Source organism: Polaribacter sp., from assembly GCF_049276715.1.
In the GTDB taxonomy this organism is placed as follows: domain Bacteria; phylum Bacteroidota; class Bacteroidia; order Flavobacteriales; family Flavobacteriaceae; genus Polaribacter.
The window spans coordinates 1-57671 of sequence record NZ_JBASWY010000005.1; the positions used below are offsets into that span (position 1 = coordinate 1).

The 57671-nt window shown below is 30.8% G+C and carries 45 protein-coding genes (1 of these 45 running past the window's edge); 10 read left to right on the plus strand and 35 right to left on the minus strand.

Annotation, left to right across the window (positions count from 1 at the left end):
* From WAO74_RS00430 to WAO74_RS00475, 10 genes are all read right to left on the minus strand, one after another.
* Positions 1-1415, minus strand: a 1415-nt coding sequence (locus WAO74_RS00430) for an Ig-like domain-containing protein (protein ID WP_422158754.1), incomplete at its 3' end; no start/stop codon positions are given.
* Positions 1416-1899: 484 nt separating this feature from the next.
* Entirely contained in the window at positions 1900-3042 is a 1143-nt protein-coding gene (locus tag WAO74_RS00435) for a T9SS type A sorting domain-containing protein (protein WP_422158756.1), read from the minus strand.
* A complete protein-coding gene (locus WAO74_RS00440) occupies positions 3042-4316 on the minus strand; it encodes a hypothetical protein (RefSeq protein ID WP_422158758.1) in 1275 nt (424 codons plus the stop codon). Before WAO74_RS00440 ends, WAO74_RS00435 begins: the two co-directional genes overlap by 1 nt.
* Before the next feature lie 21 nt (positions 4317-4337).
* Complete coding sequence (locus WAO74_RS00445) at positions 4338-5873, minus strand: M14 family metallopeptidase (protein ID WP_422158760.1); 1536 nt, start codon at positions 5871-5873, stop codon at positions 4338-4340.
* A gap of 3 nt (positions 5874-5876) precedes the next feature.
* Positions 5877-7238 carry a porin gene (locus tag WAO74_RS00450; protein WP_422158762.1) on the minus strand — a complete coding sequence of 454 codons (1362 nt, stop codon included), beginning with the start codon at positions 7236-7238 and terminating at the stop codon, positions 5877-5879.
* A 16-nt stretch (positions 7239-7254) separates the two neighbouring features.
* Positions 7255-8403: a beta-aspartyl-peptidase gene (gene iadA / locus WAO74_RS00455; protein ID WP_422158764.1), complete on the minus strand. Its 1149-nt coding sequence runs from the start codon at positions 8401-8403 to the stop codon at positions 7255-7257.
* 3 nt (positions 8404-8406) lie between these two features.
* The gene (gene dcuC, locus WAO74_RS00460) at positions 8407-9768 is read right to left on the minus strand and encodes a C4-dicarboxylate transporter DcuC (protein ID WP_422158766.1); all 1362 of its coding nucleotides are present in this window, start codon (positions 9766-9768) and stop codon (positions 8407-8409) included.
* A gap of 15 nt (positions 9769-9783) precedes the next feature.
* Positions 9784-10791, minus strand: a complete 1008-nt coding sequence (locus WAO74_RS00465) for a lamin tail domain-containing protein (protein WP_422158768.1) — start codon at positions 10789-10791, stop codon at positions 9784-9786.
* Positions 10792-10815: 24 nt separating this feature from the next.
* Complete coding sequence (locus WAO74_RS00470; protein ID WP_422158770.1) at positions 10816-12549, minus strand: T9SS type A sorting domain-containing protein; 1734 nt, start codon at positions 12547-12549, stop codon at positions 10816-10818.
* Between the two features lie 106 nt (positions 12550-12655).
* Positions 12656-14152, minus strand: coding sequence for a PLP-dependent aminotransferase family protein (locus WAO74_RS00475; RefSeq protein WP_422158772.1), 1497 nt, complete (start codon positions 14150-14152; stop codon positions 12656-12658).
* 77 nt (positions 14153-14229) lie between these two features.
* Here WAO74_RS00475 and WAO74_RS00480 point away from each other — a divergent pair, with 77 nt between their 5' ends.
* Genes WAO74_RS00480 through WAO74_RS00495 form a run of 4 tightly spaced genes read left to right on the plus strand, consistent with a single transcriptional unit; the run spans position 14230 to position 17090 of the window.
* The gene (locus WAO74_RS00480; RefSeq protein ID WP_422158774.1) at positions 14230-14550 is read left to right on the plus strand and encodes a hypothetical protein; all 321 of its coding nucleotides are present in this window, start codon (positions 14230-14232) and stop codon (positions 14548-14550) included.
* Positions 14551-14560: 10 nt separating this feature from the next.
* Entirely contained in the window at positions 14561-14689 is a 129-nt protein-coding gene (locus WAO74_RS00485; protein WP_422158776.1) for a hypothetical protein, read from the plus strand.
* Between the two features lie 33 nt (positions 14690-14722).
* Positions 14723-15646, plus strand: a complete 924-nt coding sequence (locus WAO74_RS00490) for a hypothetical protein (protein ID WP_422158777.1) — start codon at positions 14723-14725, stop codon at positions 15644-15646.
* A gap of 10 nt (positions 15647-15656) precedes the next feature.
* Complete coding sequence (locus WAO74_RS00495; RefSeq protein ID WP_422158779.1) at positions 15657-17090, plus strand: SLC13 family permease; 1434 nt, start codon at positions 15657-15659, stop codon at positions 17088-17090.
* Between the two features lie 126 nt (positions 17091-17216).
* Here the strand turns inward: WAO74_RS00495 and WAO74_RS00500 are convergent, their stop codons facing one another.
* The 19 genes from WAO74_RS00500 to ahcY all read right to left on the minus strand — a co-directional run bounded on the left by WAO74_RS00500 (position 17217) and on the right by ahcY (position 45136).
* Positions 17217-18053 (minus strand): DMT family transporter, encoded by an 837-nt coding sequence (locus WAO74_RS00500; RefSeq protein ID WP_422158781.1) that lies wholly within the window; start codon positions 18051-18053, stop codon positions 17217-17219.
* A 75-nt stretch (positions 18054-18128) separates the two neighbouring features.
* A complete protein-coding gene (locus tag WAO74_RS00505) occupies positions 18129-18893 on the minus strand; it encodes an SDR family NAD(P)-dependent oxidoreductase (RefSeq protein WP_422158782.1) in 765 nt (254 codons plus the stop codon).
* A gap of 20 nt (positions 18894-18913) precedes the next feature.
* Positions 18914-20212: an MFS transporter gene (locus WAO74_RS00510; RefSeq protein ID WP_422158784.1), complete on the minus strand. Its 1299-nt coding sequence runs from the start codon at positions 20210-20212 to the stop codon at positions 18914-18916.
* Positions 20213-20378: 166 nt separating this feature from the next.
* Positions 20379-21083 carry a FadR/GntR family transcriptional regulator gene (locus tag WAO74_RS00515; protein ID WP_422158785.1) on the minus strand — a complete coding sequence of 235 codons (705 nt, stop codon included), beginning with the start codon at positions 21081-21083 and terminating at the stop codon, positions 20379-20381.
* A gap of 77 nt (positions 21084-21160) precedes the next feature.
* Positions 21161-22069 carry a polysaccharide lyase family 7 protein gene (locus WAO74_RS00520; protein WP_422158787.1) on the minus strand — a complete coding sequence of 303 codons (909 nt, stop codon included), beginning with the start codon at positions 22067-22069 and terminating at the stop codon, positions 21161-21163.
* A gap of 10 nt (positions 22070-22079) precedes the next feature.
* On the minus strand, positions 22080-23060 hold the full coding sequence (locus WAO74_RS00525; protein ID WP_422158788.1) for a PKD domain-containing protein: 981 nt from the start codon (positions 23058-23060) through the stop codon (positions 22080-22082).
* Positions 23061-23081: 21 nt separating this feature from the next.
* Entirely contained in the window at positions 23082-24545 is a 1464-nt protein-coding gene (locus tag WAO74_RS00530) for a RagB/SusD family nutrient uptake outer membrane protein (protein WP_422158790.1), read from the minus strand.
* An 18-nt stretch (positions 24546-24563) separates the two neighbouring features.
* A complete protein-coding gene (locus tag WAO74_RS00535) occupies positions 24564-27674 on the minus strand; it encodes a SusC/RagA family TonB-linked outer membrane protein (RefSeq protein ID WP_422158791.1) in 3111 nt (1036 codons plus the stop codon).
* A 385-nt stretch (positions 27675-28059) separates the two neighbouring features.
* A complete protein-coding gene (locus WAO74_RS00540; RefSeq protein WP_422158792.1) occupies positions 28060-28407 on the minus strand; it encodes a cupin domain-containing protein in 348 nt (115 codons plus the stop codon).
* 7 nt (positions 28408-28414) lie between these two features.
* Positions 28415-30670 carry an alginate lyase family protein gene (locus WAO74_RS00545; protein WP_422158794.1) on the minus strand — a complete coding sequence of 752 codons (2256 nt, stop codon included), beginning with the start codon at positions 30668-30670 and terminating at the stop codon, positions 28415-28417.
* Between the two features lie 78 nt (positions 30671-30748).
* Positions 30749-31663, minus strand: coding sequence for a T9SS type A sorting domain-containing protein (locus tag WAO74_RS00550; protein ID WP_422158795.1), 915 nt, complete (start codon positions 31661-31663; stop codon positions 30749-30751).
* Between the two features lie 164 nt (positions 31664-31827).
* A complete protein-coding gene (locus WAO74_RS00555; protein WP_422158797.1) occupies positions 31828-34473 on the minus strand; it encodes a chondroitinase-B domain-containing protein in 2646 nt (881 codons plus the stop codon).
* 127 nt (positions 34474-34600) lie between these two features.
* Positions 34601-35371, minus strand: a complete 771-nt coding sequence (locus tag WAO74_RS00560) for an SDR family NAD(P)-dependent oxidoreductase (protein ID WP_422158799.1) — start codon at positions 35369-35371, stop codon at positions 34601-34603.
* 52 nt (positions 35372-35423) lie between these two features.
* Complete coding sequence (locus WAO74_RS00565) at positions 35424-36698, minus strand: Nramp family divalent metal transporter (RefSeq protein ID WP_422158800.1); 1275 nt, start codon at positions 36696-36698, stop codon at positions 35424-35426.
* Positions 36699-36721: 23 nt separating this feature from the next.
* The gene (gene gndA, locus WAO74_RS00570; RefSeq protein ID WP_422158801.1) at positions 36722-38608 is read right to left on the minus strand and encodes an NADP-dependent phosphogluconate dehydrogenase; all 1887 of its coding nucleotides are present in this window, start codon (positions 38606-38608) and stop codon (positions 36722-36724) included.
* Positions 38609-38619: 11 nt separating this feature from the next.
* Positions 38620-39633, minus strand: a complete 1014-nt coding sequence (locus tag WAO74_RS00575; protein WP_422158802.1) for a polysaccharide lyase family 7 protein — start codon at positions 39631-39633, stop codon at positions 38620-38622.
* Positions 39634-39672: 39 nt separating this feature from the next.
* Positions 39673-41979 (minus strand): chondroitinase-B domain-containing protein, encoded by a 2307-nt coding sequence (locus tag WAO74_RS00580; RefSeq protein WP_422158804.1) that lies wholly within the window; start codon positions 41977-41979, stop codon positions 39673-39675.
* Positions 41980-42067: 88 nt separating this feature from the next.
* Positions 42068-43498 carry an SLC13 family permease gene (locus WAO74_RS00585; RefSeq protein ID WP_422158806.1) on the minus strand — a complete coding sequence of 477 codons (1431 nt, stop codon included), beginning with the start codon at positions 43496-43498 and terminating at the stop codon, positions 42068-42070.
* A 330-nt stretch (positions 43499-43828) separates the two neighbouring features.
* Positions 43829-45136 (minus strand): adenosylhomocysteinase, encoded by a 1308-nt coding sequence (ahcY, locus tag WAO74_RS00590; protein WP_422158807.1) that lies wholly within the window; start codon positions 45134-45136, stop codon positions 43829-43831.
* Between the two features lie 62 nt (positions 45137-45198).
* Between ahcY and WAO74_RS00595 the strand changes: the two genes are divergently transcribed.
* The 6 genes from WAO74_RS00595 (at position 45199) to WAO74_RS00620 (ending at position 51977) form a co-directional block, all read left to right on the plus strand.
* The gene (locus WAO74_RS00595) at positions 45199-45825 is read left to right on the plus strand and encodes a 4'-phosphopantetheinyl transferase family protein (protein ID WP_422158809.1); all 627 of its coding nucleotides are present in this window, start codon (positions 45199-45201) and stop codon (positions 45823-45825) included.
* Between the two features lie 526 nt (positions 45826-46351).
* Entirely contained in the window at positions 46352-46975 is a 624-nt protein-coding gene (pnuC, locus tag WAO74_RS00600) for a nicotinamide riboside transporter PnuC (RefSeq protein WP_422158810.1), read from the plus strand.
* Positions 46945-47598: an AAA family ATPase gene (locus tag WAO74_RS00605; RefSeq protein WP_422158812.1), complete on the plus strand. Its 654-nt coding sequence runs from the start codon at positions 46945-46947 to the stop codon at positions 47596-47598. Before pnuC ends, WAO74_RS00605 begins: the two co-directional genes overlap by 31 nt.
* Positions 47599-47732: 134 nt before the next feature.
* Complete coding sequence (gene arfB, locus WAO74_RS00610; protein WP_422158814.1) at positions 47733-48137, plus strand: alternative ribosome rescue aminoacyl-tRNA hydrolase ArfB; 405 nt, start codon at positions 47733-47735, stop codon at positions 48135-48137.
* Between the two features lie 301 nt (positions 48138-48438).
* The gene (locus tag WAO74_RS00615) at positions 48439-50793 is read left to right on the plus strand and encodes a TonB-dependent receptor (protein ID WP_422158815.1); all 2355 of its coding nucleotides are present in this window, start codon (positions 48439-48441) and stop codon (positions 50791-50793) included.
* Between the two features lie 320 nt (positions 50794-51113).
* The gene (locus tag WAO74_RS00620; RefSeq protein ID WP_422158816.1) at positions 51114-51977 is read left to right on the plus strand and encodes a sigma-70 family RNA polymerase sigma factor; all 864 of its coding nucleotides are present in this window, start codon (positions 51114-51116) and stop codon (positions 51975-51977) included.
* A 27-nt stretch (positions 51978-52004) separates the two neighbouring features.
* On the opposite strand, the gene WAO74_RS00625 is transcribed toward WAO74_RS00620, so the two are convergent.
* From WAO74_RS00625 to WAO74_RS00650, 6 genes are all read right to left on the minus strand, one after another.
* Positions 52005-52271, minus strand: a complete 267-nt coding sequence (locus tag WAO74_RS00625) for a heavy-metal-associated domain-containing protein (protein WP_422158817.1) — start codon at positions 52269-52271, stop codon at positions 52005-52007.
* A 5-nt stretch (positions 52272-52276) separates the two neighbouring features.
* Positions 52277-52642: a rhodanese-like domain-containing protein gene (locus WAO74_RS00630; protein WP_422158818.1), complete on the minus strand. Its 366-nt coding sequence runs from the start codon at positions 52640-52642 to the stop codon at positions 52277-52279.
* Between the two features lie 4 nt (positions 52643-52646).
* On the minus strand, positions 52647-54053 hold the full coding sequence (locus tag WAO74_RS00635) for an MBL fold metallo-hydrolase (protein WP_422158819.1): 1407 nt from the start codon (positions 54051-54053) through the stop codon (positions 52647-52649).
* Positions 54054-54064: 11 nt separating this feature from the next.
* Positions 54065-55792 (minus strand): SulP family inorganic anion transporter, encoded by a 1728-nt coding sequence (locus tag WAO74_RS00640; RefSeq protein ID WP_422158820.1) that lies wholly within the window; start codon positions 55790-55792, stop codon positions 54065-54067.
* A gap of 92 nt (positions 55793-55884) precedes the next feature.
* Positions 55885-56907 carry a Holliday junction branch migration DNA helicase RuvB gene (gene ruvB, locus WAO74_RS00645; RefSeq protein ID WP_422158821.1) on the minus strand — a complete coding sequence of 341 codons (1023 nt, stop codon included), beginning with the start codon at positions 56905-56907 and terminating at the stop codon, positions 55885-55887.
* A gap of 100 nt (positions 56908-57007) precedes the next feature.
* Positions 57008-57671: the 3' portion of a cytochrome c oxidase subunit I gene (locus WAO74_RS00650; protein WP_422158823.1), read on the minus strand. It continues 1118 nt past the right edge of the window; 664 of the gene's 1782 nt are visible here — the last part of the coding sequence; its start codon lies off the right edge, out of view — the gene reads right to left on this strand; the stop codon is at positions 57008-57010.

The window sequence follows — 57671 nt, forward strand, 5'->3', positions numbered from 1 at the left end:
GCTATGGAAGTATCTCCACTTACGTCTGTAATCGAATAATAAAAATGATCTACGCCTGTAAAACCTGTTTTTGGTGTGTAAGTAATAACATCATCTAAAGGGCTTTCTGTACCTTTTGTATCTACTATAACAGTGCCTTGTTCACTTGCACCTGATAGTGTACCATTTAAAAATGTTAAACCATAATCTGCTGCTCCATCTGTTCCAAAATCATCTGCTCCATTTCCATTATCTGCTAAAACATCTAAATTTGTAGTTGTGTTTTGAGCTACTGTAATGGCATCGCCTTTTGCAAATGCAACTCCATTTACTGGTTCTACATATTCTATATATATATCTACTGTTGCTGTTGCTGTTAAACCATTTTGATCAGTAATAGTGTATGTAAAACTATCTTGCCCTGTAAAACCTCCTGATGATGTATATGTCATTAACGAAGCTGTTGCAGAAACTGGAAAACCTTCTGCACTTAATTGATCATAAGATGTAATCGTTGTTCCTGGTGAATCATTAAGTAACACATTTAAATCTGTTGTTGCGTCTTTACTTACTAAATAATAATCATCTGCTGCAACTGTAACTTCTTCTAAAGGCTCAATTTTTAAATAATCGATAACCATTGTATGTGTTCCACCCCAATTAAAACCACCTGCCCATGGTAATTGTCTAAAACCGAAAATTACTTCTGCTGTATTCGTAGCAATGTTAGAGGTAATTGTTTCTTGTAAAACTCCATCTATAAAAAAGTCAATTTTATTAGATCTCCAATCTATTGTATAGATGTGAAATTCATCATCTATCAGAGATATTTTTTCATTTTGTCCATTTACGACTGCTTTTTTAGTTCCAGTAAAAGGACGATTTGTATTTTCGTTAGCATTTCTCCAAGTATTAAACCTTGCATCTGTCCAACCACCATCATTAGGTAATGTTGCATGTGCAGGAACAGCCAAATCTCTTGCCACTAACTCTAAATCTACTTCATTAAAAGTTGATCCTTGTTGCTCATAAGTAAAAAGAAATGAAACCAAACCACCATCTACAACAGCTCCTTTCATTCTAACTTCAAGTCGATGATTTTCGCCTACTCCACCAAATATTAAGGCTTGATATGGATGAATCCAATCTAAATCATTACTAATGTCTGCATCTACAGTAACATAAGCATTTCCATCTCCTGGAATAAACTTATTCCAAGTATCTTGTGTTGGATGAATTTCATTATAAAACATCCAGTAAGAACCATTGGGTGTATTTGTTGGAGAACCTGCAGAAGTAAAATCTTCGAAATAATTCACCGAATTTCCGTTAACTTGAGCAAACGAACTCAATGATAGTAGGGTTATAAAAAGCAACTTTAATGTAAAAGTATTAACTGCTTTTTTAGCATAAACGAGGGTATTTTTTTTAATCATTAGGGGGATATTAAAAATTTTAGAAAAATTTGTTTGACACGATAAGGACTAGATATCTTGCGATAAACTAATACTAACTTTATTTAACGATAAAAAATTTTGTGTAAACTGATGTATAAACATCAAAACGAAGGTGGTTTTTTTAATCATAGGGGGTTTAGTTTAAAAAAAATTATATAATTCTGAAAATTACTTTCATTTTCAGTTTACAAACATAGTAATAAAAAATAATAATTCACATAATTTTAGTAAAATATTTTAAAATATTATTGATTACCCTCTAAAAAAAAGAAGTTTTTGCTTTAAAACGGGTATTTCCAAATAAAATTTTAGTGAAAAAAAAGAATTAAAATTCAATTTTAACTATAAATATTTTCAAAAATATAGGCTATTGAATAAATATTGTTGATTTTTCTATTGATTATATTATTGAATCAAAGCAACGTATAGGTTTGATAAGAAATGGATAGTTAAAGGAAATCGTTTATTCTTTGATAATTTTACTAATAAATTCTTTGCCCTTTAAAAAGTAAATTCCAGCAGAAATTTTAGAAAAATCTATTTTTTGATTGTTCATAAAATCGTGGAAATAGTGAGTAGAAATCAATTTTCCTTGTATTGAGAAAACCTCAACTTTGGTAAGTTTTAATGCTGAATTATCAAAAAATAATTCATTTTTTACAGGGTTTGGATATGCAAACAGTTGAGTTTCAAGATGAATTTCATTGACAGATAAAGTGCTTTTTAAAACATGCTCTAAAGCATCATTTGCCATTAATTGCGCATTATGAGCTACACCAGAAACCTCATCCTTTTGCCAATTAAAAGCGGTATTTAGACTTTGTGATGTGGTTTGACTTTCAGTAAAAAAGTAACGCCCTCTTACTAATCTATTTAATCCTTGCTGATTGTCTACAACTGTATTATGTCTTAAACCTGCAGAATTTGGATCGGTATCATTTAAACCTAAATGCACAATTAGTTTTTTAGAAAAAGCGGCTTTTAAATCGTTGGTTGGTAGTTGTCCTTTATTTAGTCCGTAAGGAAAATCTACTGAAAATTCTGGAACTGTGTACCAACCAGCATTCGAACAAACTGCAATATCTAAATTACTGTTGGGTACATACATTACAAAACGATGCAAAAATTGTGCACCAGCAGAATGTCCCCAAGCATTGTATTTTTGTTGTGTTCCAGAAACAGCGGTTTTTATGCGCGTAAATAAAGGATCTAAAACAGAAAAAGTCCATTCGTCTTTAGAGTTAAAGGTTGCTGCTGATGGATTATCTCCATCATCGAAAATATTTGCTAAATTATATGCATCTCCAGTAGAAAATTGTGCGTCAGAAAATTCTGGTGCAAATACCATAAACTTATTGGCATTTGCCATCGAAATCCAATAATCTCTGTAATCATCAGCATTTCTCTCTACACCATGAAAAGACATTAAAATTGGCATTGTTTTTACATCTCCATTTGGAATATGGTAAAAAACCTTAATCGATTTAGAACTTAAGGCACCAGAAGGCACATAAGTAAAAGATCCTGTTGTATTTGGAGTTAAATTCTGACCAATTAAGGGTAGAAAAAAACAACCAAATAGCGCAACCAAAAACCATTTTCTCATTAGAATGTAATTTGGAATAACACATCAAATTGATTCGTTTCTAAACCAATAGCTGGATTTAAACTTGTATATGAAGTTTGTACTTTTAAACTGTTGCCCACAAAATATTTAGACAAGCCAAAAGAATAGGCACTTGCTTTTTGTACAATAGAATTTACATTATTCAAAAATTCTGGATTTGTGTTTTCATAACGAACATCGAAACTAAAACCACTTTGAGTTACATAACCTGCCTGTATATTAAAACTATCTCCTAAAGCTAAAAACTGGCTAATTTGAGTTGGTGCTAAAATTTGTGTAGCATTGGCATCTGTGAAGGTAATATCAATATTAGAAGCAGTTGTATTTACATACTCTCCCAATAAAGAAAACCCTTGATACTTAAATAAGATATCTGCATAAATTTGGGTGTAATCTGGATAATTATTTAAACCATTTGCATCGTATAAAATATAATCTCCATGACCTTCGCCAACAGCATTACTTGCTCCATTATTAATACTTGCAGCAGCTCCAATAACAAATTTTAATTTTTCTTCGTGCAACAAATCTGTACTTGTTAAATCGTTTCCAGCTTTAAAAAAACCTAAAGGATACAAGTCTAGACGTCCACCATATTTTATGCCTCCTAAATCTGTATCTCTAGAGGTTGCTCCAAAAGAGTTTCTTCCATCTCCAGAAGTTACTGCAAACATGGGTGCAATTCCAAAAGAATCGCCAAATTTAGAGCTTACAAAAACACCCAATTCTCTTCCTGTATTACTAAAATTATTACTTAAAAAACTACGATTTGTAAATTGCAAACGGTCTTCTCTATACATCATTTCTCTATTGTTTAAAAACGTTTGTTTTTGCCCAACAGTAATGGTTAAAAATTCGTAAGGATGATAAGCCATCCAAGCGTCTAGTAAAGGTTCTGGTAAACTATAATCTAACTGAAACAAAAAACTCACTTTTTCTTTTACTGCATTTCCGGAAAATTGCAAGTAAGTTCTTCTGGAATTGTATTGGTTTTCTCTTTCTAAACCATTTGTTTTAGATGATATAAAACTTGGCTGAATAAAACCTCCCAAATTAAATTGATAGTTACCATCATTTAAAGAAAAATTTAAACCCCCACCTAAATTAAAATCTACTTGATTTCTTGCAGCTGTTTTATCTCCATCTTGTTCTTTGTCTTCATCATCATCTTGAGCCATTGCAAAAAAAGGAATACAAACACATAAAAAAGTACAAAGTGTTATCCTGTAATTAAAGTTCTGAAATCGTTTCATATTCAATTGTATTTATTTCTTTTAATTTAAAATTCTATATATTGGTAATGTTGCTCCTTTTTTGGTTTCTAAAAGTCCAAAACCTACAAAACTATTGGATGCTTCTGGCTCTAAGAGCTCTATCACTATATTTGCTCTTTTTTGATTCATCATCACTTTATAAGTACCTTTTTTAAAAGTTTTTTTCTCTTTTGTTATTTCGGTTCGTACATCTTGCTGATTAATTTGTTCGTATTTTTTATAATCTTTATCATAATAAGTTATGGTATAAGACTCAGCCATTTTTTCTTCATCTTTTTCTAGTTGATGAACTTCGACACCTAGAACTCTCATTTTTTCGACAAGCATTTTTTGACTCTCATCTAAATAATAAGCAACTGGTCTTTTTCTTACTAAAGATGGTTCTACTTTAGAGGATGTTCTTTTTCTTATTGCTACATCAATTATTTCTTCTGTATTTAAATCTATCATTTGAATTTTATCATTAAAAACAGCTCTTTTATGTGTTACAACAACATCTTCTTTTTGATTGTTAATTGCTTTTTTAATTTCCTCTCTTACTAAAGATTCGTTTTTAATGGCTGTTTCTAAATAAGAAATTGCTACTGAAAAAGTAATAAAAACTCTTCGTCTAAATGATGTTTTTCCAATACCAACTCCTCTAACTTCGAGTAAGGTTGCAATTACATTTGTTAAAGAATAATTGGTTACACTTGATCTTGAATTTAAAGAACCTTCATTAAAAATAACATCTCCATTATAATCTGCAGTTGAAATATATGGACGCGTTCTAAACCCTTTATCTTTTAGAGTTTCCATAGCATTTTTAACAAATACGTTTTCTGTGAAGTTTCTTAAATTTTCTGGTACGTTTAAATTTCCTGTGTTTAAAAACATAGCGTCGTAAAGTGTTGCTAATCCAAAATCGCCCATCTTTGCAAAATCTCTTCTAAAGGGTCTGAACTCATGAAAATCAACAGCAATTTCTGGGTTAAAAGTTACAAATGCGTTTTTTAACACTATGCTTTCTGGAGCCATTAATTTGGTTTGATCTCTATTTAAATCTAAACCATTTGCAGCATATCTATCTTTCTTTAAATAACCATCAATATTTGCCATTGGCACAATTGCCAGCTCAATATTATCTAAAATAGCTTTGTATTTTTCGTTATTTAATAGTTGATAAATTAAATACAACATTCCTTCTGTACTTGCAGATTCGTCTCCATGTAAACCTCCTTGCATCCAAACTCTAATTTTTTCTTTTTTGTTTGGGTTTGATAAAATAACCATAGGAATTTTATGTTTATTTTGAGATTCACCTATGTAAGCTACTATGATATTATTAGAGTGTTTTGTTTTTAAATCGTTTAAATAATCCCATAATTCTTTATAATTTGTGTAGCCATTTTCTTTTTTTAAAGCTGGTGTTACATTTTCTACAGATGTAATATCAGGAAAAAAAGTTTCTGTTATGTTTTTAGATTGTGGACTTAATTGCGCAGCTATTGGCAATGAAATCAATAAAATAAATAGTGTATATATTGTTTTTTTCATCCTTTAAAAAGCTAATGTTAGAATTAATCTGAAGATTTTCTCGTTTTCAAAAGTTACGGTGTCTTCATTAGTTGTAATTCCTTTACCACCATCTGCAATTGAATAAGAAGCCTGAATTTTTGCACCATAACTTCTAGATAAGAATTTAGTTACTCCGAAAGTGTAGTGATTTGGTCTGTTAAAAAAAGCTGGGTTGTTTAAAAAAGAGTTTTCATCTGATTCTATGTGCGTATATCTAGCATCTAAAGAAAAATTATTTTTGAATAAATAACCCATTTGAATATTGTAGGCTTGTCCTAAAATTAACTGTCTTCTAACATATTCTTCTGGTGTATAATCTCTAAAATCTGGAGAAGTTGGGGTTACTCTACCTCTAAACCTATTGGTAAGCACACTTGGATCATCACCTAAATAATCATTTCTTAAATTAATATCATCTGGCACTGTAGCTGTACTTTTAACAAATTCACCTAAAACTGAAAAACCTTGATATTTAAAAAGAAAATCGACTCCAAATTTAGTATAGTTTGGTAAAGATTCCTCACCATCATCTAAGGCTCCATTATCATTGGCATCGTTTAAATAAATTATACGACCACTGTCTCTACCTCTTCTGCTCGTCATTCCATTATTAAGACTGTAATGAGCACCAATTACAAATTTTGGAGCGCGTTCCCTAACAATATCTGATTGGCGAAATTGACCAAAATTTGTAAACGTACCAAAGGGCAAAAAATCTACACGACCTCCAACTTTTAAACCTCCTCTATCTTTTCTAAACACATTTGGACCATCACCAGTTGTTAATACAAAATAGGGTCTCAAAAAACTACCCCCACCAGTTTTAAAGTTGCCTCTTACAAATAAACCAAACTCTCTAATAGTTGCAAAAGCAGATGTTAATCTACTTCTTTCTACCAGTTGTAGGGCATATGAGTTCATAAAAAGTTCTCTATTGTCTGTGTAAGTTGCTCTTTGACCAAAACTTATATTAATTCTTTTAGTTAAGGAATATTCTATATACGCATCTAACAAGTAGAGATTTTGAGCATCATCATCTACTTCATTTGCTCCACCTAAATCTACCTGAAAACGATAACTAAATCGTTCGTTTGAAGAGTTACCAGACAAACGTAACCGCATTCTTCGCATTCTATAACGATTTGCTGTTTCGTCTAAATTCGAATAACTTTTAGATTCAAAATAGGGTTGCAAATAACCTTCAATTTTAAATTTAGCTCCTTTATTGTTATCAAAAGTTATTCCTTCTCCAAAAGTATAGCTATTTAATTCTGTGTCTTGTGCTGCTAAATTTAGACAACTCAAAACACCCATCAATGTAAAAAAAATTCTTACTATTTTCATACGATTTTGTTTCATATTAGCTTTCAAATGTTCCTTTTACAATAATTTCTGCATCTCGCATTAATTGTTTTCCGTTGGCAAAAACATCTGTTAATTTAAAATTGTTATCAAAAAAACATAAATCTGCATCACAACCTACTTCTACTTTTCCTTTGTGTTGCAAACCTAAATTTCTGGCAGGATTTGTAGTGATTAATTTAAATGCCTCTTCAATTGCCAAACCACCTTTTTGAATTAGTAAAATGGTTTCTTCTAAATTTTTATCTATAGGTGCTTTTCTAACTCCAATTTCATTTTTGTTTTCATCAAACTTTGTTAACCCAGCATTACCATCAGAACTAAAAGTCATATTTTCTATAGATGCTCCTTGTTCTAATGCATATAAAACAGATTTATAAGGAGCTGTGTATTGAGATGCACCAGTTGTAATATCTATAATTCCACCCATTTTTGCGAACTTAATTCCTTCATCAAAAAGTGCTTTTGTTCTGCCTAAATGTGTTGGAGAAATATGTTCGATTGGAAATTTATATTTTTCTACCAGCTCAAAAAGTGGATCTAATTTACTTTCCAAACCTCCTAAATGAACGTGTAAAATTCCTTTTTTCTGGCTTAAAAAGCCACCAACTCTAACATCTCTTAGTTTTCTTAATAATTCTTTTGCTGTTGGGTAGGATGATCGAACATCGCTAATAGCAATTTTACATCCTAAAACCTTATCAATAAAAACCATATCATCTTGTATGGATTTTGTTATTGTTAAAGAATCTACACCATAATAACCGCAAAACATATAGGCAGAAATACCTTCTTGCTCTAATGCTTTTGCTTTTGCATACAAGCTTTTTATATCTCTAGCTGTTCCATCTGTTCCCAACAAACCTACTACAGTTGTAGAACCACAAGCAATTAATTCTGATAAACTTATTTCTGGTGTCATAGATGCAAAACCCTGCTTACCACCTGCACCATTAATATGTATATGTTGGTCTATTAACCCAGGAGTTACTATTTTTTCTTTTGCATCAATAACTAGAACGTGCTCGTTTTTAAAACTATCTAAATTATTCCCTATTGCTACAATTTTTTTATCAGCAATTAAAATGTCTTTTTTGCCCAATTTTTTTGGGGAATAGAGTTGCGTATTTTTTATTAATGTAAGCATATGTTATATATAATGATACATTAGCATAATGGCTAATGCCACAGCTAAGGGGATTAAATTTCTTTTTACAATATCTATTGTAGTTACTTTGGCAATTTCGGCTGTTGCAATAATAACACCTGCAACAGGTGATACTGTTCTTCCCATTGATGCTGATAATTGCATAGGAAGTATAATAGTGCTACTCTCAACACCTAAAGTTTTAGCTATTTTCGGAACAAGTGGGCCAAATGCAAAAAAAGATGCATTACCACTTCCCATTAGCATAGATGCTAAAAATATCATTATAGACATAATAACTCCAATACCAATTGCTCCAAAACCAATATTTTGTGCAAGTGCTAAAAGACCATCAATAAAACCTAAGCTTATTAGCCCTTTTGCAAAAATGTCTGCAGTAATTATTAAAGTAACAACCGTTTTAAAAATATTACCCATTCCATTCCAAAAAGTTTGTAAAGAATTAAGAACATTGTTTATTTTTTTTGTTCGAATCAATTCAAAAATTAACGCTGCAAACAAACTTATAAACATAGCTGTAGTTGTATCTAAAATAATAGGTGTTTTAAATAAATTAAAAATTTTAGAAAAAACAATCAACAATATGATAGGTAAAATTGGAATGATGGCATAATAAATAGGAACCTTCAATATTTTTTCTTCCGTTTTTTCTACAATTTCAATAAGATTATTTTTTTTATCAAAATATCGATTTACAAAGAAGTAAGTAATCATCATTGAAAGACTTAATGGTAAAACCAATGGAATTTGATAATGTAAAAAGAAAGTTATTACAGGAATTTCTGATATGGTTGTTGCACTCACAGATATTGCTGATGCAGGCCCAATACCAAAAGCCGTTGCTGCAGTAATTACAGAAACTGCTGATAGCCTGCTTACGCCCAAATTAACTAATATAGGAAATAAGGATGCCATTAAAAGCAAACTTAAACCTGCTGCTGAGGGTATAGCTACAAAAAGTAATTGACCAATAGGAATAACCATAGAAGCTGCTATATATGGGTATTTTCTTAATAATTTTAAAGGTTTCATGGCTACATAAACGAGTGCTTCTGAAGCGCCAATTTTATCAATATAGGCAACAAAACCACCAATTGACATAATCATTAAACCAACTCCTGCATTTGTTTCACTAAATGATTCTTTAATATATCTAAACAAATCAAAGCCTGCAAAACCAGTTGGGTTTTCTAAACTTGGCATTTGATAACTTAAAATTTGAGATATTACCAACATTGCCAAGCCAGACAGTAACAAAACCGCATGCGGATTGTACTTTTTTAATAAAAGCTTTGCAACTAGTACAACAAATACTAGTGATATGATAACCCCCAAATAATGCATAAAGTTTTTAATTATTTAAAAAAGCGATCCATCTAATTTGGTTCCTGGAGAAAATAATTTGCCATTTGCCTCAGGTATTCCTGCATGCTGTGCAAAATCTCCTGTTAAATCTGGGCTTCTGGTATAAGCTTCATCTGGATTTCCAGATAAAGGATATGTATCAAAAACAACGACCACATTTCCATTGGTATCTCTCATTGTCATGATATCACCAGAATTTGTAATATTTAACAATCCTTCTGAAGCAGTTTGTACAAGTGCACCACCAAAATTACCTGTTGGTGTTCCTCCACCAAATAAGACTAAAACTTTGTTTACTCCCAAAACTGTTCCTGTTGGAAAAGTGTGTCTGAAACTAGATTCGTCTGAAACTGTGTAACCAGAAATATCTATTTGAGGTCCTGAATTAAAAAATTCTATGAACTCATCTTCATTGGCATTTCTTGTTCCATCTCCATTGGCATCTCCATCTGCACCTGAAGCAGGATCATACAAAACTTCGTTGATTAAAAAACCTAAAAATGGACAACCATTATTACTAGGGTCTCCAGCTAAATTTGGGCAATCGTCATTGCTATCTAAAACCCCATCATTATCTGAGTCTGCATCATCATCTAAAACAGAAATTTGTAAGGTTGAGTTTCCTAAGTTTAAAAAACTTGAAGTTTGACCGAAATCTAAAACCAAGGTTTCTACTCCTTCTATTTGTTGATCTTGCAATCCTGTAACTGTAATTGAGCCAGAACTTTGGCCAGAATTAATTACAATTTCTGAAGCTGATAAAGAATAATCTGATGATAGTGTTGCAGTACCAGATGTTAAAATTGGAATAGAAACATTTTCTGATGCAACTGTATTAATTGTAGCTGTTAAAATTAAGGTTCCATTTGCTTCACTTAAATTGTCTTTATCTGTAGATAATTCAATAGTTGGTAGAATATCTTCTGTTGTACAAGATGTTTGCAATAGAAATATTGCAAACATCATAGAGAAAAACATATTCGGAAAATGTATTCTTTTCATTATTTTAAAAATTTAAATTTGATGTTAATTTACCAATAACTTTTTGGTAGATTTTTTATCTCCTTGTGAAATTTGTACAAGATACAAACCTGTATTTAAGCTAGAAATATTTATTTTATTATCTGTAATTTTTTGATTACTAATTTGTTTTCCTAAAACATCAAAAATAATTACACTAATAGCTTCACTTGAATTTGTAATTATTTTAACATAACTGTTTGAAGCTTTTATCGGGTTTGGATATAGGTTTAAACCATCTATACCAAAACTATCATTAGACAATACAGCTCCATCTAATTTTAATCCCGGAGAAAAAAGTAAACTTGCATTCGCATCTGTATGCAATACAAAATTACCTGTTAAATCTGGGCTTCTAGTAACAGATTGGTTTTGACTATGACTAATACCTGTTGATGAGCTACTATATACTAAAGCAATAACATTACTTGTGTTTTTAATTGTAATTATATCACCACTGTTTGATAAATTAAGTTCGGGTGAAGCGCCTTCTGATGCTGTTTGTACAATTACATCTCCAAAATTTCCTGTTGGTGTTCCTCCACCAAATACTACCAATGCACTTTTTGCAGGTATAATTGTTTGTGCTGGAAATATATGTCTTGGCTCATCAGTTCCTAAAGAAAAAGCATCAAACAATTTGTATCCACTAATATCTAAAGGAGCATCTGAAATATTAAAAAATTCAATAAATTCATCTTGAGCAGCATCTCTTACTCCATCTCCATTAGCATCGCCTTCTAAGTCTGTAGCTGCTGCACCTGCAGGATCGAATAAGACTTCGTTAATAATTAATGGAATACATGCAGGACTTACTACAGTTGTGCTTAAATTACAAACCCCACCATTTGCAGTATCTTTTACAGTTACTGTAATGTCTGTACCTTCTGCGATTCCAGAAATTTCTATAGTACCTGTTACTGCTGATGTTGGGCTATCTCCTCCAATAGTTCCAGAGGTAGTTGTTATTACAAACGTTTTACCTGTGTTACCTCCAGCAAAATCAATATACGCAGTGTATGTGTCGTCGGTTGCGCCTGCTGTAACTGAACTACAAGAGGTATTTACATCTCCCAAAGTAGTTGTACAAGTTGCTGCTGTTGGTGTCCATCCAGAACCAGAACCTAAAGAATAAGTACTGCCCAATGTTGCAAAATAAGTTTCTAAATTTGTACTCGCTGCATTTTGACAAGACGTATGTGCATCTAAATCGTTTTCTGCAGTAATATCCCAATGAGATCTGTCCCAAACACCAAGATCTGGAATTCCTGTTTTTCTGGTTGCAACAGCGTCATTATGGCTCCATGCATCTGCAGTTCCATCTTCAGCATCTGCATCTGTTTCTGTTTTACCAAACTGACTCACAACTGTACCATTTAATACAATTTGGTAACCATCATCACCATTTGTTGCAGTACTTGTAACAACTGTATTTGTTGCATCAAAGGTTGTATTTGGGAATTCTGCTTCCATTAACGCAATGTCTCTTACAATGTAAACAAACTTATTTGATACTGTTCCTAAAGCAGAAATATCTATTTGATTAGCAGACCAAGCACCACCATTATTCATGTAATTTAATATAACATCCGTAGAAAAATTTACTGTACCATCTACATAAAGTTCAACAGATTTTACGAAGGGGTCTGCGCAACCAGCTTCGATAACTTTAGTAATTGTAACATTTTGAGAAAATGCATTTAATGAAATAAATAAAAATAAAAAGTAAAGTTTTTTCATGATATGTAAGTTTATTTTAATAATAATCTTTAAAAATAAAACGAAACAAAACCAAAACTAGATACCAATTAAATAAAATATTTAATACCAATTATGTTTTACTAGTTTATCCAATAATATTTACAAGTTTTTTTACTTTTCTTTCTAAAATATTTTCTCTTACAGCAGAATACCCCAATATTATTCCCTGTTCTTTTTTATTACCAATAAAACATTCACTTAAAGAATGAACATTAATGTTTGCTTCTTTTAACTTATTAATAATTTCTGCTTCTTTATCTTCTGGGACTTTATGATTAAATTTTGCAACCAAATTAAGACTTGTAAAAGATTGATTGCCAATAGACATGGTTTTACTTTTTTGAAATTCTTTTAAAAAAAGCGCTTGTCTTTCTTGAGATACTTCCATTAAATTTTTTAAATGCTGGTATAAATAATTTCTTTCTATAAATTGATTCATAACAGTTTGAACTGATGGTGCAACAAACCTATGAGAATGTTCTTGCAATGCTTCTACTGCCTTTATTAAATATTTTGGCACAATCATATAACCTAAACGTATTGAAGGATGCAACAATCTGTTAAAAGTACCCATGTAAATAGTTCTGTCTTCTGTATCTAAACTATAAATACTTGGTATTTTATTTAAATGATTTGCTACTTCATTTTCATAGTCATTTTCTATGATGAATGCTTTGTTGATGGATGCCCAGTTTAAGAGTTCTTTTCTTCTTTTTAAACTCATTTTTGTCCCTAAAGGATAATGATTGGAAGGTGTTACATGCACCAATTTTGGTTTTAAATGATTTAATTCATTCATTTTTTGGATGCTAATTCCCTCATCATCTAAAGAAACTGGCAAAAGATTGGCCTGCAAACTTCTAAATAACGAATGCACATTTGGAAAGGCTGGGTTTTCTAAAATTATATTATCCCCTTTATCAACCATAACACTCCCAATTAAATACAAAGATTGTAAAGAACCAGAAACCACCATTATTTGGTTATAATCGCACTTTATATTTCTACTAACATTTAAATAATTACTGATACTTTTTTTTAATGGATCTATTCCTGTTGATCTTTCATAAGACAATGCCGAAGATTTTACATATCTCCAATATGTATTTAATAAATTTTTCCACCTGTTTATTGGAAAGATATCTAAAGGCGGAATACCTGGTCTAAAAGCCACACTAGAAGCTGGAACTCTATTAATTAAAGAAAAATTGTCTAAAAAAGAATTTCCTTTTCCAGACATTTCTGGATATAAATTGCTATCAATTTTTGATTTTTCTTTACCATCACTATTTTTTTCATTTACATCATAATTTACAACAAAACCAGAACCTACTTTAGAAATGACTAATTTTTCTAATTGTAATAATTCGTAAGATTTAACGATTGTTGTTCTAGAGAGTTTAAGTTCTTCTGCCAAAACTCTGGTAGAAGGAAGTAACCAATTATTAGGTAATTCGATATTTTCAATACAATCTTTAATGGCCTTGTAAAGTAAGATATACTTGTTTTTATAAATGGATTTTTGTTGTTTTTCTAATGATTTTTTAATTCTTCCGATTGTAAAATCAAAATTGGTATTCATAATTTATATAAATTGGTATTGCTAAAGTAATAAAAAATAAACGTCCTTTATTTTTCTCTTAGATAATTAAATTAGAAATGAGCAAGCATCTATTTACAGAGGTAATTTTTAAACTCTTTTTATTACTTTTAGTTGTAAGTTGTGGAAATTTAAAATCACAAAACCAAGAAACTTCGAGAGAAATTAAAGAGTATTTATTGCAAAAATTTGATGAGCTACAAACTTTTTTGCAAAACCATGGCTCATCATCAATGATGGTTATAGTTGATGGAGAAGTTATTTTTAATTGGGGAAATGCCTCAGAAAAACACCTTATACATTCCATTCGAAAACCATTAATACACTCATTAATTGGAATTGCTGTAGCCCAAAAAAAAAATAATCTCTTTTTATCATAAAGGACTTAGCATGCAAATATTAGCAATTTATCCAGAATCTCAAATGATTATTGTGCATAGAATTAATACAGAAAATGGCTACTCTTATGATAAAAATAATTTAGAAAAAACATTGCAATTGGTTTTAGTGCAAAAATAAATTGATAGAAAAAACCCAATACAAATTCTTACAATGAAAAACTTAGTGCTTTTAAAAAACATAATTTTAGCATTTTTTATATCAAATTTACTTTTATCCTGTTCAGATGATCAAAAAATAATAAATAACATACCACTTGTGCCAAATGCGACCACAGTTGGTTCAGGTTTTTTTGAATTTATAAATAACGATAAGAAATTGAATATTTATTATCATATACCACAAAATGCAGCAAAAAACGCTTCAATTGTTATGGTTTTTCATGGTGCAGGAAGAAATGCCAAAGACTATAGAAATGCCATAATTGAAAAGGCGAACGCCTATAATTTTATAGTAATTACTCCAGAATTTTCTGAAACAAATTATCCTGGTGGAGATGGTTACAATTTAGGCAATGTTTTTATAGATGGTGATAATCCTTCGTTAAATACAATAAACCCTGAGAATGAATGGGCCTTTTCTGGGGTGGAAAACCTCTTTAATTTTACAAAAAATGAAATAGGCAACACATCAAAAACGTATCATATTATTGGTCATTCTGCTGGCGCTCAATTTGCACAAAGATTAATTATGTTTAAACCTGATAATGCCTATAATAAGGTAATTATTTCTGCAGGAGGTTGGTATACAGTGCCAAATTTTACTATTGATTTTCCTTACGGATTCGAAAAAAGTCCACTTGAAAATATAAATCTTACAAACTTATTTTCAAAATCCGTTTTTATACAAGTGGGTGAATTAGACAATAATTCAAATGATAGCAGCTTAAGAAGAAATCAATTTACAGATGCACAAGGAACGAATAGATTTCAAAGAGCTTATCATTTTTATAATAAATCTAAAGATTTAGCTGCTTTAAACAGCATACCTTATCAATGGAAAATACAAACCAATAAAGGTTTAGGTCACGATTTTAGAGCTGCTCTAGAAAAGGCAGCAGATATTATATTTAAATAGTAAAGTAACCATGAAAAAAAACATAGGATTAGTTTTAGGACCAGTATTATTTGTAATTATTATTTTATTCTTTAATCCTGATGGGTTAACCTCAGAAGCAAAAGCAGTATTGGCTTGTGCTGCTTGGATTGCTATTTGGTGGATTACTGAAGCAATTCCTATTGCAGTGACAGCTTTATTGCCAATCATTCTTTTTCCATTGTCTGGTGCTATGGGTTTGAATGATACAACTGCATCTTATGGTCATAAATACGTGTTTCTTTATATTGGAGGATTCATTTTAGCCATTGCAATTGAAAAATGGAAATTGCATAAAAGAATTGCGCTAACAATTATTAGAATTGTTGGAACCAATGTAAAAAATATCATTTTAGGGTTTATGATTGCGACTGCTTTTTTATCTATGTGGATTTCCAACACAGCCTCTGCAGTAATGATTTTACCTGTTGGAATGGCAATTATTTCGCAATTAAAAGATAATCCTGCAACTATAGAAAACGAAAACAGCATTTTTGCTAAAGCTTTAATGTTAGCAATTGCTTACAGTGCATCCATTGGTGGTATGGCTACTTTAATTGGTACACCACCAAATTTAGTTCTGGCAGGTGTTATAAAACAAACCTATAATATTGAGATTTCTTTTTCTCAATGGTTTATGTTCGGCTTTCCAATAGCCATTATTTTACTGGTAATTTGCTGGTTATATTTAACACGTTTTGCCTTTACATTTAAACAAAATGAATTTCCTGGAGGAAACAAAGAAATTAAAAGACAACTTAAGGAATTGGGCGAAATTTCTTATGAAGAAAAGGCTGTTTTTTTAGTGTTTTTAGCCACGGCTTTTTCTTGGATTACAAGATCGTTTTTACTAGAAAGTTTTATTCCTAAAATTGATGATACCATAATTGCTGTTTTCTTTGCTGTTTTACTTTTTATAATCCCTTCAAAAAATAAAAGCGAGAAGCTTATGAACTGGGAAGATGCTGTTAAATTACCTTGGGGTATTGTATTACTTTTTGGAGGTGGAATGGCGTTGGCATTAGGTTTTGAAACCAGTGGCTTGGCAGTTTGGATTGGCGCCCAAATGACATCTTTAGGTTCAGTACCTTTATTTTTATTATTACTTATTTTAATAACTTCCGTTAACTTTTTAACGGAAATAACTTCTAATTTGGCAACTACAGCAATGTTATTGCCTGTGCTAGTTTCTTTAGCTTCTGCTATTGGAGTTCATCCTTACTTTTTGTTAGTAGGTGCCACTGTTGCAGCTTCATGCGCATTTATGCTTCCAGTTGCTACACCACCAAATGCAGTGGTATTTGGCTCTGGTTACTTAAAAATAGAAGATATGTTTAAAAAAGGCTTCGGAATGAATATCATTTCCATTATTTTATTAACCTTAATCGTATATTTTGTGCTTCCTTTACTGTGGGATTTCAGTTGATAAATTAAGCACTTTAAAGTAGTTAAACAGCTATAAAATCTTTTGAAATTTAATAAAAATAGGCCAATTTTCTTTGCTTAAAAAGGTGGAAAGAATTTAAAACGGAAGTAAAACGAATATTAAATTTTATTTTCTTTTAACGTATATATTATAAATCAATCCTGTTAAGATTAATAAAATACCCAATAAAGTCCAAAAATTATATATTTCTCCAAACCAAGAGGCACCAATAATTATGGTAAAAATAACTTCTAAATACTTTAGAGGTGCTACTAAATTTGTCTCATTTGCTTGAAATGCTTTTGTCATATATAATTGACCTATATAACCAAAAATACCCAAACTTAATAAGAAAATCCATTCTGTAGATTCTGGGGTTCTCCAATTATTAATTGATAAAATTCCGCCGAAAACAAAAGCTAAAACCATAAAATAGTTGATAATAACTAAAGGGTTTTCTTTGTCTCCAATTTTACGAATTAATACAAAAACAAAACCATGAAATAATGCTGATATAAAAATGAAAAGTAAGCCAATAGAATTTACATCAGAGCCAAAACCTTTGATGATTAAAACTCCAATAAATGCTAATAAAAACAAAAACCATTGAATGGTTTTTATTTTTTCTTTTAATAAAAAAAAAGCTAAAATAGCAGCAAAAATGGGTGAAGTATATCTTAAAGAAACTGCTGTACCCACTGCTAAATAATTTAAAGATTGAAAAAAACATGTTAACGAAATAACACCTACAATACCTCTAATTAATAAGAGTTTTTTGTTTGTACCTAAAATAGGCACTTTGTATCTAATAATTAATGGAATCGTAAAAAACAAGGTTCCAATAGATCTAAAGAAAACAATTTGATAGACATTAAATTCATTTAAATATTTTACGAAAACATTCATAATTGCAAAAGCAATTACGCTAAAAATCATATAAAAAATGGCCTTATTTTGTTCCATAAAATCTATCAAATATAAAAAAATAGTCGTTTCGTAGAATTTACAAAACGACTATCCCAAAAAAAATATTTTATCTTAAATTCCTAAGGCCTGGCCACCACCAACTTGTATGGTTTCTGCTGTAATAAAACTTGCATCTTTACTTGCTAAGAAAGAAACAACACCTGCAACATCTTCTGGTTGACCTAATCTACCTAACATAATATTGTTTGCCCAAGAAGCAAATACTTCTGGCTTTGTAGCTTTAATTTGAGCATGAAATGGTGTATCTATAGTTCCTGGAGAAACTGCATTTACTCTTATACCATATTCTGCTAAATCTTTTGCTAATGCTCTTGTAATTGCATGCACACCTGCTTTAGATGTTCCGTAAATTCCTGCTCCAGGTCCACCAGCATTCCAACCTGCATTAGATGTATAATTTATGATTGATGCATAATCACTTTTCCTTAAAAAAGGAATTGCTGCTCTTGAAGCAAAAAATGTTGAATCGAGATTTAAAGCCATTACAAATCTGTAAAATTCGGTAGTCATTTCTTCAAATCTAGATCTTCCTCCTAAACCACCTGCATTATTAACTAACACATCAATTTTACCATATTTATTACCAATTGCATTAATATTTGAGGTTACATCTTCATCTTTTGTTACGTCAAAACCATAATATTCTGCCTTAATTCCTTCTGCAGTTAGCTCTTTAACTTTTTCTGCACCAGCTGCATCATCAATACCATTTAATACAACAGTAAATCCATCTCTACCTAATCTTTTTGCAACTTCAAATCCAATACCTCCTGTAGCTCCTGTTATAACAGCTATTTTTTCATTTATTTTACTCATGTTATTTTTATTTTTATTTCTTATTTTTCTTTTAAGGGTTCAATTTTTGGGCATAACAACCAAACAGCAAGTAGTGCAATTAGTGCTAGTGTACCTCCAATTAAAAATGCTGGTGTATAATTACCTCCTGTTGTTATAAATGTAACCAATATAGTAAGTCCAGCTGCGCCTAACTTAGCAGCCATACCAGCAAAACCAGATAGAGTTCCTACAATCTTACCACTAAACAGATCGCTTGGTAAAGTCTGAATATTTCCTATTGCTACTTGAAAGCCAAAAAGTAAAACCGCCATAATTATTACAGCATTGATAGCGGACCCTGGTGCTTTTAGTAGGAAAAAGCATGGAATCATCATTGCAACACCCAAAGTGATGGTTAGTTTTCTTGTTTTATCTACAGACCAACCAGATTTTATTCTATTTTTTGCAATTAAACCTCCAAATATAGCACCAATCATAGCTCCTACATAAGGTACCCAAGCTGAGAAAGCTATTTCTTTAACATCCATTCCAAAAACCTCTGACAAATAAATTGGTATCCAAACAATAAAGAGCCACCATATAGGGTCTATTGCAGCAGAAGATATTATAACTCCCCAGCTTTCTTTGTGCTTTAATAATTGACCAGTGGTAGGAGTATATTCTTTATCATCATCTCCAACCTTATTGATATCTTGATTTCTTTGACCAGAGAGAATGTACTTTTTTTCATCTTCTGTTAACCAAGGGTGAGATATAGGTGCTCCTTTAACCATATATAACCAAGGTAACAGCCATAAGAATCCAAGAACAGCAACAACTATAAAAATTGCTTGCCAATTAAAATATATAGATAATAAACCTATTATAGGATACGCTACTATACCACCAATTGATGCTCCTGAATTAAAGATTCCTTGAGCAAGTGCTCTCTCTGTAGTTGGAAACCATTCTGCATTTGCTTTTGCAGCACCTGGCCAATTACCAGCTTCTGCAATTCCTAATAAAGATCTAAATATTGAAAAACTAATAATTCCTTGAGCAAAAGCATGCAACATTGTTGCAATAGACCAAACGCCTATAGAAAGAGCAAAGCCTATTCTGGTTCCTATCCAATCGAAAATTTTACCAAAAAGAGCTTGACCTCCAGCATATGAAAGTATAAAAACTGTTGAAATAGTACCATAGATTGCTTTATGCCCATCTTTATCCATTTCTGGAAATAAATCATTTGCAATATTTGGCCAAAGTGCTCCAAATGCTTGTCTATCAATATAATTTATAACTGCAGCTAATGCTACAAGTCCAACTACCCACCATCTTAATCCTTTAATTTTCATATGAATACATATTGATTTTCATTATTTTAAACACAATTATTTTATTTTTTAAATTTAAAAAAGGCAAAAAGTTTACTTATAAAGCAATATGATTACTTTATTAATAATTAATTTATATCTATTTAAATTAGCTAAAGTTTAAAAAAAATATGTTTTATTTTTTGTGTTATTGAACATTATAGCAATAGGTATAAAGTTCTCTAAAATGTTCTTTCATTTTTTGCTTGGCTAATTGCGGGTCTTGATTTTTGATAGCATTAAATATAGATTGATGGTCTGTAATACCTCTTTGAGCCAAACCTGCGTCACAAACATGGTGCTTTTTAAAGTTAGTAATAATTTCTGGAGTAATAATTAACATAAAAGTATTCATTGTGCTATTGCCACTTGCTTTTGCTATTGCTAAATGGAATAATAAATCTTCTTGGACAGCATCTTCTCCACTAACTACCTTAGCTTTATAAGCTTCTAATGCGTCTTTAATTTGTTCTAAATCGTCTTCTGTTCTTCTTAAAGCAGCTAGTTTTACTGTTTTTAATTCTAATAAAATTCTTGTTTCTACTAACGATTTAAAATCTGGCTCATCTAATCTTAAAATATCTTCAATCATTCCATTCAGTGCAGTAATGCCAATATTCGCTACAAAAGTTCCACTTTGTGGCCTAGATTTTAATAAACCGTAAAACTCTAGTTTTTGAATTGCTTCTCTAACATTACTTCTGCTTACTTCAAACTTTTCTGAGAGCATTCTCTCAGATGGTAACTTATCTCCTGGTTCTAAATTTTTATAATTGATTAAATCTCTTATACCAACTATAATAAGATTTTGAACCTTTTGATTGTCATTTTTAGTAAGAACTTCTAACTTCATATTTTATATTTTAAATTTTTATTTGGTTAACCAAATAACTGCCTATAAATATATAAAAACTAATTTCTTTATCAAATTTAATGTGACACTTCTAACTCGTAAAAATTAACTTTGGCGTAAGAACCCTCATCTGTTGATTGAAAATAATTTCCTGCTTTAAAATAATTTTCGAAAATACCCCATTTTTTAATGTGTATACTATCGTAAACCTTAAATTCGCTACCATTTAAAACAATCACCATTTTACCATCTGAAACTTTTACCTCTAAAGTAAATTTTCTGAAATCTACTTTTTGCTCAAAATTATAACCTTCATCATTATCCCAAATATCTTCTAACAATAATAAATTACCTGCTGCATTTACATTTTTAAGAACCTTAGACTTTATACGAATTCTACCTTGATCCCAATAAATTTTTAATATTGGAGGTGCATTGTTATCTTTTTGACCTATTAAATCACGCTGTTCATTAGTAAGTCTTCCATGAATTTGCATAATAATTACTATGTGGTATTTACCATTGGCATCTTTACTAACTTCCTCCATTTCTATTTTCCCTTTCATGTAGGCTCCGTCTGCAAATGTCCAGTTCTTATTATTATTACCAGGTATCATTTGTTCTCTTAATTCTGACCTCGTATATTTTGTGTTACTGGTTTTAGAGTCTGTAGGCATTGCATGAAAAACGATTGCTCCTTTCGTAGAATCTATGTACATGTAAGGTTTTGCAATTTCATTTTTTGCAAAATCTAATATTTCTGGTGGATCAATTTCATAAGGCTTTCCATCTTCTTTAGTTACTGGTAAAGTAACCTTCCAGTGACTTAGATCTATTTTAGGTAATTTTACCTTTTTTCCAATATTTTTTTCATCAGAATTCTTATCCGTTTCTGCAACGCTATTCTCAGTTTTGTAAGAAATAGCGTTCACAGATATAAATATAATTACTAAAAGTAATAACTTTATTTTTCGGATTTTTTTCATTTTCTACTAATTAGTTAGCTGGATAAATTTTAACATTGTCTACGTAAGCATCAACATCTGTTACTGCATAAATCATTATTCCAACTTCTCCAATAGCATTCGATGTAAACTCTATTTGAACTGTTGTAAAAGTAGTTTTCCCTTTTACCTCTGTGCCTACAAAATTTACTATAGGAGTACTGGCTACTGCATCTGCACCATCATCAAAATGACCATCTAAAATTGCTGCTAAAATTCTATTACCACCATCTGCAATGCCAGATTGCTCATCTGGAGTTTTAATTGCGTACTCATATTCTAAGATATATTTAACTACAATTGGTGGTCTATTAGGAAATTTAGGATTTATATATGGTGATGGAGAAAGTGATACAGCTTGGTATGCATATCTTGTGTTTGAGCTTAAATAAACCCCAGCAGAAGTACTTTTAGTCCATTTAGCTCCTTTAGTTTTCGCTCCATTATCAGAACCGTCATAATTTAACCAAGAACCATCTGAACTTGAATTGAATGGATTTGTGTTACCTCCTGTAAATGTAGAAAACTTCCAATCGGTTGAACTATTATTAAAATCTCCATTTAAAATTGTTGGAGTTATAGGAACGAATTTATCTACCACCTCTACTTGAATGGTTTTAGAATCTGATGCTCCATTTGAATCGCTAACAGTTAATGTTACTGGGTATGTACCTTCTCCCCCTTCAAAAATATGAGAAGGATCTTGTAAGGTTGATGTTGCTTCGCCATTAAAATCCCAGAAATATTTGTTAGATTCTACTGAAAGATCTGTGAACTGTATATTTTTAAAGTTGCTTGCATCTGGTATATACGAAAAATCTGCCCCTGGTAAAAAATTATCTACTTGAGAATTTGCACCTGGCAAATCTTCTCTAAAAAGATCTGTACAACTAGAAAAAAAACTAGTTATTAATAGCATTCCAAGTAAACACAACATAGTTGATTTACTGAAAATATTTGTTTTGTTTTTCATTATTTTATAAATTTTAAGTTATTAGTATCCAGGATTTTGGGTCAAAAGACCTTCACTCAAATTAATTTCCCTTGCAGGAATTGGCAACAACAATGCTCTAGAAGTAAACACATAACCCATTTGAGTAGCGTGTGCACTTAAAACTGCATCTGCAACACCAAATCTAACCAAATCGAAAAAACGTTGATTTTCAAAAGCTAATTCTACTCGTCTTTCTAACAATAATTCTTCTTTTGTAATATTGGTTACATTGTTTGGAGCAGTTGCTGGAAATGCACGATCTCTAATTTGTCTAAAAGAGTTTAAGGCTCCTGTTGCGTTGGTTGATGGATTACCTGCCATAATTGCTTCTACATGCATTAAAAGCACATCTGCATATCTTATTGCAATATAATCGTTTCCTGCATTACGTGCATTAGGCCCATAAGCTGGAGTAGCTGTAGAGTCAAATCCATCTGGAAAAAACTTCGCCACTTCATTTTCATCATCTGCAAGTAAACCTCCACGATTGGTAACCGAAACTAAAGTTCTATCTCCACCTGCAGCTCTTAAGTCTACTAGAAGATTTGTATTTACAATATTTTGACCATCTTCTCTTCCAGCACGAACTGATGAAGTAAATTCAGATGAAAAACTTTGACTTTCTTGAGCGTTTCCAGATTCATATTGAATTGCAAAAATTATTTCACTATTCAACTCATTGTAAAAAACATCCCTATAATTACTTTGTAAACTAAACTGAGCGCTATTAATTATTTGCTCGCACAAAAGTTGTGCCCCTGAATAATTACGTGTTGGTTGTGTTAAATACACTTTAGCCAATAATGCTTGTGCACCCGCTTTTGAAGCTCTAGATTTATGCGTATTATCTAATGTATTAATAGCTTCTTGTAAATCTGTTTCTATTTGCGTATAAACCTGCTCTACAGGAGTTCTTGTAAAAAGAGCCACTTTGTCTTCAGGTCCAAGTACTGTTGTTACCAAAGGAACGTCCCCAAATAATCTTATTAATTTAAAGTATGCGTAAGCTCTTAAAAATTTCGCTTCAGCAGTGTATTTTGCTTGATTACTTGCGTCTGCTACATCTATAAAGTTTAAGATATTATTCGCTCTAAAAATAACCTCGTACATTGAAGCATAATAATCTTCAGATTCTACATTATTTGCATCTACAACGTATCTGTGAAAATCAGATTTTGAACCTTCTAAAGTTGAGTTTCTTGTGTTATCTGTTCTATGTTCTGTTAAAAGATGTTCGAATTGCACACCTCTATTCGCATTAGCGATACTTGTTGTTGTATTTTCATTAACACCTTGAAGTGCGTCGTAAACACCTATAATTCCAGCTAAAACATCTGCATCTGATTGAAAAAATCCTTCTACTGCTACAGCAGAATCTGGTAATGGGTTTAAGAAATCTTCATTACCACATGATAGAAAAAAAGAGGTCAATACAGCAATAAATAAATATTTTATATATTTCATAATAGTATTTTTTTAAAATTAAAATTCAATATTCATACCTAAAGTGTATGTTTTAAATATAGGTGTCCCTGCTCTCTGAGAACCGTAAGCTCTAGGGTTGGAACCATCTATATGTTCTGGGTTAAAACCATGATAATCACTAGCAGTAATATAAAGCAAGTTTTGGCCAGTAGCATATAATCTTAGTGATGATATCCCTAATTTTGATGTTACATCTTCTGAAAAATTATACCCAAGGTTCACATTTCTTAATGAAAAGTAATCTGCACTTGCTATAACTTCACTTGTTAACACTTTTTCTTGAATGAAAGATTCATGAGGTACAAGTCCGTCTGCAACAGCCTGAGCCTCACCACCACTTCTTGTACTATTCCCAAACCAATTATAAAAATATTGATCTCCTATGTTATTCACTTGCGCACCTAAACTTCCTTGTATCATAAAAGAGAAATCAAAATCTCCGAATTTGAATTCATTTGTGAAACTGTATACTAAATCTGGGTAAGGGTTTCCTAAAATGGTTTTGTCATCATTTGTAATAATACCATCTCCATTTAAATCTTTTACAATTGTATCCTCTGCTTCGCCATTAATTCTGTTCCAAGGACTGTCTACATATTTAGTTCTAAATTCTGTATCATCATATTTATCTGTATCTACTACAAATCCCCAAAAAGAAGATATAGGCTCTCCAATTCTATTAATCCACTGAGAGTTTCTTCCATAATCATCTTCTATTAGTGCATTGTTAGAATTACCAAATTCTAATAATTCATTTTTGTTTGTAGATGCTATAAAAGTTGTATTCCAAGAAAAGTTTTCTTTAATAACATTTCTAGTTCTCAATTCTAATTCCCAACCACTATTTTCAACTTTTCCTAAATTTACGATACCTCCATTAAAACCAGTAACATAAGAAACAGGATTGTTTAATAGTAATTTATTACTTGTTCTTCTATAATAATCTAATGAACCAGATATTCTGTTGTTAAAAAAACCAAAATCTACAGCTGGATTGAATTCTTCTGAAGCTTCCCATTGTAATAATGTATTTGCAATATTAAGAGGAGAAACACCAGCAGCAATACTGCCATTTGTAATAGCATTAGAGTTGTTTAATAAAGCTAAGTATGGCCATATATTAACAAGGTCGTTACCAACATTAAAATTTTCTGCCCCTGTTAAACCATAACTAACTCTAAATTTCAAATTACTAATAGCTTCAACATCGTTTAAAAAGTTTTCTTTAGCAACATTCCAACCTGCAGAAACTGCAGGAAAATTACCCCATTTTGAATTTACTCCAAAAACAGAACTACCATCTCTTCTATATGAAGCCGAAACTAAATATTTGTCATTAAAAGCATAATTAACTCTACCAAAATAACCAATTTTTCTTAACTCTGTGTTTACTTCAGAAAAGTTAGCAATTGCTGTAGCTCCCTGTAAATTTTTAATTAAATCGTTAGAAAACCCATTACCTGTAACTTCACTTTGTGAACTTTTTCTTTGTTGAATAGTCATACCTGCTAAAAAGTCTAACTCATGATTTCCAAAGTTTTTAGAATAAGATAAAGTATTGTCTGAAACTATTCTAGTTCTGCTTCTATTTTGTAAATTATATTGTGCTCTACTAGCGCCTGCAGCATGGTGCAATGTACCATCATATCTGGTTCTTCTTCTATCTTCTATAGTAACCCCTAAAGATGTTTTTGCAGTTAAGCCGTCTAAAAGTTTAACGCTAAAATAGGTAGAAGCAAATAATTTGGTATTAAACTCATAATGCTCTCTTTCTACATATTGAGCATATGGGTTAGAATCTCCAGAAGTACGAGGTCTACTTGATCCAAAACTATCATTAGGATTTACATCCAAACTAAGTAGATGGTCTTCATTAAAATAATCTCCTATTTGAACATTTGGATAAGAACCCCTATTTATAAATTGAAGTGTTTCTGCTGTATGATAAATTGGCAACCAAGGTGATTGACGTATTGGATTGTGAATAGATGTTGGTAACCTTCTTTGAGAAGTATAAGATGGTGTAAAATTAAGACCAAATTTAACTTTTTTACCTAATTTAGAATCGATTTTTACATTTCCAGTATATAATTTGTAATCATCTGTAATTACGACACCTTCATCATGAACATATCTTAAAGAGGAACTAAAACTTGTACTCTCAGAACCTCCTCTTGCTGCAAAAGAGTGACTTGTTACTGTACCTCCATTAAAGAAAACATCTTGCCAATCTCTATCTATACCAGTAGTCGCAACTAATAATTGTGCATATTGTGTTTCGTTAGAAAGCGCCCCTGTAAAAGCTTGTTCTTTCTTAGCCCAATCTGCTACACTTTTTCTATAATCGTCACTACCATGTGCATTTTTAAAACCTGTATAGGTTTGATAGTTGAATTTTGTTTTTCCTTCTTTACCACTTTTTGTGGTTATCAAAATAACACCATTTGCACCTTCACTACCATATATAGCAGCAGATGCTGCATCTTTTAATACTTCAAAAGACTCTACATCATTCATGTCTATATTTCCAAAAAACTCAGAACTAACAACAATACCATCTACTACTAAAGCTGGACCTGAATCTGCTGTTATAGATCCTACACCTCTAATAGTAATCGTAGGTGCCCCACCTGCCTCTGCATTTGTAGCTTGTATATTAACCCCAGAAACCTGACCAATTAAGGCATCATCTACCCTTGCAACCGAAATTTGATCTAGTTTTTCATTTTTTACTTTAGATATAGCCCCTGTTAAATGAGACTTTTTTTGCGAACCATAACCCACAATTACAATTTCGTCTAATTCATTAGCACTTTCTACCATTGAAATATTCAAAGTTTTTTGACCAATAATTATAACAGATTGAGACGCATATCCTAAGTAAGAGAACTCTAAAACATCTCCTGCTTTAACCTCTAAAGAATAGTTTCCATCGAAATCTGTTTGTATTCCTTTTGTAGTTTTTAAAATTCTAATGGTTACTCCAGGAAGTGGAGAATTATCTCCTTTAGACGTTACAACACCCTTTAAGGTGTATGAGTCTTGTGCGTAAAAGCAAATGTTTACTAACATTACTAATAGTAATGTTATTTTAAATTTTAATTTCATAATTTTATTTTATGTTTAAAAATGTAATTAGTTTACCTTTTAATTGGTAAATTTTTTTTTTGGCACATAACATTAAAAAAACAATTTTTGTATTTTTGCTTTTGCTAATGCTTAATTAATAGTTATGTATTTAGTCTTAACTTCCTTCAGAAGAAGTTTTTAAAAGGATAGGCGTGCACCTATCCTTTTTGTTTTAATTAATTCAAATTTAATCTCATACACGTAATGTTTTTTGGTTGCCAAAATTGGTTCACCACTTTGGTTTACCAAATATATATAAAATTTTGTTAAAAACAATACTTTGATATTTTTTTTTGATAAAAAACTAAACATTTTAGTTAAGATAGTATAGAATAAACCAAAAGCTCCAAATTCAATTGAAATACTATTCCATGAAATCCTCACGAATTGGGCTAAAAACATCTATTAAAATTCCTTCTTTGGTGCATGTTGCTCCATGTAAAACATGAGGTGGAATATAAACAGAATCGCCATCTTTTACTGTTTTTGTAACTCCTCCAATTGTAAATTCCCATTCTCCATCTATAGCATACGTTACCTGAGAATGATGATGTTCATGCTCATAACCAATACCTCCTTTAGAAAAATGTACTTTAACAAGCATAATTTTATCATCATACCCCATTATTTTTCGTTTTACTCCTTCACCAACTATTTCCCAATCTTGGTTTTCGTCTAATAAAAATTCTTTACTTGCTCCAAATGTTTTCATTTTGTTTTTATTTAATTAATTCGTAATAATAAGAACCATTCCAATCATAATTCTTACCGTTAATTTTTATTGTATGTTTTGCCTCTTTTGTGTCTTTTTTGTTTGATGTTATAAACAATTTAGTGGTATCATTTATATTTGTAACTGCAATTGCAGTATACTCTTCTGAGTCTAAAACAACTTTTAGTTCTTTAATACTACTATTCGAGTTTACCGCAAATTCAGAAACTGGACTATAGCTACCATGTGTCTCAATGGTTGATACAAAAAGCGTATTTTTTGTGTTTTTTCTTCTTAATAATAATGCTGCTTCTCTTCTAAGATTAAATTCAGGATCATTAGCGCCAATTCTGGTAAACAACAATTCATCGTTATTATTTGTAATGGATGTTAACGTGTAAAATTTTTGATGATTGATCCAAGATAATTTGCTGTTTTCACTTGATGCGTTTGCTGAACCTTCTAAATACAAATGTTGATATCCGTTTTTGCTCCCTAAAGGCTGCAAATTTTCTGGAGTTTTATAATCAAAATTCGTATTTAAAACTTGTCCTAAAAAGTAATAAGGAAAATCGTATTGATTTTCTTTGCTTGAATTTATCTTCATAATATCTAAAAGATAAGGTTTTTCAAAATCTTTATCTTTTATAACAACCATTGTTCGCAGTAACTCAGTGCCTGGATATGCATTCGTTTCTTTCGCACTTACCACTTGAACATTTTCGTTTTCTGAAGAAAAATAATGCAGTTCAGAATGATGCTGACTTCCAATATCATATTTTGCATCAAAATGAGAAGTTTCGTTTTGCGTAACCGTATTATGGGCTATAGTTTGTTTTGCCCAAGTTTTGTTTTCTTTTAAATAATTACCTCCACCTTTTTGTTCGATATTTACAAAACGTGCCAAACCATAATCTTGAATTATTTCTTGCCCATTTTCGTATAAAGAAAATGATAATTTATCATAATGCCCATGACTTGAACCTTGAGCTGCATATTTAAAAACCAATTCTAAATATTCACTTCTTAAAATTCCAACTCCACCTTGTTTCCCTTCTGAACCATCACTTAAATTAATCGATTTTTTCTGAAATGGTTTTGCTTCCCCATTTTTAATGGCAAGAGCTACAGAAAATCCAGAATCATCTAATAATACTTCGTTTTGCTTTTCTGCAATACTTAATAAGCCAGTATCTTGATTTCCATATTTATAGGCAATATTAACAGCTGTTACTAATTCTCTAGAATAATAAGACATTCCTTTTTGACCATCATTTAATGGAAAAAATTCGCCATCTGCATCCGATAAATTTAAAAGTGCATTAACAGATTTTAAAAGTACGCCTTCTTTGTAATCGAAAATTTTTAAATCTGGTCTTACGTTTTGCAATCCTTCAGCAAAAATTAAAAAAGGATACATTGCATATCTCTGATAATAAGGACCTTCTGTATAATAACCATCAGGTGAAAATGGTTCTTCGATATTTGCTAAAAAACCAGCTTTACCATCTTTATTTAAATATCCTCCATCATCATCTTTCGCAGTTTTATCTAAATTTAAACCTTTTATGCCATATAAAGCGCGCTCTATTAATTCCTCATCATTCATAACCAATCCAATCATTCCAACAGCTGCATTACCCCAAGTGCTATGGTTGTGAACTCTTTGATAAAATTGTGGACTGTCTATGGATATATGATCTGCAAAGGGTTTGAACAAATTGGTTTCTAACTTATTGCGTTCTTCTTTAGATAGATAATTATAAACACAATCATAAGCCTGACTTACGTAAACCAACCAATTAGAGTCGTTTAAACATTGCCAAAATAATTTACCTCTTGCATAAGATCTAGTTTTAGGATGTAAAGGCAATGTTTTGTACATTTCCTCATATTGTAGTAACATATCTTTTACGTACTTCGCATATTTTTCATCCTCTAAAATTTGATATAAAAGACCTGCTTTTTGCAAAGCTAGAAAGTTTTTTTTATGACGAGTATGTGAATAACCACCTGAATAATCTAAAGGAATTGGTGTTTTTATACCCAATGCAATTTCTGCATCTATTTCATCTTTTACTGCTTGTAATGTATTGTCGAAAATTGGAATTTTCCCTAAATTTTTTCTGATATTTTCAACACCTTTTTTTGTTAAAATTAATTTTGGATGCTCACTATTATCATTAGATACAGTTTGCGAAACTTGCTTTGTGCAAGAAAAAATTAAAAAAGAGACAATTAAAAGTTTCGAGAAATTTAACATTGATTTATTTTGATGCGTTAAAAAAAAAGTACCTCAATATAATAATATTGAAGTACTTATTTTATATTACATTAAATTCTAATTTTTTATTATTTTTTTTGTGGCAACAGAATCTCCACTTGTAAGTTTTATCATATAAATTCCATTTGCTAATGAAGAAATATTTAAATTATTATCATTTAATTTTAATGAGCTTAAAACTTTTTTTCCTAATAAATTGTACACCTCAACTTTGTTAATTTCAACAGATGAAGAAATATTTAAAAACTCATTTGCAGGGTTAGGGTACACACTAACTTTAGATGAAAACACATCATCTACTGATGCTGTTGCACCTAAGTTAACTAACGCTAGGTTATCTATTCTAGTTTCTGTATCACCACTCATCCAACCTTTGTCTTTACCAGAATCTCCATGTGAATTTGCATCATAAGGGCCTACTGCTCTAATAAAAATTGCAATGCTAGTTTCTGCACCCGTATTAAAAGTTAATTGAGTCATTGCATTTTTATTTGTATCTGCAGGAGGCACAATAGTGGTTCTTGCTACATGATTGTTTGTATTATCTACAGACGCCACTGTTTCATAACCAAAACCTAATTGAGCAGCATCTGCAGGAGCAGCATATATGGGAGTATAACCATTTTTATATTCACTTCCTTTTAATATAAGCACTTCTATGTATTGTGTTGTAGTACTTGTTGATGAGTACCAATAATCTAAATCAAGTGTATAATTGCTATTTGCTTCTACAGCAACTTCTTGATATATACCATCAGATTCTAAGTTGTCAAATTTAATTACATCATTTGAATCTTTAGTTGATGATTCTGCTTGGTCTGCAATATCTTTATTTATCCAACCAGAACAGGTGCAAGTTGAGCCTTCGTTTTTGGCTATATTGTCAAAAGTAGCATTATGAACTGTGGGTTGCGTTTGGGCAAAAAATACTGTAGTTGCTAATAAAGTAACGAAAAGTAATGTTTTTTTCATAAGAGTGAGTTTAAAAAGTTTATGTTTGATTGGTATTCCAAACTGGATAACCAATTTGGTTTTCCAAAAATACAATTTTATTTGGATTATCAAAATTTATTTTAAAAAACTATTAATTAAATAGTTATGTTAGTTTAAATTGAAATAAAATTAATTCCTAAATTCTATTTTGTTATAGTAATAATTTTTGAAACGGAGTTTTGCTCATCATCAACTTTAATAATGTATAAACCATTTTTTAGATTGGATACATCTAGAGTGGAATTTTGAGTAGATTTTGATATTTTTTTTCCTAGTATTTTTCGTCCATCAATTGTATAAATAGCTATCTCTTTTATGAGTTGATTTGTGTTTTTAATGTAAAGAATATCTTTTGCTGGAATAGGAAAAATTGCTAATTCATTTATTGGTTTTACATCATTTACAGATAAAATTGATGAACCATAAAACTCTATTTCGCCAACTGCACTCCATACACTTTTTCTAGTATCTCCATCACTATTAAATCTACCAAAACCTATTAATTTTATAAAACGAGCATTTAAACCACTAGAAATTTCAAATTGATTAAAATCTGTTGTACTTGTTGCAGATAACAATAAATCTGCTGAAACAGGAAGTATTTTAGTAAAATCTGAAGCATCTGTTCCTGTTGATGAAGCCCATATTTGAAAACCAAAAGGGTCTGCTTTGTTTGTAGTTGTGTACTGTATCATGTTTACAGCATGTACACTACCTAAATCGTAAATAATGAACTCTCCATCACCTTTATAATCACCAGAAACAATTGCATCATCATCTGCAGCCCAAACTGTACTATTGTCTTTATCTAAAGTATTGGTTGCATAATTTGTTTTTCCATTACCAACTTCTTGTTTTGAAAAAGAATGTACACTTACTGGGTCATTTGCATCACCTGTATTTATTAAATTGTAGTTGCTAGTTAAATCTGCTCCATTTTGTGTTACAGATAAAGTTCTTACAATATTATCACCACCAGCAACTTGTGTAAAAGTAATAGTACCTGTTCTTGAACTTGTTGTATCGTTTTTGGTAACTGTTACAGAAACTGTTGCATTTCCTGTTCCTGAATTGGTATTAATAGTAATCCAAGCATCATTTGAAACGGCTGTCCAACCTACATTTGCAGTTACTGTAACATCATAACTGCCAGCTAAAGGATCTAAGGCAGATAAACCACTAACTGTTAAAGATTCTATTACTGCAATTGTACAATCTCCATTTGTTATGCTTGCTCCTGTGTTATCTACAAAACAAGCACCTATTCCATAACCAACCATAGTATCAGTAGTTGGTGTATAAGAACCCATATCTGCACCTTTTCCTGTTGCTCCTGAGAAAGTAAAAACTTCACCATTGGCAGTTGCTACAATGCCTGCTTCTTCAGAGAAACCAGTTGTTGTTGCACCCAAAGATGTTCCTGTAAAAACATTTCCAGAATAGGTTAAACCTTTACCTAAATTAGTAAAAGCAGTTTCACTATCACCAGAAATAACAGCGGTTAAATTTGGATCTGCATTTGCAAAGTAAATTAAGTTGTTAGTAACTGTTCCTGTTGGATCTGTAGATCCTTTATCTTCATTATAAAATAATGGGGCATTTGTATTTACTAAAGTATTGTTAGCAACATTTATATTTATTACTTTTTGATAATCGCTAGAAACATTATCTGCTGTACAAGTAACATCAGCATTTGCACTTCCACCTAAAAAAGTAAAACCATTATTCCATTTTGCACCACTATTTACTGCAATACAATCTTGTATATAATTATTTGTAATTGTATGCTCACTATCTACAATTCTTATACCTCCTGTACCATCTACATCTTCTCCTAAAAAGTAGTTACCATCTACAATTGCATAAGAACCGTGTCTTAAAACTAAAGAACCTCTACATCTTCTAAAAGTATTATTCGTAAACGTATTTCCTTTACTTTTATTAGTGATGATTTCGTTTTCTCCATCAGATTGTACAAAATAGTTGTTACTTACAATGGCATTGCTATTTACCATTTGATAAGAGCTAGTTCCTAAACGTATGGTTTCACTATCACCTGAGTTAGAATAAGGATCGCCATTTGCTTTAGTGTAAGGATATAATTCTGTTATTTTAGAATAATTAAAGAAATAGTTATTTAATATTTTATGGCCTACTTCTGTACAACTAGTGTTTAAATTATCATTATCTTCATCTGGAAAAGCATTGTAAGCATATTCTCCTAAAATTATTGCACCTGCAGTAACTTTATTCATAAATGAGCAATTTATTACAGTATTGTATGTTCCATAGAGCACAATCCATCTGTGTTTTGGAATTTGTTCATCAGCTAAATCATCTGCTAGTTCACTGGTTTCAACTCCTAAACCATCAATTACACAGTTTTGAATTGTACTATGATGTGCAAAATCTTGGCCATTTCTAAATTCGATAAAATTACTTGCACCATAACCACCTTTCCAATGAAAGCCATCTACAACTAAATATTCTCCTGTTGCTATTTTGGTTCCATTATCAGATTCACCTCCAATAGTTAAACGTGGGCCTCCAGTAAAAATAACTCCTCCAGGAGTTTCTGCTCTAAAAGTTACAGGGTTTTCAGCAGTACCAGAACCTAAAAAAATGATTCTTTCATCTGTTGTATACACACCATTTTTTAAAATGATAACATCTCCTGCTTGATAAATTACATTTCTTAAATCTTCTGGATCATCAATAGTATAAGTCATATTTTGACCCACTATAGAAATAGAAAATAACAACAATAATAGTAGTGTAATTTTTTTCATTTTATTGGTTCTTTAAGCGTGTTTTTTTTGGTTTACCAAACTGGTTTACCAAAAATAAAAATTAAAATGAATAAATGAAATTATTTTTCATTTATTTAAAAAAAATGATTATCCATTCTTAAAATAACTACATGTTATATACACCTCCATTAATATCTAATGTGGCTCCTGTTATAAAACCATCATATTCAGAAGCTAAAAATAAAACTGCACGTGCAACATCATCTGAATTTCCTGCTCTTTGAATTGGAATTTCTGATATTGTTTTTACAGCCGATTCTTTGGTGGTATGAGTGTTGTGAAAAGACGTGCCTAAAATTAATCCAGGAGCAACTGCATTTACTCTAATACCTAGTGGGCCTAATTCTCCAGAAAGTGCTCTTGTAAAAGTTAAAATTGCTCCTTTACTGGTAGAATATACCAAAGAGCCTGCATGACCTCCTTTTCTTCCTGCAAGTGATGCTAAATTTACAATACTACTATTTTTATTTTTTGATAAATAAGGTGCTGCAGCTCTTGTAACAAACATCATAGAAGTAAGATTGACATCCATAACTTTGTGCCAAAATTCAGTTTCCATTTCATTAAGCAGTTTACGTGCAACTAGAGAACCAGCATTATTTATTAAAATATCTAAATTGCCAAAGGCTTCTATAGTTTTTTCTACTAATAAATTTGCATCATTTTCATTTGTTAAATCTCCAGAAATCGCAATCGCATTTAAACCTTTGTCTTTTGCATACTTTACTAATTCTTTGGCAGCTTCTGCACTAGAAAAATAGTGGATAGCTACATTGGCTCCAGCATTAATAAAATGCTTTGTAATTGCTTCTCCAATCCCTTGAGCACCAGCAGTTATTAATATATTTTTTCCTAAAAGTTTATTATTATTTATCATTATATAAATCGTTTATTGTAAGTTTAAATTGTTGATTTTATTGTATCCACTTTTAAAAATAATCAAATAATGCAAGAGCACCATTATAAGAAATTACCAAAGAAAAAAACAGAGCAGCATACATGCCAATAAATACGCCAAGACTCGTTTTATAATTACTCATTACTTTTTTACTACTTAATAAAAGGATAATTCCCAAAATTACAATTGGCAAAACAAACACATTAAATACTTGCGATAAAATTTGAATTTCGATAGGATTACCACCAAATACAGGACCAATTAGTGCTACTAAACAAGCAATTGCTGTAATTATTCTAAATTGACGAGAATTAGTATCTAAAATTCCTGATTGGTAATCTGCCACCAATAATGGCGCAATTAGCAAACATGGGAAAATGGATGATAAACCAGCACTTAAAGCACCAAAAAAGAAAATAGTTACTGCCCATTTACCTGCAACTGGTTCTAAAGTATTTGCCATATCTAATACTTGAGTAACAGCTTTGCCTTGGTAAAATAAAGCTCCAGCTGCAACTGCCATAATTGTAGCACTTATTACAAATATTAAAACTGCAGCTGTAATAGAATCTTTTTTCTGTTGTTTTAAATTAACCATAGTCCATCCTTTTCCTTTTATAAATAATGGACGTGATAAAAACGTAGCAGCTGCCATTGTTGTACCTACAAATGCTGCAACCAACATTTTACCTCCAGGAACATCTGGTATTGTTGGTAAAAATCCTTGAACAACATCTATAGAAAGCGGCTGAACAAAACACAGGGATAATAAAAAAGACAACCCCATTAAACTTACAAAAATAACCAGTATTTTTTCAAAAAAAGTATACTTACCCACCAACATTAACAAGTAAAAGGTTACTATAATTAGAATGGCAATTATTAAAACGGTTTCATATTTAAAACCATTTAAATCATGAAAATTTATAGCTAGTATTTCAAAAATAATGTTAGATGAAATTCCTAAAATACCCATTAAAGAATTCCATTGTCCAAAAGTAATTCCAACAATAATTAATAACGCTAATATTTTACCATATTTAAAATGTTTTTTAAAACCAAATAGTGCTGTTTCGCCTGTTATTAAAGCATAGTTTCCATAGGCGAACATTAATACCCCAGAAAAAACACAACTTAATAAAAGCACCCATAATAATTGCATATTAAACTTGCTTCCAGCAACAATCATAGAAGTTACGCTACCTGTACCAATTGTATAACCAATTGCAAAAATACCTGGACCAAAACCCAATACAATAGCAATTAGTTTTTTATAAAAAGGTTTTTTAGTCTTCGGTGATTCCATAATTTTTAATTGTTATTTACTAATTATTCAATCCAATTTGTATGGTAATTTTTTGATGATGCATCATTTAATTTTTGATAGGTATGTGCACCAAAAAAATCTCTTTGTGCTTGAATTACATTTGCTGAGGAATATTCTGTAGTAATTCCGTTTAAAAACTGAACAGCTTCTGTTAAAACAGGTGTTGTAAGATCGTTTAAAACACATTCAGAAACTACTTTTTTTGCAGCGGGTCTGTATTGTTTAACTATAGTTTCCAATGTTAAATTGGTTAAAATGTTAGTTGTTTCTTTAAAAACACCCACTAAATCTTGCATTAAAGTAGATTTTATAATGCAACCTGCTGTCCAAATTCTTGCAATTTCACTTAAATTAAGATTCCAAGAAAATTTAGAAGAAGCTTCTTCAATTAATTTAAACCCTTGATAATGATTCATAATTCTTGCAAATTGATAGGCTTCTAAGACTTCTTTATTAGTTGCATTTATTGTTGATGATTTTGATTCTGTATACTTTTTATTCAATTCAATACGCTCATCTTTATAAAAAGAAATATAACGCGAAAACAAAGCAGAGGCAATTAATGTACTTGGTACACCTAGTTCTGCAGAGGCAATGGTTGTCCAGTTTCCTGTACCTTTATTACCAGCTTTATCTAGTATTTTTTTTACTAGCCATTCATCATTTTCTTTTTTCCTAAAAATGGATGTTGTAATGTTTAGCAAATAACTATCAGCAGTAGATTTCCAACTTTCTAAAGTGTTTGCTATTTCATCAGGATTTTGTCCTAAGTTTTCTAGAATAGTACAAACCTCTGCCAACAATTGCATTTCTGCATATTCAATACCATTATGAACCATTTTTATAAAATGACCACTTCCTTCTGAACCTATATACACACAACAAGGCAAATTATTTTTGTCTTTTGCAGCTATGGTTTCTAGATAAAATTGAACTTTTTTGTAAGCTTCTAAATCACCACTTGGCATAATTGATGGCCCTTTTAAAGCACCTTCTTCTCCTCCAGAAACTCCTGCTCCAATAAAATGGATTTTTTTATTTTTTAGGTATTCAAATCTCTTTTTGGTTTCTAGATAATTAGAATTTCCTCCATCAATTAAAATATCATTTTCTGCTAAATGTGGTAATAAATCTTCGATAACAATATCTGTAGTTTTACCTGCATTTACCATTAACATTATTTTTCTAGGTTGTTGCAAAGAATTTACAAAACCAGCAATATCATCAAATGCTTTGGCTGTAGATAACTCTTTATGTTCTGCTTTAAAATTAATAGCAATGTTTTCTTCTACACCTTTTACATGTCTATTAAATATCGAAATTTCAAAACCATTATTGGCTAAATTTCTAGCCAAACTTTTTCCCATAACTCCTAAACCAAACAATCCAAATTCTGATGTTGTCATTAATTTTTCTTTAATTGTTTGTATAATTATTTCTGGTTTTAAGTTGATATCAATTTGCAAAGCATATGCAGGGATTTCCAAAATATCAAATTGTGACTTTAATAATTCTGCTGGCATAAAATGATTTGCTCTGCTATTTAATCTTTCCAATATGTGATTAAATGTACCAGATAAATGAATCCATTTCGATTGATTTTCTATAAAATTGCATAAAATATTTCTGTATTTTTCTTTTAAGGCAGAACAAGCAATAATGCAACTATTTCTTAAAACTTGCTTTTTTGCTAAATCGTTTAAAGTGATTAACCAACTTTGTCTGTCATCATCATTTAAAGCAATTCCATTGCTCATTTTTTTAATATTACCTTCAGGATGAAAATCATCACCATCAAAAAAAGGAATATTTAAATCTTGAGAAAGTAATTTTCCAATGGTGCTTTTTCCACATCCAGAAACACCAAGTATAAAAATTACTTTGTTCAATTTGTCTTTTTTTATTGATTTGGATTTGTAGATTCTCCAACAGTTGCACCCTTAAACCAAACCTCTGCATAACTTCCATTTTGGTATTGTTTGGAAATATCACCATTGTAAATTTCTGACTTGGTAGATTTACCATTTGCCTGATTATAAGCGCCTTGTTTAAAATAATTAATTTCACCTGCATACGCATTTGGTCTTTCTTCACTTACAATTCTTTTGGTTGCATATCTTTTAATAACCTGTTGTGGAATATCTGCCTTTGTAGAAAAATCTGATTTTAATAGATTTTTAGCAAACTTTACTGTTGGATGATTTTCACTTGTAAAGGTTAAATACATCATTCCTTTATATACATTTACTTCGTAGGTAAATTCTTCTCCTAACTCAATACCATCTTTTGGTTCTTCTGGTTCTGTGGTTGCATCTGTACCAACTACTGAAAAATCATATCCCCAAACTGCTGTAGAAAAATCCCATCTGCCAGAATTATCTCCTAGTGTATTTATTTCATAATTCCAAAAAACAGACCCTTTTGTGTGTCCTGGAAATTTCTTATAATATATTTTTAAAGGTTCGTTTTCATGACCTTCACCACTATGAATTTGACCAACAACCACTGCATACGAAGATGAAATATCTGCATGACCAGTGGTAGAAACGTGTTGTACTTTTAAGGTACCCGTTAATTTGCCCCCAACCTCTGGAATCCAATGTTTTTTTTCTCCTAATTCTGTTCTTGTGTTACTAGAAGTTCGAGACGTAATACCTGAGTTTGGCGTTTTATAAACTACCCAATCTGTTTTACCATCGTTTTCTACATAGAAAAAATCTTCTTTTTGATAGTTAACTAGTGAATCTTTATAAGTACCATCACCTAAAAGAATTTTCCATTTTTCCATAAACGGAATTACATCACTTGGGTATTTTATTTGATTTTGTGCAGATGAATCTGAACTTATTTTAGCATTACTTTTGCATGCAATCATTCCTAAAAGGAATATAATTGCAATAACATACTTTTTCATTGTCCTTTTTTTAGTTTGATTAAGCAATAAATAAACAGCTTAATACATTAATTTCTGCTCTAAATTTTCTTCTGTTTTTATAATTCCAGAATTTGTTAAACTATTGGCTGATTCTATATTATTTTTTGCCCCCCATAAAATAGAGACGTATTTCACTGGGTTGTTTTTAAACGTATTATTTTTGATGTTGACATTTACAATTCCTCTGTGATTTAGCAAAATTCCATTTTCTTCTGCAGCTCCACAATTTGTAAAAGTAGAATTGGTTACCAATAAATTTCCACCAATTGTAGATTCATCATAACCACCTCTATAATAGTCAATTACATTTTGTTTTACGCTGTTAAATGCACAACCATCTATGGTTAAATATTCTGTATTATAATCTCCTCTATCATTAGTTTCTTCAGACAATTCAATTCCGTTTTCACAATCTGAAATTGATGTACCTTCAAAATTAATTTCTTCTGAAAATGCCTGTTTGTAAACTTTTAAAGCATACTTAAAATTAGAAATTTCGCAATAAGAAACAGCTAAGCCAAAGTGGTTAGACATGTTTTCTTTTAAACTTGCAAAAAGATAGTTTGTATTATTTCCTTTCAATATTACATTTTGAATATTTAATTTTCCATAAGGCTGTAGAGAAAATAAAGGAGTATCATTTTCTCCATTATATATTATTTGTGCTTTACCATCTCCAGAACTTAAAATTGTAATCGATTTATTAATTACTATAGATTTATCAACTTGAAATAAGCCAAGGCCTAAATCGATAATATCGCCATTTTTAGCTTCATTAATTTTAGCTTGTAATTCTTCTACTTTGGTAACTTTATGTGTAGTTGGTTCTGTCTTTTCTACTTCGTTTGAAAACCAAGAGGCACCATATTTTGTTTTATCTAGTATATTTAGTTTGATATTATCTGCTTGTAAAATAGCTCCAATTTGGTTGTGATTACTTCTAGATTTTCCTAACAAATCTTCTGTAATATTTTCAAAATCGAAACCATTGTAAACTTCTACATCACTAAATCCAGTAACTGGAACTGCAAGATTGCTGCCTATATCTGTTAAGCTTAAATCTTTAGTTATTAAACCATAAGCACTGTTAATTTCTATACCATTATTATCTATAATATTGCTTTTAAAAGTAACTCCATCTGCTCTATCATGCTCAATTATTGGATTTGGATCACCTACAGAATTATAAATCACATTATTTACAAACTCAACTCTTTCAGGCCTTGCAGATCTAATTTCTGACACTGGTAAAACATCGGCTTGTGCAATATTTGTACCTACACCAAATTGCCAAGGAGAATCTGAATCTACAAACGTATTGTATGCCACAACCACATCTGTAACCTGGTTGTATCTGTTTAAAGGCGATTTTGGAATTCCGTTCATAATTGCAATCGGACTTCTAAAATTTTTCCCTTTTATTTTGTAAAAAAGGTTGTTGGTAACCCAATGACCAGTGTTGATTATTCTAATTCCTCCATATTGTTCATTAACACCATCACCTATAAAATAATTTCCATCTACAGAAACATAATTTCCATGTCTGGTAACTACAGAACCTTCACTTTTATAGAAAACATTATTTTTAATGATATTAAAATTGGTTTTGCTCGATATAATTTCTACTTCTCCATTACATTCTTCAAATAAATTATTTGCAATGATTGTGTTGCTTGGAGACATAGATGTAAAACTACTTCCTAATTGAATCGTTTCTCCTCTTGCACCCCCTTTTCTAGGTCTTGGACCAAAATGATTATTGATGATTTTATGATAGTTTCTAATACTCTGATTCCCTTTTAAATCTACTCTCACAGTTGGTCCTCCATTCGTTTTTCCTGCTAAATAACAATTGCTTAATTCGTTGTGTTTGCCATAAAATTGTACCCAAAGATTGTCTTGATCTCTTTCTAAATTACTAAAATCTAAAATAACACAATTAGAAACTGTACTATGGTTTGCAACCTTTTCTTCGCTTGTTCTAAAGGCAATTACATCTTCTATTGGAGAGTATCCGTTTCTAAAAAACAACCCACTAACTTCTAAATAATTTCCACTTATTTCTAAACTCGATTTGCCTTCTATAAAAACTTGTCCAGCAGTTTCTGCGCTTAAAGTAATTGGCATTTCTTTAGTACCTTCTCCAATAAATTTAATTTGTAAATCTTTGTAAGTTCCGTTTTTAAGAACAATATTATCTCCTGCTTTTGCATTTTTAATTACCTCTGATAAAGCTTCTTTAGAGCTAACAATAATTGATTTTTTTTCTTCTTTACAAGAAGAAAATAATATTAAAATAATCGCGATTTTTAAAATATATTTCATAAAATTATTAATTGGTTTACCAATTTGGTTTACCAAATATAGGGATATTTTTGTGTTCACCAAAAATTACAACAAAACTCTTTACTGTTTAAAAGAAAATAGGAATTACAAACTGATAATAAAGTATCAACAAAACAACTGCAATGACGTTTAAAAAAATACCTGCTTTTACCATTTCATTTACCTTTACGTAACCACTTGCAAATACGATAGCATTTGGTGGAGTTGCCATAGGCAGCATAAATGCACAACTGCTTGCCATGGTTACAGGAATTAATAAATTAAGAATAGGAACATTTAAACCAATTGCAATACCAGCAACAACAGGCGCTAAAACAGATATTAAAGCTACATTACTCATCAACTCTGTCATGAACAACATCAATACAATTAATAAAGATACTGTAAAGAGAATGTTATAATTACCAGCTGCAATTGTGTCTGTAATTAAAGCTACAATTCCACTAGATTCCATTCCATTTGCTAATGCTAAACCTCCACCAAACAGTAGTAAAATACCCCAAGCTAATTTTTGAGTATCATTCCATTCTAGAATAAAATTTCCTTTTTTAAGATTCATAGGAATTGCAAACAAAGCAACAGCACCAATTAAACTGATAATAGTATCAGACAATTTTAACTCTGGAAAAATGGAATTGATAATGGTTCTTGTAATCCATAAAAAAACAGTAAAACCAAAAATAGTTAGTACTCTTTTTTCTTCGGATGAAATTTTTCCTAGTTTTTTTATTTCTTCGGATATTAAATTTGCTGATGATTTAAATAAAATATCCTTACATGGAAACATCCATTTTACCAGCACAAAATAAACAGCGATTATCATTAAAATTGAAAATGGTAAACCAAAACTCATCCAAGTTAAAAACGATATCTGAATGTTATATTGATTTTCTAAAAGCCCTATTAAAACCGAATTTGGTGGTGTTCCAATAACAGTAGCAATGCCTCCTGCATTTGCTCCAAAAGCGATGCCCAACATCATACTTAAAGCAAAATTTTTATCTGCTTTTGTAAAACCATCTTCATCTTTTATCAATAATCTAATAACAGAAATTGCAATGGGTAGCATTACAACTGTGCTTGCAGTATTGCTAATCCACATGCTCATAAAAGCAGTTGCCAGCATAAAACCTAACACTACTTTTTCTGGAGTTGTTCCTGTAAGTTTTACAATATTTAAAGCGATTCTTTTATGCAGATTTACTTTCTCTAAAGCCAAAGCCAACACAAAACCACCAAAGAATAAAAAGATAATTGGACTTCCGTAATTTGCACCAACATGTGCAATATCCATTATTTTTAAAAGAGGAAATAAAATAAGTGGCAACAAAGCTGTCACTGCAATATTTACGGTTTCTGTAATCCACCAAATTACCATCCAAACAGCCACAGCAATTACTGCATCTGCTTTTTCAGAAACTAATGTGATTGGCAAAAACTGGATTAATAAAAATAGTATTGGACCAAGAAGTAAGCCTATTTTTTTAGTTGGTTGCATTTTAGGTTGATTAATTTGATGCAAAATACTATAAAGTAACCTTTATAAAACATCTCGATACAAATTTGATAAAAAAATTAAATTTACTCGATGTAACATTATGTTTATTAGATTCCAGGAACTCGCGTTAAGGATAGAAACGACATCCTTTTTTATTTTTCATAAAAAAGATATAGTGGATAGCCTGTTAAAACGCCCAAATAAAAAAATCCCTACAAATTAATGCAAGGATTTTAAAGTTTTATGAGATTTCTTCACAAGGTCGAAATGACATTTAGTTTTTAAGTTTAGGCTGTTACCAAAAACTAACAACCAAAAACCATCAACTAATTAATAACGATAATGTTCTGGTTTAAATGGTCCTGCTTGAGTAACTCCAATATAATCTGCTTGGTCTTTACTTAATACAGTTAACTCAACACCAATTTTAGCCAAATGTAAATATGCCACTTTTTCATCTAAATGTTTTGGTAACATATACACTTCGTTTTTGTATGCTTTTGCGTTGTTCCAAAGTTCCATTTGAGCCAAAGTTTGGTTTGTAAAAGAGTTAGACATTACAAAACTTGGATGACCAGTTGCACAACCTAAATTTACCAAACGACCTTCTGCTAATAGAATTATATCTTTTCCATTGATTTTATATTTATCAACTTGTGGCTTAATTTCTACTTTTTCACCATTTTTATTCAAATAAGGAACATCAATTTCATTGTCAAAATGACCAATGTTTGCCACAATTACTTTGTCTTTCATTGCTTCAAAATGCTCTCCTCTAACAATTCCTTTGTTTCCTGTTGTTGTAATAATAATGTCTGCATTTGCAACAACTGTTTCTAATTTCTTCACTTCAAAACCGTCCATTGCAGCTTGTAATGCACAAATAGGATCGATCTCTGTAACAGTTACAATAGAACCTGCACCTTTAAATGAAGCAGCTGTACCTTTACCAACATCTCCATAACCACAAACTACCACACGTTTTCCTGCTAACATAATATCTGTTGCTCTACGAATTGCATCTACTGCAGATTCTTTACAACCATATTTATTATCAAATTTCGATTTTGTAACAGAATCGTTAATATTAATTGCTGGCATTGGTAATGTTCCGTTTTTTACACGCTCATACAATCTGTGAACTCCTGTTGTAGTTTCTTCTGATAATCCATTGATTCCTGCTGCCAATTCTGGATAACGATCTAAAACCATATTGGTTAAATCTCCACCATCATCTAAAATCATATTTAATGGTTTTTTGTCTTCACCAAAAAATAAAGTTTGCTCTATACACCAATCGAATTCTACTTCGTTCATTCCTTTCCAAGCATAAACCGCAGTTCCTGTTGCAGCAATTGCAGCAGCAGCTTGGTCTTGTGTAGAAAATATGTTACAAGAACTCCAAGTAACTTCTGCTCCTAAAGCTTGTAATGTTTCAATTAAAACTGCAGTTTGAATGGTCATGTGCAAACAACCTGCAATTCTTGCTCCTTTTAAAGGTTGGCTGTTTCCAAACTCCTCTCTTAAACTCATTAATCCTGGCATTTCTGCTTCTGCCAATTCAATTTCTTTTCTACCCCAATCTGCTAATGATATATCTTTAACTTTGTAAGGTACGTAAGCTGTTTTTGTGCTCATATTATGTATATTTATATTCTATTTTTTGCGATTGCAAAGTTACGACATAGAATTTAAAAATTATGGCTCTTTACAAAACATTAACTATCAGCAATGAAACTAAAGTTTTCATCTGGAAAATTGAAGAATCTATAGATGAATTAAAATCTGAAATTTTACTAACTGAAAACAGTGAAACTAGATTAAATTCGATGAAATCTGATTTACATCAAAAAGGGTTTTTAAGCATTAGACATTTGTTAAAAGAAGTGAATTTAACTGATGCTGATTTGCAGTATGATGAATTTGGAAAACCTCATTTAAACGATAACAGATTTATTTCGATAACGCATTCTTTTAACTATACTGCCATCATTTATTCAACAGAAACAGAAGTTGGAATTGATATTGAAAAACAGCGTGATAAAATCTTAAAAATTGCTCATAAGTTCACACCTTTTGAAGAGTATAAAACCATTGCAAATCATGATGCTTTAATTCGTAAACTAACCATTGTTTGGGGCGCAAAAGAGAGTTTATATAAAATTTACGGAAAGAAAAAGTTGCTTTTTTTACATCATATTTATGTTGAAGATTTTTCTTTTGATGATGAAAAAACTATTGGGAAAATACGATTTAATGGAGAAGAATCTTCTTATTCTGTTGCCTTCTTAGAGTTTGAAGGTTTTACTTGTGTGTTTGCGTATTAGAAGGGTTTCAAGTTTCTGGTTTCAAGTTGGAGTTTTAATGAAAGATTTTTTCTAATTATTAATTTCATACACTTTTGCTATGTTTTCTATGTTACTATGTGGTCAGAAATTCGTTTTAATGGAGAAACTGTTACTTATACTATTGAATTTTTAGAGCTTGAAGGGTTTACTTGTGTGTTTGCGTATTAAAGGGTTTCAAGTTTCTGGTTTCAAGTTGGAGTTTCCACTACATTGTAATTTTCCACTGAATTTTGTCATTTCGACAAAGGAGAAATCCCATACACTTGTTCAACAACACGTTAACTACTTTATGAGACTTCTCCCAAAAAGGTCGAAGTGACAATTCTGCTTTGTTTATGAGTTTTTGTTATTTTCCATCAAGCTTTCTCATACCCCATAAATTTTCTGTTTTCGATAAGAGAGACCTCAAATATAGTTTAGCTATTTTTCTGTATTTTCTATGTTACTATGTGGTCAGAAAAACAAATTAACTTCTTATTTTTGACAATCCAACATTCACAAAAATATGTCAGAAATTTTCGATTTCTTTTTTGGGCAATATAAAGACTATTCGACTTCTGATACAGTATTAGAAATCATTGCTGTGATTTTTGGTTTTTTGTCTGTATGGTTTTCTAAGCAAAATAAAATTTGGGTGTTTCCAACAGGGATGATCAGTACATCAATATTTGTGTATTTGCTTTTAAAATGGGAACTTTTAGGTGATATGATGATTAACGCTTATTACTTTATTATGAGCGTTTATGGTTGGTATATTTGGACGCGTAAAGTGGATGCAACACATGTAACTCCAATTTCTGAAACTACGAAAAAAGAAAAAACCATTTCTATTTACATCTTCTTAATCACCTTAGTTTTTGTTTTTATAGTGTATAAATATTTTGAAAAATGGACTTCTTGGGTTGCTTATGCAGACACACTTACCACTGCTATTTTCTTTGTAGGTATGTGGTTAATGGCAAAACGAAAAATAGAAAACTGGCTTTTTTGGATTGCAGGAAACATCATTTCTGTACCTTTATATTTTTACAAAGGATTTACATTTACTAGTTTTCAATACTTAGGATTTACATTTATTGCCATATTTGGATATTTAGCATGGAAAAAAAGCTTAGACAAGAACCTATAAACATTGTAAAAGTTGTTTTATTTGGGCCTGAATCTACAGGAAAAACAACACTTTCTAAACAATTAGCTCGTTATTACAATACTGTTTGGGCTCCAGAATTTGCACGTGATTATTTACAAGAAAAATGGAATAACGAACGTAAAACTTGTGAAGCTGATGATTTATTACCCATTGCAATAGGGCAAATGAAACTGGAAAATAAGTTAGCAAAAAAAGCAGATAAAGTGCTAATTTGTGACACAGATTTACTAGAAACTAAAGTATATTCAGAGGAATATTATGGAGGTTTTGTTGATGAAAATTTAGACAAAGCTGCCAAAAAAAATCAATACGATTTGTATTTATTAACTTACATAGATACTCCTTGGGAAGAGGATGATTTGAGAGACAGACCAGAATTGCGTTTAGAAATGTTTACTGCTTTTGAGACTGCTTTAAAAAAACACAATTGCAATTATATTTTATTAAAAGGAGATAAAGAATCTCGTCTTAAAAAAGCGATAAATGCTATTGATAAAATTATTGAAGATAAAGAAAATCTAAACTCTTTCTCAGATTCTTTAATAGATTTGGATATGAATTTTATGCATCAAAACAATGATTTTCGATCGAATTTAGATTAGTAAATTTTAGAAAAGAGAAAATAGAGCTGAGAAAAAAGACAAAAGATTATAGATAATAGATTAAAATTAGATCTAGAAAAAAGATGCTTGTCTATTTACTTTACTCTTTCATCTATCTTCTTCATTTAAAAACCATGAACACAGAAAACATCATCAAAGAATTACAATTCAAAGCCATTAGAAGTTCTGGTGCTGGAGGTCAGCATGTAAATAAAACATCCTCTAAAATAGAACTTACTTTCGATTTGGAGAATTCTGACTCATTATCGATTGATGAAAAAGATTTGCTAAAAACCAAGCTTTCCTCAAAATTAACCAATGAAAATGTTTTGATTTTATTTTGTGAGGAAACGCGCTCTCAACATAAAAACAAAGAATTAGCAATTAAACGTTTTTTAAGGTTGATAAAAGAAAACTTAAAAATTCCAAAAAAGAGAAAACCTACAAAACCTAGTAGAACTTCGATTATAAAAAATGCTGAAAAGAATAAAAGAAAATCTATCAAAAAAGCGTTGCGTAAAAAACCAAAAATTGACTAAACTTTTTTAAAAATAATCTGTTGTAATTCACTTTTCGTAATTACATTTGCAACGTTCTCATAAAGGGGTGCTAATTTAGTTGTTGGTTTTTAGTTTTTAGTATCTAGTCTTATTAGACTTTTTTAACTTTAAACTTTGAAACTTGGAACTTTTAAAAGGCTGAGATCATACCCAATGAACCTAGAACAGGTAATGCTGTTTAGGGATTTTACAAAAAGCCATTCAATAATGGCAACTTAATTATTCAATATTAATTACAAGAATAATTACCTCTTTTTATTCGTTTTAAAAATTTTTTAAAATGAAAAAAATATCCATTTTTTTATTCTTGTTTGTAAGCACGCTTGCAAACGCTCAGTCATTTTCAGTAAAAGGTACTGTTTATGACCAAAACAAAAATCCTTTAGAAGGCGCATCAGTTACTATTATTGATTCGAAAATTGGTTCCATTACCAATTCAGAAGGTCAATATGAGATAAAATTGTCAACAGGAGAATATTATCTTGAAGCCAAGTATTTAGGCTATGAAAATCAGATGCAAGGAATTACAATTTTAAATAAAAATGTTTCAGAAATAAACTTTTATTTACAACCCAAGTCAACAGTTTTAGAAGAAGTTTTGGTTTCTGCAGTTCGTGTAAATGCAGATGTTCCTGTTACGTTTTCTAACTTATCAAAAAAAGAAATTGCGAAACGTAATTTAGGGCAAGACATTCCTATTTTGCTCAACTATTTACCTTCTGTAATTTCGTCATCAGATGCAGGGGCTGGAGTTGGTTATACATACATGAGCGTTCGTGGTTCTAATAACGAAAGAATTAATGTAACTGTAAACGGAATTCCTTATAATGATGCAGAAAGTCATGGAACTTTTTGGGTGAATTTAGGAGATTTTGCATCATCAACCGAAAATTTACAATTACAAAGAGGTGTTGGAACATCCACAAATGGTTCTGGAGCTTTTGGTGCAAGTTTAAACATTTTAACAGACGCTGTTTCTGAAGAAGCTTATGGCGAAATTTCTAATTCTTTTGGGTCTTTTGGAACTAGAAAACACACTGTAAAATTTAGTTCTGGAAAGTTAAACAATCATATAGAAATTGCTGGACGTTTGTCTAATATTTATTCTGATGGTTATGTAGATAGAGCTTTTGCCGATTTAAAATCGTACTATTTACAAGGAAGTTATACTGATGAAAACACCTTAATTAAAGCCATTACTTTTGGCGGAAAGGAAAGAACTTATCAATCTTGGTTTGGTTTAACTGCAGATGAATTAGCTGCAGATAGAAGACAAAATCCATATACCTATGACAATGAAGTTGATGATTACAATCAAAATCATTATCAATTACATTGGAATGAAAAATTGAATGAAAACTGGTCTACAACTTTAGGTTTAAATTACACCAAAGGTTCAGGCTTTTTTGAGCAATTTAAAGCAGGTGAAGATGCTGCAGCCTTTAATAATTTAATTGTTGATGGAAGTGATGTAATTGTAAGACGTTGGTTGGACAACGATTTTTATGTAGTAAACTTCAACACCAATTACAAAACAGAAAAAATAAATTTAATTACAGGAATTTCTTATTCCAATTATACAGGAGATCATTTTGGAGAAGTAATTTGGGGTTCTGATTTAGCTCCAAATGCAAATATTAGAGATCGTTATTATTTTTCTGATGCTACAAAAAACGACTTTTCACTATTTGCAAAAGCAACGTTTTCTATAACTGAAAAATTATCTGGTTATGCAGATTTACAAGGTCGTTTTGTAGATTATAAAACAGCAGGAATTACCAATGATATTGTGCCTATAAATGTAGATGCAAATTTTAATTTCTTTAATCCGAAGTTTGGTTTTACTTATAAAATAAATCAAAATAATAATTTATACACCTCTTTTGCAGTGGCTAACAGAGAGCCTAACAGAAACGATTTCGAAAATGGAGTTTCTACACCAGAAACTTTAAATGATTTAGAATTTGGTTGGCGTTTAAACAATGGCAACATCAAACTAAATACCAATATTTATTATATGGATTATAAAAATCAGTTGGTTTTAACTGGTGCTTTAGATGATGTTGGGCAACCTGTCAGAACAACTTCTGGAAACAGTTACAGACTAGGTTTAGAGATTGATGCAGACATCAGATTATCAGATAAATTTTCTGTAAAACCCAATGCAGCTTTTAGTTCTAATAAAAATAGCGATTTCTTTATTACAAGAGATGGAAACCAAAATCCACAACCTTTAGGAAATACTGATATTTCGTTTTCACCCAATGTAATTGTTGGAAATATGTTGATTTTTAATCCTCTAGATAATTTACAATTTACATTTTTATCAAAATATGTTGGACAACAATTTATGAGTAATTTTAGCAGTGCCATTTCTACAAACGATGTTTTAGCATCTTATTTTACAAGTGATTTGAATATTGTTTATCAAATAAACCCTAGCAAAATATTTAAATCGATAACAATTTCTGCTCTAATAAATAATATTTTTAACGCAGAATATGTAGACAGAGGTTACTATTTTACCTATGATGATGATTTTTCTATTCCAGGAACTGTAAACACTGTTGATGGTGCAGGTTATTATCCACAAGCCACAAGAAATTTCTTAATTGGAGCTACTTTAAGATTTTAACAAAAAAAACGAAATTTAATCGTTTTTGAATAAATTTCGATAATAATGGGCCGTTTTTTAGTTAAAACGGCTTATTTTTCGTATTTTCGTAAAACATGGTTAAATATTCAGTTTATCAAAAAAATAATTCTAAAATTAAAAACTTTAGTTATTTAGAAAATAAAACTGAAATACTTAAAACGCCAGTCTTCTAATTACTTCTTTGCACATTTTTTGCAAATAAAAACCAAATAATCTTTTAGTATTCATCGAAAATCAAAAATGTAATTTTTTGCGTTTGATTCTAAATTTAAATCTTTTTAAAAACACTTTTATACAATATGAGACAACTTAAAATAAGTAAGCAAGTTACCAACAGAGATGCAAAATCTTTAGATAAATATTTTCAAGAAATTAGTAAAATAGGTTTAATTACTGCTGATGAAGAAGTGGAATTAGCTGTGAAAATTAGAACTGGAGATGAAAGAGCATTAGATCAATTGGTAAAAGCGAACTTACGATTTGTTGTTTCGGTTGCTAAACAATATCAAAATCAAGGTTTAAAATTATCTGATTTAATAAACGAAGGCAATTTAGGTTTGGTAAAAGCAGCTAAACGTTTTGATGAAACTAGAGGTTTTAAATTTATTTCTTATGCAGTTTGGTGGATTCGTCAATCTATAATGCAAGCGTTAGCAGAGCAATCTAGAATTGTGCGTTTACCATTGAATAAAATTGGTAATATTAGTAAAATAAGAAAAGTTTACGCCAGATTAGAACAAGATAATGAGAGAATACCTACTTACGTAGAAATTGCGAATGCTTTAGACACAACTGCAAGCAGTGTTGCACAAAGTATGAGTATTTCTGGAAAACATTTGTCTATGGATGCACCTTTTAGAGAGGGTGAAGAATCTAATATGTATAATGTTTTACAATCTGATGAGTCTCCAAGACCTGATAAAAATTTAATGGTTCAATCTTTAAAAATAGAAATTAATAGAGCACTAGAAACATTAACACATAGAGAAGCAGATGTGATAAAAATGTTTTACGGAATCGAACCTCAAACACCAAGTAGTTTAACAGAAATTGGAGAAAAATTCGATTTAACTCGAGAGCGTGTTAGACAAGTAAAACAAAGAGCATTAACAAGATTAAAGTCGAAATCTAAGTCTCAAGTATTAAGACATTATTTAGGATAAAAAAAAGCGAGCCAAAGCTCGCTTTTTTTATGAATCTATTTTGCCAACAGCGCAACTTACAAAAGATTTTGCTTTGTGCACAATTGTATTTTTATCACCAACTTCTGGATAACCCAATTGCGATAATTTTGCTTTCACTTCTTCAAAATTATCTTTTTCAGATATAAAAGAAACTATAGACTTTTCTAAGTCTATATTTAATTCTACAACTCCATTAATGGCTAAAATTCCTTTTTTAATAGTTGCAACACAACCACCACATTTTAAGTTTTCTATGATAATATTTTTTTTCATAATTTTCAATTTTCCAGTTCCCATTGATTAAAACCTCCTAAAACATTATAAACTTCAAAGCCTTTTTCTTGCAAAATTTTGGCGGATTTCCCACTTCTGCCTCCACTTCTACAATATAAATAAACAGGTTTCTTTTTATCTAAGTTTTTCATTACTTTTTCAGCAAAATCAGCATCGAAATAATTAACGAATTTTGCTGATGTTATAAATCCATTTTTAATTTCTTCTGGGGTTCTAACATCTAACAATTGAATTTTATCTTTCTCTAAAAGGGCTTTTAACTCTAATGTTGTAATTGTTTTTATTTCTTGTGCTTCATCACAATTGATAAAAAGGAAACTTATTATAATTAAACAAAATACTTTTTTCATATTCTTATTTTAAAGTAGATGGACAAACAGCAGCAGTTCTTTTAATACCTGTTTTTTTTATGGCTGCATAACCTCCAGAAACATCAATAACATTATGAAAACCACGTGCTTTTAAAATTGAAGCAGCTATAACAGATCTATAACCCCCTGCACAATGTACATAGAAATTTTGCTTTTTAGGAAATTCAGAAATATGTTCGTTCAAAAAATCTAAAGGTGTATTCGATATATTTTCGATGTGTTCGCTTGCATATTCTCCTGGTTTTCGAACATCGAACACAATTGGGTTCTCTCTCATTTTTGTTTCTAATGTTTCTGCAGAAACAGAATGTAAAGTATCTATTTCTCTGTTGGCTTTTCGCCATGAACCGAAACTGCCATCTAAATAACCTAAAACATTATCAAAACCAACTCTAGAAAGTCTAGTAATTGTATCTTCTTCTTTTCCTTCTGGAGTTACTAATAAAATTGGTTGTTTTATATCTTTAATTAAAGCACCCACCCAAGGTGCAAAAGTACCTCCTAAACCTATAAAAATAGATTGTGGTATAAAGCCTTTTATAAATTCTGATTGATGACGAACATCTAAAACAATGGCATCCGTTTCATTGGCAATTATTTCAAAATCTTTTACAGATAAAGGTTTTGCAGATACTTTAATAATATCTTCTATGCTTTTATAGCCTTCTTTATTCAATTTTACATTTAAAGGAAAATAAGCAGGTGGTGGTAATAACCCATCTGTAACTTCTTTTATAAACTCAGCCTTGGTCATATTTTCTCTAAGAGCATAATTGGTTTCCTTTTGATTGCCAATAGTGCCTACAGTTTCTTTACTTAGATTTTTACCACAAGCAGAACCAGCTCCATGTGCAGGATATACAATTACATCATCTGCCAAAGTCATTACTTTGGTTCTTAAGCTATCAAACAAAAAGCCAGCTAAATCTTCTTGCGTTAAATCACCTTTTTGTGCTAAATCTGGTCTGCCTACATCACCTAAAAACAAAGTATCTCCACTAAAAAGAGCGTGATCTTTACCATTTTCATCTTTTAATAAGTAACACGTACTTTCCATGGTGTGGCCAGGAGTATGAAGTACTGTAATTGTTATATTACCAACATTAAAAACTTGTTTGTCTTCTGCAATTATAGCATCAAAATAGGTTTTAGCTGTAGGACCGAATACAATTTTTGCTCCAGTTTTTTCTGCTAACGTTACATGTCCACTTACAAAATCTGCATGAAAATGAGTTTCAAAAATATATTTAATTTTTGCATTGTTTTTTTTTGCACTATCTATATAACTTTGCACTTCTCTTAAAGGGTCGATAATGGCAACTTCTCCTTTGCTTTCTATGTAGTATGCACCTTGTGCCAAACAGCCTGTATAAATTTGTTCAATAATCATAATTCTTTCCTTTATTGATATGCTTGATGTATGTATTTCGCATATTTTTCTTGATGTTTTCTATCGCCAGTTTTATAAAATTTTACAGCATCATTATCCCTCATAAAAAAATGATTGATATCTATGATTTTTAAAATTCCGCTTCTAAATAAATCGTCTCTAACAGGTCCTTTTACACCTGCAAAGTAAAAGACAATATCTTTTTTCTTGTAATATTTAATTCGCTCAATTAGCATTTCTATACCTGTACTATCTACTCTATTTATGCTTTCTGCATCTAAAACTATCAATTTTAGTGCCTTTCCTTTAGCTAGTGCCATTTCGTCTAAATTGTCTCTAAAATAGCCCGAATTTGCGTAAAATATTTGAGCATCAAATCTAAAAACTAAAATATCATCTTCTATAATTACTTCTTCAAATCTATTTTTATTTCTATAAAAATTAGAATTAGGAACCTTACCTAATTCTGTAACATAGGGCCTTGATGTTCTAAAAATTAAAACAACTAAAGACAAACCTACACCTACTATTATACCATATTCGATACCTAATAATAGCGTTGCTAAAAATGTTGATAGCATTAACCAGAAATCTAAATTATTAGCTTTCCATAAAAACGCGGCTTCTTTTAGATTTATCAAACCAAAAACGGCTACAATAATAATAGCTGCCAAAACTGTTTTTGGTAAGTAATAAAATAAAGGTGTTAAAAAAAGTAGTGTTACCATAACCATAACTACAGAAATTAAAGCTGCCATTCCTGTTTTTGCACCACTTTCTTCGTTGATAGCCGAACGTGAAAAGCTCGATGTACTTGGATATGCTTTAAAAAGAGAACCAAAAATATTTGCTAAACCTAAAGCAATTAATTCTTGATTTGGTCTTATTCTATATTCATCTTGTTTGGCTTCTAAAGATTTACCTATAGATATCGTTTCTAAATAACCTACCATAACTAAAGTGAATGCAATTGGTAATAATTCTCTAATTTGATCTAAATCCAATTCAGGAATTCCGAAAACTGGTAAACCTGAAGGTATATCTTTTACAATGGAAACATCATTAAAAGCTTTTCCAAAATATTTCATAATCAAAATACCGAGAATTACAACAATTAATGCATTTGGTATTTTTTTATTTATTTTTCTGAAAAAGATAATTACAATTACAGATACTAAACCAATTATTGTGGTATGTAAATTATAACTAGCTATTTGCCTCCATATATCTTCTAAAACATACTGAATTTGATCACTCTGTATAAAATCTACTCCAAATAAATTTCTAAATTGATTCAACCCAATAATTAAAGCAACTGCAGATGTGAAGCCAGTTATAACTGGTTTAGATAAAAAGTTTACAATAAACCCTAAACTAAAAATTCCTAGAATAAATTGTATGGTTCCTACCATTAAAGCCAATAAAATTGCAATGGCAATATAACTTTCTGAACCTGCTAAAGCTAAGGTAGATACACCTGTTGCAACTATTAAAGAATCCATTGCAACTGGGCCAATTGCTACTTGTCTAGAAGATCCAAAAATGGCATACATAACTTGTGGAACTAACGCACAATACAAACCATAAATGGGAGGCAAACCTGCAATTAATGCATATGCAATTCCTTGCGGAATTAAAATAATACCTACAGTAATCCCTGCAACTAAATCACCTTTAAAAAGGGATGTGTTGTAGTTAGGTAACCATTCTAAAATTGGTATTATTTTCTTTATATTCATTAGTATATTCTAACCTTCCCAAAAGGAAGGAAAACTTACTCTTGTGTTATCCTATTTCTTATCTCTTGTCTCTTGTCTCTTGTCTCTAAAAACTAGAACAATTCTCCTTGATTTCTACCTTTTGTTCTTCCTAAATGTTTGTAGGCTAACTCTGTTACTTCTCTTCCTCTGGGAGTTCTCATAATAAAACCTTGCTGTATTAAAAAAGGTTCATATACTTCTTCTATAGTTTCTGTATTTTCTGAAACTGCAGTTGCAATTGTACTTAAACCAACTGGTCCTCCTTTAAATTTATCAATAATTGTGGCTAAAATTTTATTGTCCATTTCATCTAAACCATGAGCATCCACATTTAGAGCTTTTAGTGCATATTTTGCAATTTCTATACTAATGTTTCCATCACCTTTAATCTGTGCAAAATCTCTAACTCTTCTTAATAATGCATTTGCAATTCTTGGTGTTCCTCTACTTCTACCTGCAATTTCAATTGCAGCTTCCATGGAAATAGGAACTCCTAAAATAGTAGAACTTCTTTGTATTATTGTTGTTAAAAGCTCTGTTGTATAATATTGTAAACGACTACTAATTCCAAAACGCGCTCTCATTGGAGCTGTTAATAATCCTGAACGAGTTGTAGCCCCAATTAATGTAAACGGTTCTAAATTGATTTGAACTGTTCTGGCATTTGGACCAGATTCAATCATGATATCAATTTTATAATCTTCCATAGCAGAATATAAATATTCTTCAACAATCGGACTTAGCCTATGGATTTCATCAATAAATAAAACATCTCGTTCATCTAAATTTGTAAGTAAACCTGCTAAATCTCCTGGCTTGTCTAAAACAGGCCCAGAAGTAACTTTTATGCCTACTTGCAATTCATTAGCTAAAATATGAGCTAGGGTCGTTTTTCCCAATCCTGGAGGACCATGAAAAAGAGTATGATCTAAAGCTTCTCCTCTTTGGTTTGCTGCTTCAACAAAAATTTTTAAGTTTTCTAATGCTTGATCTTGACCTGTAAAATCATCAAAAGAAAGAGGACGTAATTTCTTTTCTACGTCTAAATCTTCATTTGAAAGATTGGTGTTTTCAGGGTTCAAGTTTTCGTTCATAGTAACAAAGATAATATTATTTAAAATACCTTTTTGTAAGTTTTGTTACAAAGCAAAAAACCTTTCCAAATTGGAAAGGTTTTTTAAAAAATTTATTTTCTTAAGATGGCTCTTCGCCATCTAATAAAGGCGTTGTTTGTAGCACAAAATCTTGTCCATGCAAATAGTCGCTATCATCATCATTTGGGTCTACACGTTTACTATAATCATAAGCCCATCTGTGAACTTCTGGTATTTTTCCAGGCCAGTTACCATGTATATGTTCTACAGGTGTAGTCCACTCTAAAGTATTCGATCTCCAAGGATTCTGAGTTGCTTTTTGACCTCTGTAAATTGAAATAAAGAAGTTTGCTAAAAATATAATCTGTGCAAAACCTCCAACTAAAGCAAATATTGTTATTACAACGTTTATATCTGCTAAATCATCAAACATAGGAAAAGCTGTATTCGAATAATATCTTCTTGGCAAACCTGCTAAACCTATAAAATGCATTGGCCAAAATACACCATAAGCACAAATTATAGTAATCCAAAAATGCCAATAACCTAGAGTTTTATTCATCATTCTTCCATACATTTTAGGGAACCAATGGTAAATACCTGCATACATTCCAAAAATTGCAGAAACACCCATTACTAAATGGAAGTGCGCCACAACAAAATACGTGTCGTGAATTGCGATATCTAATGCTGAATCTCCTAAAACCAATCCTGTTAAACCTCCTGTTACGAATGTTGATACAAGACCTATAGAAAACAACATT

Excerpts from the sequence above, each read along its gene's own strand:
- WAO74_RS00435 (WP_422158756.1), bottom strand. The coding sequence starts at position 3,042 with ATGAGAAAATGGTTTTTGGTTGCGCTATTTGGTTGTTTTTTTCTACCC.
- WAO74_RS00440 (WP_422158758.1), bottom strand. The coding sequence starts at position 4,316 with ATGAAACGATTTCAGAACTTTAATTACAGGATAACACTTTGTACTTTT.
- WAO74_RS00445 (WP_422158760.1), bottom strand. The coding sequence starts at position 5,873 with ATGAAAAAAACAATATATACACTATTTATTTTATTGATTTCATTGCCA.
- WAO74_RS00450 (WP_422158762.1), bottom strand. The coding sequence starts at position 7,238 with ATGAAAATAGTAAGAATTTTTTTTACATTGATGGGTGTTTTGAGTTGT.
- iadA (WP_422158764.1), bottom strand. The coding sequence starts at position 8,403 with ATGCTTACATTAATAAAAAATACGCAACTCTATTCCCCAAAAAAATTG.
- dcuC (WP_422158766.1), bottom strand. The coding sequence starts at position 9,768 with ATGCATTATTTGGGGGTTATCATATCACTAGTATTTGTTGTACTAGTT.
- WAO74_RS00465 (WP_422158768.1), bottom strand. The coding sequence starts at position 10,791 with ATGAAAAGAATACATTTTCCGAATATGTTTTTCTCTATGATGTTTGCA.
- WAO74_RS00470 (WP_422158770.1), bottom strand. The coding sequence starts at position 12,549 with ATGAAAAAACTTTACTTTTTATTTTTATTTATTTCATTAAATGCATTT.
- WAO74_RS00475 (WP_422158772.1), bottom strand. The coding sequence starts at position 14,152 with ATGAATACCAATTTTGATTTTACAATCGGAAGAATTAAAAAATCATTA.
- WAO74_RS00480 (WP_422158774.1), top strand. The coding sequence starts at position 14,230 with ATGAGCAAGCATCTATTTACAGAGGTAATTTTTAAACTCTTTTTATTA.
- WAO74_RS00485 (WP_422158776.1), top strand. The coding sequence starts at position 14,561 with ATGCAAATATTAGCAATTTATCCAGAATCTCAAATGATTATTGTGCAT.
- WAO74_RS00490 (WP_422158777.1), top strand. The coding sequence starts at position 14,723 with ATGAAAAACTTAGTGCTTTTAAAAAACATAATTTTAGCATTTTTTATA.
- WAO74_RS00495 (WP_422158779.1), top strand. The coding sequence starts at position 15,657 with ATGAAAAAAAACATAGGATTAGTTTTAGGACCAGTATTATTTGTAATT.
- WAO74_RS00500 (WP_422158781.1), bottom strand. The coding sequence starts at position 18,053 with ATGGAACAAAATAAGGCCATTTTTTATATGATTTTTAGCGTAATTGCT.
- WAO74_RS00505 (WP_422158782.1), bottom strand. The coding sequence starts at position 18,893 with ATGAGTAAAATAAATGAAAAAATAGCTGTTATAACAGGAGCTACAGGA.
- WAO74_RS00510 (WP_422158784.1), bottom strand. The coding sequence starts at position 20,212 with ATGAAAATTAAAGGATTAAGATGGTGGGTAGTTGGACTTGTAGCATTA.
- WAO74_RS00515 (WP_422158785.1), bottom strand. The coding sequence starts at position 21,083 with ATGAAGTTAGAAGTTCTTACTAAAAATGACAATCAAAAGGTTCAAAAT.
- WAO74_RS00520 (WP_422158787.1), bottom strand. The coding sequence starts at position 22,069 with ATGAAAAAAATCCGAAAAATAAAGTTATTACTTTTAGTAATTATATTT.
- WAO74_RS00525 (WP_422158788.1), bottom strand. The coding sequence starts at position 23,060 with ATGAAAAACAAAACAAATATTTTCAGTAAATCAACTATGTTGTGTTTA.
- WAO74_RS00530 (WP_422158790.1), bottom strand. The coding sequence starts at position 24,545 with ATGAAATATATAAAATATTTATTTATTGCTGTATTGACCTCTTTTTTT.
- WAO74_RS00535 (WP_422158791.1), bottom strand. The coding sequence starts at position 27,674 with ATGAAATTAAAATTTAAAATAACATTACTATTAGTAATGTTAGTAAAC.
- WAO74_RS00540 (WP_422158792.1), bottom strand. The coding sequence starts at position 28,407 with ATGAAAACATTTGGAGCAAGTAAAGAATTTTTATTAGACGAAAACCAA.
- WAO74_RS00545 (WP_422158794.1), bottom strand. The coding sequence starts at position 30,670 with ATGTTAAATTTCTCGAAACTTTTAATTGTCTCTTTTTTAATTTTTTCT.
- WAO74_RS00550 (WP_422158795.1), bottom strand. The coding sequence starts at position 31,663 with ATGAAAAAAACATTACTTTTCGTTACTTTATTAGCAACTACAGTATTT.
- WAO74_RS00555 (WP_422158797.1), bottom strand. The coding sequence starts at position 34,473 with ATGAAAAAAATTACACTACTATTATTGTTGTTATTTTCTATTTCTATA.
- WAO74_RS00560 (WP_422158799.1), bottom strand. The coding sequence starts at position 35,371 with ATGATAAATAATAATAAACTTTTAGGAAAAAATATATTAATAACTGCT.
- WAO74_RS00565 (WP_422158800.1), bottom strand. The coding sequence starts at position 36,698 with ATGGAATCACCGAAGACTAAAAAACCTTTTTATAAAAAACTAATTGCT.
- WAO74_RS00575 (WP_422158802.1), bottom strand. The coding sequence starts at position 39,633 with ATGAAAAAGTATGTTATTGCAATTATATTCCTTTTAGGAATGATTGCA.
- WAO74_RS00580 (WP_422158804.1), bottom strand. The coding sequence starts at position 41,979 with ATGAAATATATTTTAAAAATCGCGATTATTTTAATATTATTTTCTTCT.
- WAO74_RS00585 (WP_422158806.1), bottom strand. The coding sequence starts at position 43,498 with ATGCAACCAACTAAAAAAATAGGCTTACTTCTTGGTCCAATACTATTT.
- ahcY (WP_422158807.1), bottom strand. The coding sequence starts at position 45,136 with ATGAGCACAAAAACAGCTTACGTACCTTACAAAGTTAAAGATATATCA.
- WAO74_RS00595 (WP_422158809.1), top strand. The coding sequence starts at position 45,199 with ATGGCTCTTTACAAAACATTAACTATCAGCAATGAAACTAAAGTTTTC.
- pnuC (WP_422158810.1), top strand. The coding sequence starts at position 46,352 with ATGTCAGAAATTTTCGATTTCTTTTTTGGGCAATATAAAGACTATTCG.
- WAO74_RS00605 (WP_422158812.1), top strand. The coding sequence starts at position 46,945 with ATGGAAAAAAAGCTTAGACAAGAACCTATAAACATTGTAAAAGTTGTT.
- arfB (WP_422158814.1), top strand. The coding sequence starts at position 47,733 with ATGAACACAGAAAACATCATCAAAGAATTACAATTCAAAGCCATTAGA.
- WAO74_RS00615 (WP_422158815.1), top strand. The coding sequence starts at position 48,439 with ATGAAAAAAATATCCATTTTTTTATTCTTGTTTGTAAGCACGCTTGCA.
- WAO74_RS00620 (WP_422158816.1), top strand. The coding sequence starts at position 51,114 with ATGAGACAACTTAAAATAAGTAAGCAAGTTACCAACAGAGATGCAAAA.
- WAO74_RS00625 (WP_422158817.1), bottom strand. The coding sequence starts at position 52,271 with ATGAAAAAAAATATTATCATAGAAAACTTAAAATGTGGTGGTTGTGTT.
- WAO74_RS00630 (WP_422158818.1), bottom strand. The coding sequence starts at position 52,642 with ATGAAAAAAGTATTTTGTTTAATTATAATAAGTTTCCTTTTTATCAAT.
- WAO74_RS00635 (WP_422158819.1), bottom strand. The coding sequence starts at position 54,053 with ATGATTATTGAACAAATTTATACAGGCTGTTTGGCACAAGGTGCATAC.
- WAO74_RS00640 (WP_422158820.1), bottom strand. The coding sequence starts at position 55,792 with ATGAATATAAAGAAAATAATACCAATTTTAGAATGGTTACCTAACTAC.
- ruvB (WP_422158821.1), bottom strand. The coding sequence starts at position 56,907 with ATGAACGAAAACTTGAACCCTGAAAACACCAATCTTTCAAATGAAGAT.